This is a genomic window from Frigoribacterium sp. PhB118 (genome assembly GCF_003751725.1).
In the GTDB taxonomy this organism is placed as follows: Bacteria; Actinomycetota; Actinomycetes; order Actinomycetales; family Microbacteriaceae; genus Frigoribacterium.
In genome coordinates, this window is sequence record NZ_RKID01000001.1 from 921,031 (window position 1) to 977,011 (window position 55,981).

The 55,981-nt window shown below is 70.7% G+C and carries 58 protein-coding genes, 1 tRNA gene and 1 pseudogene (2 of these 60 running past the window's edge); 18 read left to right on the plus strand and 42 right to left on the minus strand.

Annotated features, from left to right (window positions below; genetic code table 11):
• Together EDF21_RS04175 and EDF21_RS04180 are read left to right on the plus strand one after the other, a co-directional pair.
• On the plus strand, nt 1–982 hold the 3' portion of the coding sequence (locus EDF21_RS04175) for a magnesium transporter CorA family protein (protein ID WP_123570380.1). Its footprint begins 59 nt before the window's first position; the window shows 982 of its 1,041 coding nt (coding positions 60–1,041); the start codon falls outside the window, past its left edge; the stop codon is at nt 980–982.
• A gap of 83 nt (nt 983–1,065) precedes the next feature.
• Nucleotides 1,066–1,794 (plus strand): annotated as a pseudogene (locus tag EDF21_RS04180) (sugar phosphate isomerase/epimerase family protein); the annotation flags it as partial.
• A gap of 71 nt (nt 1,795–1,865) precedes the next feature.
• On the opposite strand, the gene EDF21_RS04185 reads toward EDF21_RS04180, so the two are convergent.
• Nucleotides 1,866–3,020 carry an SLC13 family permease gene (locus tag EDF21_RS04185; protein WP_123570381.1) on the minus strand — a complete coding sequence of 385 codons (1,155 nt, stop codon included), beginning with the start codon at nt 3,018–3,020 and terminating at the stop codon, nt 1,866–1,868.
• Between the two features lie 122 nt (nt 3,021–3,142).
• Here EDF21_RS04185 and EDF21_RS04190 point away from each other — a divergent pair, with 122 nt between their 5' ends.
• Complete coding sequence (locus tag EDF21_RS04190; RefSeq protein ID WP_123570382.1) at nt 3,143–3,322, plus strand: hypothetical protein; 180 nt, start codon at nt 3,143–3,145, stop codon at nt 3,320–3,322.
• A 69-nt stretch (nt 3,323–3,391) separates the two neighbouring features.
• Here the strand turns inward: EDF21_RS04190 and EDF21_RS04195 are convergent, their stop codons facing one another.
• Complete coding sequence (locus tag EDF21_RS04195) at nt 3,392–4,684, minus strand: mechanosensitive ion channel family protein (protein WP_082460288.1); 1,293 nt, start codon at nt 4,682–4,684, stop codon at nt 3,392–3,394.
• Nucleotides 4,685–4,823: 139 nt separating this feature from the next.
• On the opposite strand from EDF21_RS04195, the gene EDF21_RS04200 reads away from it, so the two are divergent.
• Nucleotides 4,824–5,561 (plus strand): alpha/beta hydrolase, encoded by a 738-nt coding sequence (locus EDF21_RS04200; RefSeq protein WP_233568355.1) that lies wholly within the window; start codon nt 4,824–4,826, stop codon nt 5,559–5,561.
• Between the two features lie 56 nt (nt 5,562–5,617).
• Here the strand turns inward: EDF21_RS04200 and EDF21_RS04205 are convergent, their stop codons facing one another.
• From EDF21_RS04205 to EDF21_RS04220, 4 genes are all read right to left on the minus strand, one after another.
• Entirely contained in the window at nt 5,618–5,857 is a 240-nt protein-coding gene (locus tag EDF21_RS04205; protein ID WP_148053626.1) for a hypothetical protein, read from the minus strand.
• Nucleotides 5,858–6,106: 249 nt separating this feature from the next.
• On the minus strand, nt 6,107–7,021 hold the full coding sequence (locus tag EDF21_RS04210; protein ID WP_056046265.1) for a glycine betaine ABC transporter substrate-binding protein: 915 nt from the start codon (nt 7,019–7,021) through the stop codon (nt 6,107–6,109).
• A 75-nt stretch (nt 7,022–7,096) separates the two neighbouring features.
• Entirely contained in the window at nt 7,097–8,053 is a 957-nt protein-coding gene (locus EDF21_RS04215) for a proline/glycine betaine ABC transporter permease (protein ID WP_082460290.1), read from the minus strand.
• Complete coding sequence (locus tag EDF21_RS04220; protein WP_199736210.1) at nt 8,050–9,321, minus strand: glycine betaine/L-proline ABC transporter ATP-binding protein; 1,272 nt, start codon at nt 9,319–9,321, stop codon at nt 8,050–8,052. Before EDF21_RS04220 ends, EDF21_RS04215 begins: the two co-directional genes overlap by 4 nt.
• Before the next feature lie 490 nt (nt 9,322–9,811).
• Here EDF21_RS04220 and EDF21_RS04225 point away from each other — a divergent pair, with 490 nt between their 5' ends.
• The 3 genes from EDF21_RS04225 to EDF21_RS04240 all read left to right on the plus strand — a co-directional run bounded on the left by EDF21_RS04225 (nt 9,812) and on the right by EDF21_RS04240 (nt 13,709).
• Entirely contained in the window at nt 9,812–11,350 is a 1,539-nt protein-coding gene (locus EDF21_RS04225; RefSeq protein WP_123570384.1) for an amino acid permease, read from the plus strand.
• A 1,294-nt stretch (nt 11,351–12,644) separates the two neighbouring features.
• The gene (locus EDF21_RS17170; protein WP_123570386.1) at nt 12,645–13,505 is read left to right on the plus strand and encodes a tyrosine-type recombinase/integrase; all 861 of its coding nucleotides are present in this window, start codon (nt 12,645–12,647) and stop codon (nt 13,503–13,505) included.
• Between the two features lie 9 nt (nt 13,506–13,514).
• Nucleotides 13,515–13,709, plus strand: a complete 195-nt coding sequence (locus EDF21_RS04240) for a hypothetical protein (protein WP_123570387.1) — start codon at nt 13,515–13,517, stop codon at nt 13,707–13,709.
• Nucleotide 13,710: 1 nt separating this feature from the next.
• On the opposite strand, the gene EDF21_RS04245 is transcribed toward EDF21_RS04240, so the two are convergent.
• From EDF21_RS04245 to EDF21_RS04345, 21 genes are all read right to left on the minus strand, one after another.
• Nucleotides 13,711–14,106 carry a hypothetical protein gene (locus EDF21_RS04245; RefSeq protein WP_123570388.1) on the minus strand — a complete coding sequence of 132 codons (396 nt, stop codon included), beginning with the start codon at nt 14,104–14,106 and terminating at the stop codon, nt 13,711–13,713.
• A gap of 13 nt (nt 14,107–14,119) precedes the next feature.
• A complete protein-coding gene (locus EDF21_RS04250; protein ID WP_123570389.1) occupies nt 14,120–14,890 on the minus strand; it encodes a hypothetical protein in 771 nt (256 codons plus the stop codon).
• Nucleotides 14,890–15,465 (minus strand): hypothetical protein, encoded by a 576-nt coding sequence (locus EDF21_RS04255; protein WP_123570390.1) that lies wholly within the window; start codon nt 15,463–15,465, stop codon nt 14,890–14,892. Before EDF21_RS04255 ends, EDF21_RS04250 begins: the two co-directional genes overlap by 1 nt.
• Nucleotides 15,466–15,475: 10 nt before the next feature.
• Nucleotides 15,476–17,191, minus strand: a complete 1,716-nt coding sequence (locus tag EDF21_RS04260; protein ID WP_158612852.1) for a carbohydrate binding domain-containing protein — start codon at nt 17,189–17,191, stop codon at nt 15,476–15,478.
• Nucleotides 17,188–18,150: a hypothetical protein gene (locus EDF21_RS04265; RefSeq protein ID WP_123570392.1), complete on the minus strand. Its 963-nt coding sequence runs from the start codon at nt 18,148–18,150 to the stop codon at nt 17,188–17,190. The genes EDF21_RS04260 and EDF21_RS04265 overlap by 4 nt, the downstream gene beginning before the upstream one ends.
• A complete protein-coding gene (locus tag EDF21_RS04270) occupies nt 18,147–19,742 on the minus strand; it encodes a hypothetical protein (protein ID WP_123570393.1) in 1,596 nt (531 codons plus the stop codon). Before EDF21_RS04270 ends, EDF21_RS04265 begins: the two co-directional genes overlap by 4 nt.
• A complete protein-coding gene (locus tag EDF21_RS04275) occupies nt 19,742–20,251 on the minus strand; it encodes a hypothetical protein (RefSeq protein WP_123570394.1) in 510 nt (169 codons plus the stop codon). Before EDF21_RS04275 ends, EDF21_RS04270 begins: the two co-directional genes overlap by 1 nt.
• A 5-nt stretch (nt 20,252–20,256) precedes the next feature.
• A complete protein-coding gene (locus tag EDF21_RS04280) occupies nt 20,257–20,673 on the minus strand; it encodes a hypothetical protein (RefSeq protein WP_123570395.1) in 417 nt (138 codons plus the stop codon).
• Nucleotides 20,674–20,675: 2 nt separating this feature from the next.
• Entirely contained in the window at nt 20,676–21,047 is a 372-nt protein-coding gene (locus EDF21_RS04285; RefSeq protein ID WP_123570396.1) for a hypothetical protein, read from the minus strand.
• Entirely contained in the window at nt 21,037–21,672 is a 636-nt protein-coding gene (locus EDF21_RS04290; RefSeq protein ID WP_158612853.1) for a hypothetical protein, read from the minus strand. The genes EDF21_RS04285 and EDF21_RS04290 overlap by 11 nt, the downstream gene beginning before the upstream one ends.
• Nucleotides 21,673–21,692: 20 nt before the next feature.
• Complete coding sequence (locus EDF21_RS04295; RefSeq protein WP_123570398.1) at nt 21,693–23,360, minus strand: hypothetical protein; 1,668 nt, start codon at nt 23,358–23,360, stop codon at nt 21,693–21,695.
• Nucleotides 23,357–23,593: a hypothetical protein gene (locus tag EDF21_RS04300; protein WP_123570399.1), complete on the minus strand. Its 237-nt coding sequence runs from the start codon at nt 23,591–23,593 to the stop codon at nt 23,357–23,359. The genes EDF21_RS04295 and EDF21_RS04300 overlap by 4 nt, the downstream gene beginning before the upstream one ends.
• 5 nt (nt 23,594–23,598) lie before the next feature.
• Nucleotides 23,599–24,669, minus strand: a complete 1,071-nt coding sequence (locus EDF21_RS04305) for a phage portal protein (protein ID WP_123570400.1) — start codon at nt 24,667–24,669, stop codon at nt 23,599–23,601.
• Between the two features lie 227 nt (nt 24,670–24,896).
• Nucleotides 24,897–26,549: a hypothetical protein gene (locus EDF21_RS04315; protein ID WP_123570402.1), complete on the minus strand. Its 1,653-nt coding sequence runs from the start codon at nt 26,547–26,549 to the stop codon at nt 24,897–24,899.
• A gap of 50 nt (nt 26,550–26,599) precedes the next feature.
• Nucleotides 26,600–26,815, minus strand: coding sequence for a hypothetical protein (locus EDF21_RS04320; RefSeq protein WP_123570403.1), 216 nt, complete (start codon nt 26,813–26,815; stop codon nt 26,600–26,602).
• Nucleotides 26,809–27,093 carry a hypothetical protein gene (locus EDF21_RS04325; protein ID WP_123570404.1) on the minus strand — a complete coding sequence of 95 codons (285 nt, stop codon included), beginning with the start codon at nt 27,091–27,093 and terminating at the stop codon, nt 26,809–26,811. Before EDF21_RS04325 ends, EDF21_RS04320 begins: the two co-directional genes overlap by 7 nt.
• Complete coding sequence (locus EDF21_RS04330) at nt 27,090–27,284, minus strand: hypothetical protein (protein WP_123570405.1); 195 nt, start codon at nt 27,282–27,284, stop codon at nt 27,090–27,092. Before EDF21_RS04330 ends, EDF21_RS04325 begins: the two co-directional genes overlap by 4 nt.
• Nucleotides 27,277–27,399, minus strand: a complete 123-nt coding sequence (locus EDF21_RS17145) for a hypothetical protein (protein ID WP_255416427.1) — start codon at nt 27,397–27,399, stop codon at nt 27,277–27,279. Before EDF21_RS17145 ends, EDF21_RS04330 begins: the two co-directional genes overlap by 8 nt.
• A complete protein-coding gene (locus tag EDF21_RS04335; protein ID WP_123570406.1) occupies nt 27,396–27,686 on the minus strand; it encodes a hypothetical protein in 291 nt (96 codons plus the stop codon). Before EDF21_RS04335 ends, EDF21_RS17145 begins: the two co-directional genes overlap by 4 nt.
• Complete coding sequence (locus tag EDF21_RS04340; protein ID WP_123570407.1) at nt 27,683–28,273, minus strand: helix-turn-helix domain-containing protein; 591 nt, start codon at nt 28,271–28,273, stop codon at nt 27,683–27,685. Before EDF21_RS04340 ends, EDF21_RS04335 begins: the two co-directional genes overlap by 4 nt.
• Complete coding sequence (locus EDF21_RS04345) at nt 28,270–28,461, minus strand: hypothetical protein (RefSeq protein ID WP_123570408.1); 192 nt, start codon at nt 28,459–28,461, stop codon at nt 28,270–28,272. The genes EDF21_RS04340 and EDF21_RS04345 overlap by 4 nt, the downstream gene beginning before the upstream one ends.
• Before the next feature lie 98 nt (nt 28,462–28,559).
• Here EDF21_RS04345 and EDF21_RS04350 point away from each other — a divergent pair, with 98 nt between their 5' ends.
• Nucleotides 28,560–28,856: a helix-turn-helix domain-containing protein gene (locus EDF21_RS04350; protein WP_233568398.1), complete on the plus strand. Its 297-nt coding sequence runs from the start codon at nt 28,560–28,562 to the stop codon at nt 28,854–28,856.
• On the opposite strand, the gene EDF21_RS04355 is transcribed toward EDF21_RS04350, so the two are convergent.
• Nucleotides 28,822–28,894, minus strand: a tRNA-Lys gene (locus EDF21_RS04355). The genes EDF21_RS04350 and EDF21_RS04355 overlap by 35 nt on opposite strands.
• 97 nt (nt 28,895–28,991) lie before the next feature.
• On the opposite strand from EDF21_RS04355, the gene bcp reads away from it, so the two are divergent.
• Complete coding sequence (gene bcp, locus EDF21_RS04360) at nt 28,992–29,462, plus strand: thioredoxin-dependent thiol peroxidase (protein WP_123570409.1); 471 nt, start codon at nt 28,992–28,994, stop codon at nt 29,460–29,462.
• Nucleotides 29,463–29,561: 99 nt separating this feature from the next.
• Here the strand turns inward: bcp and EDF21_RS04365 are convergent, their stop codons facing one another.
• Nucleotides 29,562–30,017, minus strand: coding sequence for a hypothetical protein (locus EDF21_RS04365; RefSeq protein WP_123570410.1), 456 nt, complete (start codon nt 30,015–30,017; stop codon nt 29,562–29,564).
• Nucleotides 30,018–30,185: 168 nt separating this feature from the next.
• Here EDF21_RS04365 and EDF21_RS04370 point away from each other — a divergent pair, with 168 nt between their 5' ends.
• Complete coding sequence (locus EDF21_RS04370; protein WP_043594001.1) at nt 30,186–30,434, plus strand: WhiB family transcriptional regulator; 249 nt, start codon at nt 30,186–30,188, stop codon at nt 30,432–30,434.
• A gap of 127 nt (nt 30,435–30,561) precedes the next feature.
• Here EDF21_RS04370 and EDF21_RS04375 read toward each other — a convergent pair whose 3' ends face one another.
• Nucleotides 30,562–32,055, minus strand: coding sequence for a sensor histidine kinase (locus tag EDF21_RS04375; RefSeq protein ID WP_056046272.1), 1,494 nt, complete (start codon nt 32,053–32,055; stop codon nt 30,562–30,564).
• Between the two features lie 163 nt (nt 32,056–32,218).
• Between EDF21_RS04375 and EDF21_RS16995 the strand changes: the two genes are divergently transcribed.
• Nucleotides 32,219–32,767 carry an Rv3235 family protein gene (locus EDF21_RS16995; protein ID WP_233568356.1) on the plus strand — a complete coding sequence of 183 codons (549 nt, stop codon included), beginning with the start codon at nt 32,219–32,221 and terminating at the stop codon, nt 32,765–32,767.
• 82 nt (nt 32,768–32,849) lie between these two features.
• Here the strand turns inward: EDF21_RS16995 and secA are convergent, their stop codons facing one another.
• From secA to mtrA, 6 genes are all read right to left on the minus strand, one after another.
• Nucleotides 32,850–35,696, minus strand: a complete 2,847-nt coding sequence (gene secA, locus EDF21_RS04385; protein ID WP_123570411.1) for a preprotein translocase subunit SecA — start codon at nt 35,694–35,696, stop codon at nt 32,850–32,852.
• A gap of 200 nt (nt 35,697–35,896) precedes the next feature.
• Entirely contained in the window at nt 35,897–36,601 is a 705-nt protein-coding gene (gene hpf / locus EDF21_RS04390; RefSeq protein WP_056046276.1) for a ribosome hibernation-promoting factor, HPF/YfiA family, read from the minus strand.
• Nucleotides 36,602–36,718: 117 nt separating this feature from the next.
• Nucleotides 36,719–37,420 carry a ComF family protein gene (locus tag EDF21_RS04395; RefSeq protein WP_158612855.1) on the minus strand — a complete coding sequence of 234 codons (702 nt, stop codon included), beginning with the start codon at nt 37,418–37,420 and terminating at the stop codon, nt 36,719–36,721.
• Nucleotides 37,421–37,572: 152 nt separating this feature from the next.
• Nucleotides 37,573–39,273 (minus strand): LpqB family beta-propeller domain-containing protein, encoded by a 1,701-nt coding sequence (locus EDF21_RS04400; protein WP_148053627.1) that lies wholly within the window; start codon nt 39,271–39,273, stop codon nt 37,573–37,575.
• Nucleotides 39,266–41,038, minus strand: a complete 1,773-nt coding sequence (mtrB, locus tag EDF21_RS04405; RefSeq protein ID WP_233568357.1) for an MtrAB system histidine kinase MtrB — start codon at nt 41,036–41,038, stop codon at nt 39,266–39,268. Before mtrB ends, EDF21_RS04400 begins: the two co-directional genes overlap by 8 nt.
• Before the next feature lie 9 nt (nt 41,039–41,047).
• Complete coding sequence (mtrA, locus tag EDF21_RS04410; RefSeq protein WP_056046282.1) at nt 41,048–41,728, minus strand: MtrAB system response regulator MtrA; 681 nt, start codon at nt 41,726–41,728, stop codon at nt 41,048–41,050.
• A 149-nt stretch (nt 41,729–41,877) separates the two neighbouring features.
• Between mtrA and EDF21_RS04415 the strand changes: the two genes are divergently transcribed.
• From EDF21_RS04415 to EDF21_RS04435, 5 genes are all read left to right on the plus strand, one after another.
• Complete coding sequence (locus tag EDF21_RS04415) at nt 41,878–43,092, plus strand: hypothetical protein (protein ID WP_123570413.1); 1,215 nt, start codon at nt 41,878–41,880, stop codon at nt 43,090–43,092.
• Nucleotides 43,089–43,727, plus strand: a complete 639-nt coding sequence (locus EDF21_RS04420; RefSeq protein WP_123570414.1) for a DUF4129 domain-containing protein — start codon at nt 43,089–43,091, stop codon at nt 43,725–43,727. The genes EDF21_RS04415 and EDF21_RS04420 overlap by 4 nt, the downstream gene beginning before the upstream one ends.
• Nucleotides 43,724–44,908: a DUF4350 domain-containing protein gene (locus tag EDF21_RS04425; protein WP_123570415.1), complete on the plus strand. Its 1,185-nt coding sequence runs from the start codon at nt 43,724–43,726 to the stop codon at nt 44,906–44,908. The genes EDF21_RS04420 and EDF21_RS04425 overlap by 4 nt, the downstream gene beginning before the upstream one ends.
• A gap of 70 nt (nt 44,909–44,978) precedes the next feature.
• Nucleotides 44,979–45,932: a MoxR family ATPase gene (locus tag EDF21_RS04430; protein ID WP_056046296.1), complete on the plus strand. Its 954-nt coding sequence runs from the start codon at nt 44,979–44,981 to the stop codon at nt 45,930–45,932.
• Between the two features lie 2 nt (nt 45,933–45,934).
• Complete coding sequence (locus EDF21_RS04435; protein WP_123570416.1) at nt 45,935–47,227, plus strand: DUF58 domain-containing protein; 1,293 nt, start codon at nt 45,935–45,937, stop codon at nt 47,225–47,227.
• A gap of 28 nt (nt 47,228–47,255) precedes the next feature.
• Here the strand turns inward: EDF21_RS04435 and EDF21_RS04440 are convergent, their stop codons facing one another.
• A complete protein-coding gene (locus EDF21_RS04440) occupies nt 47,256–48,251 on the minus strand; it encodes a stage II sporulation protein M (protein ID WP_123570417.1) in 996 nt (331 codons plus the stop codon).
• A gap of 18 nt (nt 48,252–48,269) precedes the next feature.
• Between EDF21_RS04440 and EDF21_RS04445 the strand changes: the two genes are divergently transcribed.
• Nucleotides 48,270–49,154, plus strand: a complete 885-nt coding sequence (locus tag EDF21_RS04445; RefSeq protein ID WP_123570418.1) for an RDD family protein — start codon at nt 48,270–48,272, stop codon at nt 49,152–49,154.
• Nucleotides 49,155–49,184: 30 nt separating this feature from the next.
• On the opposite strand, the gene EDF21_RS17000 is transcribed toward EDF21_RS04445, so the two are convergent.
• The 3 genes from EDF21_RS17000 to EDF21_RS04460 all read right to left on the minus strand — a co-directional run bounded on the left by EDF21_RS17000 (nt 49,185) and on the right by EDF21_RS04460 (nt 51,227).
• Complete coding sequence (locus EDF21_RS17000; RefSeq protein ID WP_233568399.1) at nt 49,185–49,436, minus strand: metal-sensitive transcriptional regulator; 252 nt, start codon at nt 49,434–49,436, stop codon at nt 49,185–49,187.
• Nucleotides 49,437–49,603: 167 nt separating this feature from the next.
• A complete protein-coding gene (locus EDF21_RS04455) occupies nt 49,604–51,025 on the minus strand; it encodes a phosphomannomutase/phosphoglucomutase (protein WP_123570420.1) in 1,422 nt (473 codons plus the stop codon).
• Entirely contained in the window at nt 51,015–51,227 is a 213-nt protein-coding gene (locus EDF21_RS04460) for a DUF3499 family protein (protein WP_056046306.1), read from the minus strand. Before EDF21_RS04460 ends, EDF21_RS04455 begins: the two co-directional genes overlap by 11 nt.
• 71 nt (nt 51,228–51,298) lie before the next feature.
• Here EDF21_RS04460 and EDF21_RS04465 point away from each other — a divergent pair, with 71 nt between their 5' ends.
• The gene (locus EDF21_RS04465) at nt 51,299–51,748 is read left to right on the plus strand and encodes a metallopeptidase family protein (RefSeq protein WP_056046308.1); all 450 of its coding nucleotides are present in this window, start codon (nt 51,299–51,301) and stop codon (nt 51,746–51,748) included.
• A gap of 45 nt (nt 51,749–51,793) precedes the next feature.
• Here EDF21_RS04465 and EDF21_RS04470 read toward each other — a convergent pair whose 3' ends face one another.
• Nucleotides 51,794–53,209: a DUF5719 family protein gene (locus EDF21_RS04470; RefSeq protein ID WP_123570421.1), complete on the minus strand. Its 1,416-nt coding sequence runs from the start codon at nt 53,207–53,209 to the stop codon at nt 51,794–51,796.
• Nucleotides 53,202–55,981 carry the 3' portion of a glycosyltransferase family 2 protein gene (locus EDF21_RS04475; protein WP_123570422.1) on the minus strand. It continues 52 nt past the right edge of the window, so the window shows 2,780 of its 2,832 coding nt (coding positions 53–2,832); its start codon lies beyond the right edge, outside the window; it ends in the stop codon at nt 53,202–53,204. Before EDF21_RS04475 ends, EDF21_RS04470 begins: the two co-directional genes overlap by 8 nt.

Consider the following 55,981-nt stretch of genomic DNA (forward strand, 5'->3'; position numbering starts at 1 on the left):
CCGTCCCGACACGACCATCGTCACGCGCGCCTACCGAGGGGGCCAGCTGATCGCCCACGACTTCCCGCTGCACGAGGTGAGCGACCACCTCGAGACGGACGGCTGTCACGTGTGGATCGACCTCACCGACCCGACCGCCGGCGACCTCGCCTCGCTCGAGGACGAACTCGGACTGCACGAGCTCGCCGTCGAGGACGCACTGCAGGACGGACAGCGGCCCAAGGTCGACCGTTACGACAACCATCTGTTCACCGCTCTCTACGACGTGCGCTTCGACCGGGCCAGCGGCGTGCTCGACACGAGCGAGGTGAAGGCGTTCATCACGGAGCGCGCCCTCGTGACGATCCACCATCCGGAGTTCGACGTCACCCGGCTGCAGGCGACCTTCGACCAGAACCGCGACCTGGCGTCGCACGGCGTCTCGTACTTCCTCTGGGGTCTGCTCGACTGCGTCGTGGACCGGCACTTCGACGCCACGGATGCGCTGGACGACGAGATCGAGGGCATCGCCGACGACCTCTTCGACCCCGCGCCCCGGACCATCGACGTGCAGAAGCGCTCGTTCGCCCTGCGGAAGAGCCTCGTCCAGCTGCGGCGGGTCGCGTCGCCGATGCGCGAGGTGCTGAACACGCTGCTGCGCCGCGACCTGAAGGAGGTCGACTCCGCCATGCACCCGTACTTCCAGGACGTCTACGACCACGTGCTGCGCGTGGCCGAGCAGAACGACTCCCTGCGCGACCTCGTCTCGACCATCCTCGACACGAACCTCAACCTGCAGTCCAACCGCATGAACCTCATCATGAAGAAGGTGACGAGCTGGGCGGCCATCATCGCGGTCCCCACGGCGATCACCGGGTTCTACGGGCAGAACGTGCCGTATCCGGGGTTCCAGTCCGTTACCGGCTTCGTCACCTCGTGCGTGCTGATCGTGGCGATCGGCGGCCTGCTCTGGTGGCAGTTCAAGCGCCGCGACTGGCTGTAGCCCGCCGTTCCCGCACTGTTCACCGCGGTGTCGACGCCGCCGCGACGCCCCGGTCGTAGCCTGGCCGCGTGATCACGGTCGGAATGAGCACGTCCTGCGTCTTCCCGCTGTCGACCGACGAGGCCTTCCGGCTCGCGCGGCTCACCGGCTTCGACGGGGTCGAGGTGATGGTGACGGCCGACCGGGCGACCCGACGACCCGAGCTGCTCCGTGCGGCGTCCGCCCGGTGGGGGCTGCCCGTTCTCTCGGTGCACGCCCCCGTCCTGCCCGTCGCGCACTTCGCCTTCGGTCGTGACCAGGTCGACAAGCTGCGGCGCTCGGCCGGACTCGCCCGCGAGCTGGGCGCCACGACCGTCGTCGTCCATCCGCCGTTCGTCTGGCAGCGGTCCTACGCGGCGCGGTTCGTCGACGTCGTCCGCGAGATCGCGACCGAGACGGGCGTCACCCTCGCCGTCGAGAACATGTTCCCCGTGAGGTTCGGGCCGGCCGGGTTCGACCCCTACCGCCCGGGACACGACCCCTCGTCCCTCGACGTGGAGGCGGCCACCCTCGACTTCTCGCACGCCGCCGTCGCCGGGCGCGACGCGCTCGACCTCGCCCTGGCGCTCGGGCCGAGGTTGCGCCACGTCCACCTGACCGACGGCGTCGTCTCGTCCCGCCCCGGCGGGCTGCACGACCAGCACCGGGTGCCGGGTCTCGGCACGCAGCCGGTCGCCGAGGTGCTCACCCACCTGGCCCGGTCGGGGTGGGCCGGCACCGTCGCCGCCGAGGTGCACACCGACGGGGACGAGGAGGCGCGGCTCGGCCAGCTCCGGCGGACCCTCGCCTTCGCGCGTCGTCACCTCGCGACCGCGCCCGCGTCGGGCCTGAGCGCCCGGGACCCTCAGACGAACAGCACCGTCGCGACGACCGCGAGCGGCACGGCGACCGCCGCCACCCCGAGGCCGGCGAGCACGAACCGCCCCCACGCGACCTCGACGCCCATCGACGACAAGCGCGAGTGCCAGAGCAGCGTGGCGAGCGAGGCCCACGGCATCACGAGGCAGCCGATGTTGACCCCGACGAGCACGGCGACGAGCCGCAGCGGCGACCCGGCCACCGGCTCGAGGGCGAGGTAGGCCGGGAGGTTGTTGGCCACGTTCGCGGCCACCGCGCTGCCGCCCGCCAGTCGCAGCAGGTCGGGCAGTCGGTCGCCGGTGCCCACGACGGCTCCGAGCAGGTCGGCCAGGCCGAGCGAGTGAGCGGCCTCGACGACGAGGAACAGCCCGCCGGCGAAGAGCAGCGTGCCCCACGGCACCAGTCCGAGTCGGAGGACGCCGCGGCGGCGGACGGCCGTGGTGACGACGAGCACGAGCGCCGCGACGGCGGCGGGGATCCAGACCTCGACGCCCGAGACCAGGGCCGGTACGAGCAGCCCCGTCGCGACCGCGGCGACGCCGAAGAGCACGCGATCGGCCACGGGCTCGGACGCCGGCGCCTCGAACCGGCCGACCAGCTGACGGCGGTAGCGCAGTCCGATGGCCACGACGGGGACGACGACGCCCACCACGGCGGCCGGTGCGACCAAGGCGGCGAACTGCACGGGGGCCGGTGATCCGAGCTCGTGCAGCGCGAGCAGGTTGGTGAGGTTCGAGACCGGCAACAGCATCGAGGCGCAGTTCGCGAGCCACACCGTCGTCAGCGCGAACGGCATCGGCGGCAGGCCGGCGTGCCGGGCCACGATCACGACCACCGGCGTGAGCAGCACCGCCGTCGTGTCGAGCGAGAGGAACACCGTGCAGAGCACCGCGAGCGCCACGACCAGGAGCCACAGCACGAGCACCCGCCCTCCGGCCAGCCGGGCCGAGGCGGACGCCAGCCACGAGAAGAGTCCGGCCTCCGCCGCGAGCTCCGCGACGATCGTCAGGCCGACGACGAAGCCGAGCACGGGCGCGACCCGTTCGACGAGCGCGAGCAGTTCGTCACCGGTCAGGACGCCGGTGAACACGGCCACGAGGCCGAGCAACACGAACACGCCTCCGAGCAGGGCAGTGCGCACGGCATTCTCCTTCGACCGCAGGACGCACCGGCACGGGACGCCGGGCAGCTCAACCTACTCCCACCCGGACTCGTGCCACGTCACGCGGTACCGTGGTCGAAACGACCCCTGGGAGCCCCACCGTGCGCAAATTCCTCTTCAACGGCGCGATCATCAGCGCGATCTTCTCCGGCATCAGCCTCCTCAAGAGCCTGAGCGCCGGCCCTCGTGACTGGCGCCTCGCCCTCATGGCGATCAGCTGGGCGGCGTCGACCGCGATCGCCGTGGGCAACGTCATCGAGGCCGCGAACGACAACGACTGACGTCTGCCGAGACACCGAGGAGGCGCGTCCCGCTCTGGCGGGGCGCGCCTCCTCGTCCGTGTGGTCGCGTCAGCGACGCCCGTCGACGCCGGGCGTCGGCCCGGCCGGGTCGCCGTCGGGACGGCCGGTCGGCAGGCCACCGGGTCGTCCCGCGACGTGCGGGTCGTGTTCCGCCTCGGCGCCGAGCGAGGCCTGGTACTCGGCGACGTCGTGGATCGGGATGGCCGCCGTGAAGAGCGCCGTGCGTTCGGAGTCGGCGTTGTCGCCGCTGAACAGGGCGGAGGCCTCCGACGTCGACCGGTGGGCCCGTCCCTTCGGCGCCGGTTCGGCCTCGACCATCTGCACCCGCGTCCGCGGGATCGACTGCGGGCTCTTCGCGTGCAGCCAGGCGATCAGGTCCTCGCGGACGAGGCAGCGCAGGTCGAACAGGGTCGGTGCGTCCTTGGCCGTGACGAGCACCCTCACCCGCACGTAGCCGGCCTGGGCGTCGGTGACCTGGAGCACCTTGGTGCGTCCGTCCCAGAGGTCCGTCCCCGCGAGGATCACGTCGAGCTCCTTCCGCATGGCCCCCGGGTCGACCCGCCAGTCCAGGTCGAACTCGACCGCTCCGAGCAGCTCGCTGTTGCGCCGAGTCCAGTTCTCGAACGGGGTGGTCGTGAAGTAGGTCGACGGCAGCACGAGACGCCGGTCGTCCCAGACGTGGACGACGACGTACGACAGGGTGATCTCCTCGATCAGGCCCCATTGCCCCTCGACCACGACGACGTCGTCGATGCGGATGGCGTCGCTGAAGGCCAGTTGGATGCCCGCGAAGACGTTCGCCAGGGTCGACTGCGCCGCGAGGCCCGCGACGACCGAGACCAGCCCCGCACTCGCGAGGACGCTCGCACCGACCGCCTCGACCCCCGGGAACCCGAGCAGCACGGTGCCCGCGGCCAGGATCACGATCAGGGCCACGGTCAGCCGTCGGAGGATGAGCACCTGGGTGCGGACCCGACGCGCCACCCGGTTGTCGGGGGTGTCGACCCGGTAGCGCGACAGGCCGAGGTCCTCGAAGAAGATCGCGAGGGCACCCACGAACCAGGCGACGACGACGATGACGGCGCAGCGGAAGGCCTGTGACACCCACCCCTCCCCCGGGTAGTCGGCGGGGAGCAGGGCGTCGAACGACGTGGTCAGCGCGACGACGAGCAGCACGACGAGCAGCGTGGCGCGGAAAGGGCGGCGCATGCGCGTCACGAAGGCCTGCGCCCACTCCTTGCGCTTGGCGACCACGCCGACGACCAGGCCGACGACGGCCGAGATGACGAAGGTGAGGACGACGGCGGCGACGAGCGAGATGACGAGTTGTATCCAGGGCATCCCCCGAGCCTGTCGCATGACGCACGGCTCCGTCCCGGCTGGCCCCTGGGACGATGGAACGGTGAGACGATCCACAGCTTCCCGTCACGAGTCCGCCCCGCCTTCTCCTCCCCGGCGTCACGCCTCCCGGCGACGGCGCGTGCTCAAGGGCGTGGCCCTCGGACTGTTCGCCGTGGTCGTGCTCGCCGCCACGGGGTTCTTCGTCTGGGCCAAGACGCCGATGTCGGCGACGGCGTCCTCGCTCGCCTCGGTGTCCGCCGACGAACGGGTCGAGGTGACGAGCAGACCCGACACGGTCGTGATGCGACCGACCGAGACGGCCGCCACCGGCCAGGGTCTCGTGTTCGTCGCCGGCGCCCGGGTCGACCCGCAGGCCTACGAACAGACCTTCGCGGGGCTCGTCGCCACCGGCGTCACCGTCGTCGTCGAACGACCCACGCTCGGGTTCGGCATCCTCGACCCCCGCCCGCTGTCGACCTTCACCGACCTCGCCCCCGAGGTCGACGCGTGGGCGGTCGGCGGTCACTCGCTCGGCGGGGTGCGTGCCTGTCAGTACGCCGCCGACGACAGGTCGGTGGACGCCCTGGTGCTCCTCGGCTCGTACTGCGCGACGACCGACCTCTCGGACGACGACGAGTTGGCCGTCCTCAGCCTCGGCGGGTCCGAGGACGGCCTCAGCACCCCGGCGAAGATCGCGACCTACCGCGACATGCTGCCGGGCAGCGCGTCGATGGTCGAGATCGACGGGTCGAACCACGCACAGTTCGGCAGCTACGGCGCGCAGTCCGGAGACGGTTCGGCCACGATCTCGGACGAGGAGGCGCGCGAGCGCATCACGCGCCAGCTCACGTCGTTCTTCGCGGGCGTCGGCGTCTAGGCCCCCAAGGGCCTCTTACCGGCGGCGACGCACGGACGGGCGGGCCAGGCGACGGTTCAGATCGAGCGCTTGCGCTGCCGCAGGGCCTCGAGGGCGAGCCCCTCGGAGGGGTACCGCCCGACGACCTCGCCCCAGCGGGGGTCGGCGCCGCGGAGCGCGACGAAGGCGCCCTGCTCGGCCCGGACGTGGCCGAGCACGCGGTCCGGGGTCGACACCTGGACGAGGTCGGACGAGACGGTGCGCGTGATGACGCGGGCCATTCTCCTCAGGACGTCGGTCGGTGCGGTGGTGCTCACGGGTGGTGCCTCTCGTGGTGCTCGTACGGGTGGTGCGACGACGTCTCGGTGACGTCCGTCGACGACGCTACCCGCGCCTCCCGGGGTGTGACCTCGGGGTTCGCTGTGCGTCGGGTGTCGTCCGGCTGTGGTTTCACCCGGCTCCGTCACCCACCATCCGGGCCCGCCCCGGCACCCCGCCGGGCGCCCGGTACGACGACGCCCCGGACGACCGGGGCTCGGCCGGGGCGACGTCCTAGGCGGATCGGATCAGCTGGTGAGGCCGTCGACGTAGTCCTGGTTCTCGGAGATCCACTTCTCGACGACGGGGGCGTAGTCGTCGCCGTCGACCTCGTCACCGTTGAACATGGCGTTCTCGAGCGAGGACAGGGTCTCGGTGTCCATCTCGAAGCCCTGCAGCCACTCGGTCAGCTGCGGGAAGTCCGCCGTGAAGCTCTTGCCGCCGAACGAGTGGATGCCCTCGGCGTCGCCCAGGGTGCCCTCGGGGTCGGCGAGGTCCTTGATGGGGAACGCGTCGTAGGCCCAGTGCGGGCTCCACAGCGTCACCGCGATGTTCTCGCCCGCGTCGGTCGCGCTCTTGAGCTCGGTCAGCATGGCGGCGGTCGACGAGGTCTGCAGCTGCAGGTCGCTCAGGCCGTAGGTGGGGATGGTCTCGTCCTGGACGGCGGCCGTGAGGCCCGCGCCCGGCTCGATGCCGACGATCTTGCCGCCGAACAGGTCCGCGTTGGCCGCCAGCTCGTCGAGCGAGTCGATCGGGGCGTCCTCGTTCACGGCGACCGCGAGCTTGGCGCCGTCGTTCCAGGCGCCGAGATCGGTCAGGTCGTCGCCGTACTGCTCGATGTACGAGGCGTGGGTGGTCGGCAGCCAGGTGTCGAGCACGACGTCGTAGTCGTCGGTGGTGAGCCCGCTGTAGACGGGGGCCACGTCGGCCGGCTCGAGGTTGACCGTGTAGCCCTCGTCCTCGAGGACGGTCTTCCACAGCCAGGAGGCCGCGATGCCCTCGTCCCAGCCGTTGAACACGGCGAGGTCGACGACGGCCTGGTCGCCGTTGTCGAGGGTCTCGCCCTCGGCCGACGAGCCGCTGCCGGGAGGCGAGCAGGCGGCCAGTCCGAGGACGGCGGTGGTGCCGAGGGCGATCGATGCGGCGATGGTGCGCTTCTTCATGTGTTCCTTTCGGGTGGTGCAGGAGGCGCGGGTCGGGTGGGTACGTGGTGCTCCCGTCCCGCAGGTGGTCGGGGTCTAGGCCGAGGCCGTCGCGGGTTCGCGGCGGTCGGCCGGGGGCAGGGGCTGCTCGGCCTCGGCGCGGTCGGGAGCCGGGGTCGGCGGAACGGACCGGCGGTTCTGCGCCCGGGCCAGCCGTCGGGCGTGACGGTCGGACCCGAGGGCCGCCGTCATGCGGTCGAGGACGATCGCCAGGATGACCACCGAGATGCCGGCCTCGGCACCCAGCCCGACGTCGATGCGGTTGAGGCTCGCGACGATGTCGCCGCCCAGTCCCCCCGCGCCGACCATGCCGGCGATGACGACCATCGAGAGCGAGAGCATGATCACCTGGTTGACGCCGGCCATGATGCTGGGCTTCGCGAGGGGCAGCTGGATCTGACGCAGGATGCGCCACGGTGACGAGCCGAACGCCTGGCCGGCCTCGACCACCTCCTTGTCGACGCCGCGGATGCCGAGCTCGGTCAGGCGGACGCCGGGGGCCATGGCGAAGACGATGGTGGCGACGATGCCGGGCACGACGCCGACGCGGAACAGCAGCAGGGCGGGGATGAGGTAGACGAACGCGGGCGTCGTCTGCATGAAGTCCAGCACGGGCCGGATGATCTGCGACGCGACGCCCGACTTCGCCGCGAGCACGCCGAGCGGGATGCTCAGCGCGATGGCGAGCGTGCTGGCGACGAGCACGAGGGCGAGGCTCGACATCGCGTTGTCCCACTGGTTGACCGTTCCGATGAACAGCAGGCCGACGGCCGTGCCGACCGAGAACTTCCAGCCCTTCGCGACGAAGGCGAGGGCGGCGATCACGATCACGACCGCCCAGAAGGGAGGTGCGCCGAGGAAGTACGCGACCCACTCGTAGAAGAACGTGAAGACCAGGCGGACGACGTCGAAGAAGCCGCCCAGGTGGGTGGTGATCCAGTCGACGACGTCCGAGACCCAGGAGCCGAAGGGGATGCGGAGGTACTCGTTCATCGGGTGGCTCCTTCGAGGGTGGCGTCGAGCTCGACGTCCGAGATGCGGGTGACGGGCTCGAGCACGGGGATGGGAGAGGTGGTCGTGTCGACGTTGCCGAGCGCCGCGAGCAGGGTCACGCGCGGGATGACGCCGAGCAGGCGGTCGGCGTCGTCCACGACGGCGATCGGCAGCGGACTCTCGACCGCCAACTCGAAGAGGTCGACCAGCGCGGCCTCGGGCCCGACCTTCGAGAACTCCGCGTTGACGATGGCGGCGAGGTCGGTGTCGTTCGCCTTGACCTGGCGCATGACGTGCCGGTCGCGCACCCAGCCGAGGAGCTTGCGGTCACGGCCGGTGACGAACAGGGCGGCGGTCTGGAGGTCGCGCACGGAACGCAGGGCGCCCCGGGGGCCGACCGTGAGCGGGACGACCGCCCGGGCGGGCTCCATGACGCTGGCCGCCGTGAGGACCCGCGCCCGGTCGACGTCCTGCACGAACTGGGCGACGTAGTCGTTGGCGGGGTCGGTGAGGATGTCCTCGGGCGTGCCGATCTGCACGATGCGGCCGTCGCGCATCACGGCGATGCGGTCCCCGAGGAACATCGCCTCGTTCAGGTCGTGGGTGATGAAGACGATCGTCTTGCCGAGCTTCGCCTGCAGCTCGACGAGCTGCTCCTGCATCTCGCGGCGGATCAGCGGGTCGAGGGCCGAGAACGCCTCGTCCATCAGCAGGATGTCGGTCTCGGCGGCGAGGGCGCGGGCGAGGCCGACGCGCTGCTGCATGCCGCCCGAGAGCTGGCTCGGCAGCTCGTCCTCCCAACCCGCGAGGCCGACGATCTCGGTGACCTCCCGAGCCTTGGCCAGACGAGCCGCCTTCGCGACCCCCTGCACCTCGAGGCCGTAGGCGACGTTGTCGATGACGGTGCGGTGCGGCAGCAGCGCGAAGTGCTGGAACACCATCGACACGTTCTGCCGACGCACCTCGCGGAGCCGCTTGGCCGGGACGTCCGAGATCGCCGAGCCCGCGACCTCGACCGAGCCGGACGTGGGCTCGAGCAGGCCGTTGAGCATGCGGATGAGGGTCGACTTTCCCGAGCCGGAGAGCCCCATCACGACGAAGATCTCGCCGGGCCGGACGTCGAACGAGGCGTCGATGACGGCAGCGGTGCCGAGGCCCGCGGCCTCGGAGCGGGAGGCGCCGGCCTCGAGTCGGGCGACGGCGTCCTTGGGTCGGCGGCCGAACACCTTGTACAGGTTCCGGGCACGCACGGCAGGCGTAGTGGTCACAGGTGTCTCCAGGCGCGCCGAGGGGGCACCGGCCGCTCGGGCCGGTTCGCCGTCGGCGGCGATCGGGTCGGGCGAACGGGTCGACGACGCGTGCGGACCGTGTCGGCTCAAGCCCACCGTGGAACCACGGGGCGAACCTGTCCTCCGCCGGGTCGGTCATGGGACCGGACCCTCGCGCCACCAGACCGTACGACGACCGGAACCCGAACTGATCGGACCATCGGTCGGCGCGTCCTGATGATGACGGGCCCGGTCTCCCGGGCCTCCACGACCGTAGCCGACATCCGTCGTCCATCCGAATTGCGAACCGGCCCGACGGCGCCGCGGGTGTACCCCGGACACCCTGCGTCCCGGCGTGTCGCCCATGCCTGCGGGCCTGGTGATCGTCACCCATTCGTTATCCGCATGTGAATCGGCACCGCGCCTCCTGGGGGTTCGCCCGTCTCGCGGCGGTGATGCGGGCGAAAGCGATAGGGGCTACGGTCGACCGATGACGAGTCCCACGAACGGGGGCGGCGACGCCTCCACCGAGACGCACCTCCCGCAAGACTTCTCGCACGAGCAAGAGGGTTTCCAGCACGGGCTCAAGCCGCGTCAGCTGCAGATGATCGCCATCGGCGGGGCGATCGGCACGGGGCTCTTCCTCGGCGCCGGCGGTCGACTGGCCTCGGCCGGTCCGGCTCTCGCGATCGTGTTCGCGATCTGTGGCGTCTTCGCGTTCTTCATCCTGCGTGCCCTCGGCGAGCTGGTGCTGCACCGCCCCTCCTCGGGGTCGTTCGTCTCGTACGCCCGCGAGTTCTTCGGCGAGAAGTTCGCCTACGCGGCCGGGTGGATGTACTTCCTGAACTGGGCGATGACGGCCATCGTCGACGTCACCGCGGTCGCCCTGTACCTGCACTACTGGTCCGCGTTCACCGCAGCACCCGACTGGCTGCTGGCCCTGGTGGCCCTCGCCGTGGTGCTCTCGGTCAACCTGCTGGCCGTGAAGGTCTTCGGCGAGATGGAGTTCTGGTTCGCGATCATCAAGGTCGCCGCTCTCGTGGTGTTCCTCGTGGTCGGCGTCGTGTGGCTCGCGGCGGCGTTCCCCGTGACGCACGACGGTGCCGCGGTCGACACCGGCTGGGGCCTCGTGGCGTCGTCGGGCATCCTGCCGAACGGCCTGCTGCCGGCCGTGATCGTGGTGCAGGGCGTCGTCTTCGCCTATGCCGCGATCGAGCTGGTGGGCACGGCGTCGGGCGAGACCCAGAACCCCGAGAAGGTCGTGCCGCGCGCCATCAACACGGTCATCATCCGCATCGCGGTCTTCTACGTCGGGTCGCTGGTGCTGCTCTCGCTGCTGCTGCCGTACACGGCCTACAAGGCGGGCGAGAGCCCGTTCGTCACGTTCTTCGGCAGCATCGGCAGCCCCGAGGTGGGCGACGTCGCGGGGTCGATCATGAACTTCGTGGTCGTGACGGCCGCGCTGTCGAGCCTCAACGCCGGGCTGTACTCGACCGGCCGCGTGTTGCACTCGATGGGCATGAACGGCTCGGCCCCGAAGTTCACGACGAAGATGTCGAAGGGCGGGGTGCCGTTCGGCGGCATCCTGTTGACCGCGAGCATCACCCTGCTGGGCGTCGTGCTGAACGCGATCGTGGGGGCGAACACGGCGTTCGAGATCGTGTTGAACATCGCGTCTCTGGGCATCCTGACGGCGTGGGGCACGATCATCCTCTGCCAGATGCGACTGCGTCAGTGGGCGAAGCAGGGCAAGGCGAAGGAGCCCTCGTTCAGGTTGCCGGGGGCGCCGGTCACGAGCTACCTGACGCTGGCCTTCCTGGCCGCGGTCGTCGTCCTGATGGCGATCGACTGGCCGATCGGGTCGTTCACGGTCATGTCGCTCGTCGTGATCATCCCTCTGTTGATGCTCGGGTGGCACCTGCAGCGCGACCGCATCCTGGCTGCCGCCCGCCTCCGTGAGGGCATGACGGGCCCGTACCCCGTGACCGGCCGCGACGCCGCCTCGCAGGTCCCCCGCGACGGCCAGTAACCCCGCCCACCCCACCGACGCAGGAGGCGCGGGCCGCCCCGCCCGCGCCTCCTGCCGTCTCCCCCCGCTGACGACCCAAGCAACCTCACTCCCCCGTGACGAGCAAAGCAACGTCACCCCCCGTGACGAGCGAAGCGACGTCACCCCCCGTGACGAGCGAAGCGACGTCACCGTCCGTGACGAGCGAAGCGACGTCACCCCCGAGCAACGGCGACCTGGCGGGCCCGGCTTGCTCCCCGTCCGTGACGAGCGAAGCGACGTCACCCCCGAGCAACGGCGACCTGGCGGGCCCGGCTGGCTCCCCGTGCGAGCTGGGCCGCGGTCCGCGGAGCGGACCAGACCCATACGACGAAAGAATCCCCCGCTTCTGCGACTGCAGAACACGGGGGACCCAATTCTTTCGTGCACCCCCTCGGACTTGAACCGAGAACCCACTGGTTAATCGACGAGCGCCCCGTCGTCGAGCTACGTCCCCGCCTCGCGAGGGCGTCGTGAGCCGTACGTGCGATTGGTGCCACGGGCCTATCCCAGAGGCGTCACGGCGTGACGCGGTGACGTGCTCGAAGCGGTGCAGACAGGCCCGGCATAGGTTCAACGCCGATGTTGGGCTAGGCGTCGCCCGTGGCCACGGGCGACGGCTCAAGCTGGCCTATGCCGATCCGCCTTACCCCGGCCTCTCCCGCCGCTACTACGGAACCCATCCCGACTTCGATGGCGAGGTCGATCACGCTGCCCTCGTCGCGAGCTTGCTCCCGTACGACGGGTGGGCCTTGAGCACATCAAGCTCGGCCCTTCAATTCGTGCTGTCACTCTGTCCCCCAGACGTTCGGGTGGCTGCGTGGGTCAAAGGTGAACGCCCAACGGTGGCCCGCGGACCTCTGAACTCTTGGGAGCCGGTCATCTTCCGCGGGGGACGTGTCGCGTTGAGCAGCTCGGACACGTCGCGTCTCACGGCCGTGCGACACGACGCGTCGCTGTCGGGCCCGAACGACGCGTCGCGGGCGGCCGCGGGCGACGCGTCGCGCGTCGACGGGAACGACGCGTCGTCACCTGGTCGACACGACGCGTCGCTGTCGGGCCCGGACGACACTTCTGGGGCGCGACGGGTTGACTCACTAGTGGGGGCGGCGAGGGCTCGCACGACCGACCCAGGGCGGGTAGTGGGAGCGAAACCCGCGATCTTCTGCCGGTGGATCTTTGACCTGCTAGGTGCCGAACCCGGGGACGAGTTCACCGACGTATTCCCCGGATCGGGCGGCGTCGCGCGGGCTTGGCAAACGTTCGACCGCGTCTCATGACCAAACCGTTGCGTCTGGTCGTGACGAACCCTCGCATGCGATCAGGAACAGCAATACCCCTGGCCTGGGCAACGCAGCTCGGGCCGTTCACGGCATGGCTCCGCGCCGGCCACCGCTCCGAACGAACGATCTACCTCCGCACCTACCACCTCCGACGGTTCGCCGACGAGACACGCGTCGACCCGTTCGACGTCACGACCGAGGTGCTGGTCGACCACCTCGGCTCGAGGGCGTGGTCCAAGACGACGCGCCACTCGATCCGCGCCTCCCTCCGTGTGTTCTACGGGTGGGCGCACGCGACGGGCCGGATGATGACGAACCCGGCCCACCTCCTCCCGACGTTCAGCCCTCCCCTCGGCCAGCCCCGCCCCGCGCCCGCGTCCGCTCTCGCGGCAGGGCGCGCCACAGGTGACCCTCGGGTGCGGCTCATGGTCGAGCTGGCCGCGACGGTCGGCATGCGCTGCGGTGAGGTCGCCCACGCGCACACGTCCGACCTCCGCGAGACTCTCGACGGGTGGTCGCTGCTGATCCACGGGAAGGGCTCGAAGCTCCGCACGGTGCCCCTGAACCCGGGACTGGCGGTCACGCTGCGCGCCCTCCCCCGCGGCTACCTGTTCCCCGGGCAGGTCGACGGGCACCTCTCGGCGTCTTACGTCTCCAAGCTCGTCAGCGCCGCCCTCCCGGACGGGTGGACGGCTCACACGCTGCGGCACCGGTTCGCGTCCGCGTCGTACTCCGCCGACCGCGACATACGGGCCGTGCAGCTCCTCCTCGGGCACGCGAGCGTCGCGACGACGCAGGTCTACACCGCCGTCCCCGACGACGCCCTCCGCCGTGCTGTCGCCGCTGCTGCCTAGGATGACGGCATGAAGACGACACTGCTGTTTCTCTCGATCGCGTTCGCTGTGCTCGGTGCCTTGGCGCTCGGGCTCTCCTGGACCGCCGACCTAGTGAATGCTGTCATCGTCATGGCCGGCCTCGGAACCGGGATGCTCGGAGCCGCCGGAGCGTGCCTGGCGGGTTATCTCGTCGTCGGCGCCCTGGATGACCGCAAGGTCTGATCTACTCCGCTCGGTGGCTCGGGAGCTGCGCGGCGTCCGAGCGCAGCCGGAGGATGGTGTCCTCGCTCATGGCCGGCGACGTGTCGACCGGTGCTGCCACGGTGGCAGGCAGGGCCGCGAGTAGCCCGGCGATCTGCTGCTGCTGCGTCTCGATGGTGTCGAGCATGCGGGTCGAGTTGCCGTTTACGTTCTTCGCCACGGTCTCGAGCCGCTCGGACTGTTTGACCTGCCCGTAGCCGAGACCGCCGAAGATGCCGAGCGACGACAAGATGCCGCCGGCGAAGATCACGAAGGTCGACGTCGGTCGACCGTTCGCCTCGAGCACGATGAAGCCGGCCACGAGGCCGATTGCGAAGACGCCGACGATGGCAAAGGCGATGAGCTTGAACTTGTCCATGGTGATTTGTTCCTTACTTGGGCTGGTAGGCGATGTCGGAGCCGTCGATGAGTCGGTGGAGCGATTCCCATTCCTGGGGGCTGAGGGCCTTGGCCTGCGACGGGTCGTCGCCGAGCACCTGGTAGGGGTCGCGGAGGCGCTTGGCGTGGGCGTCGTCGTTGGGGTAGATGACCCGCGCCGGGTCGCCCACGGGGACGTCCCACCGGACGGCGACGAGCTTCTGGGTGTCGCTGTTGCGGTAGAGGCGGTAGCGGCTGTCTCGGGTGACGACGGCTCGAACCGTGTCACGGATGAAGGTCTGAGCCTCGGTGCTGATCATTTCGTCATCGTCCGTTCTGATGGGGGCGGGAGGTGTGGAGGTGGAGGCCGGGGTGCTACCGACCATGGCGCGGATCGCGGGGCTGACCCACTCCAGACGCCACTCGAAGTGCCAGCGCTCCCCCGGCACGGTGGCTCGAAAGCCGTAGAGCCCCGCGAGACGGTAGAAGGCCTTGGAAACGGCGGTGGCTACGTAGCCGACGCCGGACCCGACATCGACGCACCGGCCGGCTACGTGGTTCGCGCGGGGGTCGTCGGGATGCCAGGCGGGATTAAAGCCGGGGCGCAGACGATTCACCCAGAGGTAGAACTGCCGTTGCCAGGTGCGGGTGCCCTCGGTCGCGACGACCCAGACCCCGCACAGGGCGGCGACCGCGGCGACGAGCAGGCGCCAGTAGATCGCGGCGTCGGCGTTGAGGGTCTGCCCGTTGCCGATCGACGCTTGAGTGCCCGGTCTGTTTGCCATTACGCGCGCACCCACTCAGCCGTCAGAGTCAGGTTGTAGGGCGCGGTGGCGATGGTGCGCGCTCCGTTGCTCGACTGCTGGTAGACGAACAGACGGAGCACGTCACCCTCGGCGAGGCGGACGAGGCGGGTCGTACTCACCCCACGGCCTGCCTGCACGTTGCCCGCGATGGTTGCCGAGGTGTCCGAGTCTGTCGAGTTGCGTGTGATCTGGATGCCCGCGGTATCGGGCGCGGTGCTGTAGAACACGGACCCGCCGACTCGATAGATACCGGCCTTGCCGACCTTTGCCTCGCCGGAATCGGCATTCCACGTGATGCCCGATGCAAGTTCCGCGGTCGTGGCGAGGGACACAGTCGCCATGGCCCACGCCCCGGATTGGACGGTGCTCTGCGCGGTGCTCCGGCTCACGCTGAGGATGGGCTGGTTGACTGCGGCCTCGACCTTCTCGAGCCGCGTCATGGTTGCGGCTATCTCGTCGCCGCGCTGGTTGAGGGCGGTGTCGATGTCTTTGACGAGTAGCGAATCGCTGTACGTCGCGAGGCCCTTAGCCCCTGCTGCGTCTCCTACGGCCACGGTGGCCCTCCTAGTTGGTGTAGCCGGCGAGGTCGGTCGTGACCGAGCCGATGGTCTGATCTGCGGGTGCTCGTCCAATCGAGCCGGAGGCGACGACGATCAAACCCTTGGAGACGAGCTGCATGTCGTCGGCAGTGAGGTTCCACTCGACGGCGTCGAGGTAGCCCGTCAGCGCGTCGGCTGCCCCCGACGTGATCGCGACACTCATCCCGGGTGTCGCCGCGAAGTCGATCGCCGCGGTCGCGGTCTGCTGCTTCTGCCGGGCCTGGAGGCGGCGCAGCACGTAGGCAGCCGTGCCCGCCCCAGGGAAAGCGGTGTCGGGCCGCTCGATGACGTACGCCTTGGTCGGGTTGGTCGTCCCGGCGATGTCGTACTGGGTGCGCTCATCCCCTGCTCGGTCTCGCCAGGTGTAGGCGATCACGACGGCGTCGCAGAACAGGGGCAGGCCGTCGGTCTGCGTCGCTGTCCGGCTCATGAGGTCGGTGTGGGCGTAGAGGTTCGTGCCGGCCGCGGCGCGGACGGTGCCGGCCACGGCGTAGTTGTCGTCGACGAGCTGCCAGGTGCGTGTCTCGTCGCAGAAGAGGCGGAGCCCGACAGCTTGCAGGATCGGGGTCAGGTACTCCCAGGCCGATTGGCCGGGCGACCAGGTGAGCAGCTCGGGGTCGCGGTCGAGGACGGGGGTGCGGGTCGAGGGCGAGAGGCCGGCGGCGGCGTCCCAGTCGTAGCGGTAGGTCTCGGTGTCGGGGGTGTCTCCGTCGAAGTACGGGATCGGGCTGATTCCGTTGGTGTCCCGTCCGTCGCCCTCGTAGATCGAGAGCGCGTCCCACCAACAGTCGCCGCCGCCTGAGGCCGCACCGTTGTAGATGCGGACCTCGGAGTAGGTAGCGTTCTCGGGGATGGTGAACTCGGCGAAAACGTCGACCCACTGGTTGCGGAGGTTTGCGGGGCCGTAGCCGACCTGGCGGGTCGTGCCAGCGACGGTTGCGAGGACGACGACGGACAGGGCTCGGGCGTTGACGGTGCCGGACAGGGCTGCGCACCATACGGACCCATTGAAGCGGTAGGTCTTCCCCGGCTCGAGCCCCGGGTTGAGGGACGCGTACGAGTCGTTGACGTTCGCGGTGTTCGGGACCATGCGGAGCGAGTTGGTGCCGATACGAGCGCGGGTGGACGATTGAGATAGGGCGACGTTGGTCGCGATCCACACCCCGGACGGCACCTCGAACGATCCGACGGGGATCAGGTTCTTCGCAGCGGAGTACGTCGGGATCGGGCGCGTGGCCCAGGCACCTCGCTTCCAGGCTGCACCGCCTCCGTAGACGGTGCTCAGCACGATCGAGACGATGTCGGCGACGCTGCCCTGGTTGATCCAGAGGTTTCGGTACGGCTCGGTCGCGACGCGCTTGTAGTCCTGCAGCAGTAGCTCGTCGCCTGACAGGTTCAGCCCCACTCGCGCCGCTGCTGTGTCGAGTTGCCGGGCAGAGACGTAGAGGTCGAGGGTGCGGGTTGCGCCGGGTGTGCTCGACAGGGTGAGGGTCACGCGCGGCAGCAGCGTCGGGTCGAGGGCGGCGAGCACGGTGAGGCCCGGGTGGGCGATCGTGAGCGATGCCGAAGCGTAGGGGGCGCGGGCCTCGGACAGGCCGGCGCTGCCGTCGACGATGTTCAGTGGGTACGTCTTGCCGACGGCGGTTCGGAGGGTCGCCGTGTAGGTGCGGGTGCAGATCACGGGCGCACCTCCCGGTAGGCGACACCGACGAGCCAGAGCGCGCGGGACTGCGGGTCGAGCTGTCGGCTAATCGCGCCGTCGGCGACGTAGGGCATGGCGATCGTGGGTAGCTCGGGGTCGTCGAGGGTGAGCACGGCGGTGCCTGAGTGCATGCGTTCGCACTCTGCTGCCTCGGCTTCCGAGGCGAAGAGGTACGACAGCGTGCCCGTGCGGAGGCCGGCGGGGCGGAGGGTCACGTCGGGGTTGGCGCGTCCGATGACATCGTGGAAGACGTGGGCGGATGCGCGCTGGGACTCGTAGCCCAGCACGTACAGGGGCCGTGACGTGGCGTAGCTGACGACGGTCGACCCGGCGGTCGTTCCGTCGAAGTACGGGCCGGGCTGAGCGTCGGGGCCGGCGACGGTCTCGCCCTGCGCCTGAGAAACGATCAGGCTCTCACCCGCGGCCATGCCGCGGGTGCGGATGAGGGCACGGTAGCCCAACTCATTCGCCGCGGTCGGCAGCACCGCAGGCAAGGTGAACGTCACGGTCTGCCCGGGGGCGATCACGACGTCGGGCGAGTTTGGGCCGTCCGTGCTGGCGTTGCTGCCGTACGCGCGGATGTTGCCGTAGATCGTGTGCGGCACCGTTCCGGTGTTGGTGATCGCGTAGGACGCGGCCTTGTATGTGCCGACCTGCCCGGGGGCCATGGCTGACGCCGTGTAGGTGATGAGCAGGCCGGAGGCGATCGCGGCGGTCGCCGTGACCTTGACGGAGCCCGGGCCCGTGTAGTCGTTGGTGGCGTTGGGGTTCCGATACCAGGCGTTGACGTTGGTGAACCGGGGGTCGACGATGTCGTTGCGTCGGGTCTCGACGTCGTTGACGCGCTTGACGGACGGCGACGCGTTAGCCGCGCCCGTCCAGGCGTAGGCCGTGACGGTCGTCGACAGGGCCTCGGTGCTGCTGATGCTCGAACTCACGGGACACCCATTCCCTGCCCGGGGGGCAACTGGCTAGCGATGTTGTTCTTGACGCGGGCCTCGATGTTCAGCACGCGGGTGCGCTGGAGTTCGGCGGTGATCCGTGACATGTCGGGGTTGAGGACGACGTCGGTGTTGTAGCCCGCGTTCGACAGGTCGGCCTTGACCTTGGATGAGAAGCTTCCGGACGAGGTCTTGCCGGCTTCCGACCAGATGCGGTTTAGCTCGGCCTGCTGCGCCGGGGTGGCGGTCTTGTAGCCGGCCATGAACGTCGCGGCGCTGTCGACGCCCTGCGAGCTGATGAACGCCTTCGCCTCGGGGGTCAGGGCTGCGGTCGCCAGGGTCTCCTGGTAGTCGCGTAGCGCCTGCTCGCGTTGCGTCATGGAGTCGATGAAGCCCTGGACGTCGAAGATGCCGGACTCGGCGTCGACGTAGTCGTCAGCGCTGCCGGCCGCGTCGTCGTACGCATCGTTGATGTTCGAGATGAGGTCGGCCTTGGCCTGGAGCGCCGGACCCCCTGACGCTGCGTATGCCTCCTCGCCCGCCTTCGCTTGGTCGGCGGCGTCCTTCGCTTTGACGAGTTCGTCGACGACGAGCTGCTGCGCCTGAGCCTTCTTGAGGTTGTCGCGGTAGACGCCGGTCGCGGTCTGGTCGGAGGTCTGGGCTTCTTCCTCGAGCTGCTCGAGCAGCTTCTCTTGCTTCTTGAGCAGGTCGTCGACGTTGGCCCCGGCACCGGCGACGGCGCGGGCGATGTCCTCGAAGTTCTTTCCGTTCCCGGCGCCCTCGACGGCCTCCTGGAGGTCCTCGAGGTTGACGACGCCGTCCTCGGTGGTCGTGGCGAGTTCTTTAAGCTTGTCGATGACGTACTCGAGCGAGGCCTCGCCCTTGCCCCCGGCGTCGATGAACTCAGCGCCCAGATCAGCGACCTTCTCTTTGAAGGCGTCGGATTCTTCGCCGCCCTCTTGCAGCTTGGAGAAGACCACTCCGAGGCCGGCGGCGGCGAGCAGGCCGGCGGCGGCACCGGCGGGACCGAACCCGGCGAACGCGTTAGCGGCGACCTCCTGGAAGGCGTCACCGATGGACTCGGCTGAGCCGTCGAAGCTGGCCGCGGCTTCTCGAGCGGTCGAGTTCGCTTCGTCCTTGAACTCGCCCAGTCCCTCTTTTGCTTCGTCTGCACCCTTGCGGGTGCTGATGGCCATGGGGTCGCCGAGGTCTTTGGTGTCGCGCTTGGCCGAATCGGCGAGTTCTTTGAAGCTGCGCTCTAGACGCTCGTTGCTCTTCTCGGCCTCTTTGACGCCGGTCTTCGTGCTGTCGCCGATCTTGTCGCCGAGCCCGTCGACGGCCTTCTCGGCTTTGCGGGTGCTGCTGGTGACCTTGTCGCCGAGTCCGTCGACGGCCTTCTCGGCGTCTCGGGAGCCGTCGCGGAACCCGTCTCCCAGCGCGTCGCCCGATCGGTTCGCTGCGCGCTGGGTGTCGGCGGCGACGTCGTCGAGAACAGAGGACAGCTCGGTCAGGGCGGACTCGGCGTCGGACGTGCCCTTCTGGAACTGGCGGACGTTCGCGGCGATGTCGATGTTGATGCCGGCGGCCATTACTTTCCCTCCAGTCCTTCGTGGAATGTGCGGATGACGGTTTGCACCCAGAGCGAGGCGAACCGAGGAATCAGGGCTTTGGCCGTTGGGTAGACGACGTAGCCGTTTTTGTTGCGGGAGCGGAGCTGAGCGCGGGTGCGGCGGGTGACCTTGAAGGTCTTGCCCTTCCGGCTCGTCGCGGTGTACGTGCTCTTCTCGTCGCGGTTTGCACCGAACTCGGCGGCGAAGTAGTCGGTCTTCGGGTTGAGCCCGCCGGACAGTTTTCGCCCCACGGTGGCCGACGACATACGCACGTTCTGGTTCGACATCTTGATGCGGCCCGTACCGACGAGCACGCGGTGCTCGAGGCGAGATTCGGCCCGCTCGGCGAGGCCCTTCTGCCACTCGGGCAGAAGCTTCTCACGGGTGTACTTGCGGACGTTCGCCTGGATCTGCCGCTCGGCTCGACGTAGTCCGAGGATCGCAGCCTGCAATTCCTTGGAGTCGTTGACGTCGATGCCGAGCGGCATGGCGATCAGGCCGTGACGGCGGCGATGGGGGTCGGCTGCCCCTGCACCTGGAGGGTGACGGCGAACACGGGCACCGTGTTGACCGTGCCGCCGATGTTCGTCGGCACGATGGTGACGTTCGCCTTGAACGCCTTGCCGCCCTTGATGGGCGCGAACTGCATCTCGACGGTCTTGCCCTGGTTGGCCAGCAGGTAGTTCGAGATGCTGGTCGCGGTGGCCCAGTCCTGTGCACCGGACAGGTTCACGACCCACGCCGGAGCGCCGGAGAAGTTGAAGACGGCGGACGGGGTGAGGCCGGTGAAGTTGAAGGTCGGCACGGTCGGCACGAACTCGACAGCCGAGATCGCGGCGGCGAAGTTGTCGGCGGCGACCTTGACGGTGGCGTCGGTGAGGGCGAACGGGGTTACTGCGATGTCGGCCATGGTCAGGCGTCCTTTCGAGCGATGACGGTGATGGTGATGTCCCAGGACAGGTTGTCCTGGACGACGGTCGGGGTGGCTTGTCGGATGATGACGCCCATGCCGTAGAGGTCGAGCACGAGCGCGAGCACGTCGTCGTCGAGGTCTTGCTGCGCCGATGTGGGGTCGGCCTTGGGCGAGATGACGCTGATGACAAAGTCGGTCTCGAGTGCCCCGACGGCGGACGTCGCGGGTCGAATCTCGGTGGCGTGGAGCATGACCGTGGTCAGCTCGATCGTGTCGAGGTTGCGCGAGTAGGGCACGATCTTCCACGCCTTGGGCAGCAGGGGCTTTAGGGCGTTCGCGAGCTTCTGGCGGGTGCTCTGGTCAACCGGCAATCGGGGTACCTCGCTTCGGTCGCAGCAGGCCCTTGACGACCCAGTCCATGGAGTAGACCGGGACGGCGAACCCGTCGGCTCCGAGCTGGCCGCCGTCGTCCGCCTTGGTCGACTGCCAGAGGTTCCGGGCCTGGATGAGCTGCGCCTGGCGGTAGTGAGCCGGGGGCCGGCCCGTGAAGGCTGGGGCGTACTCGATGCACTGCGTCTTGGCGGACTCGAGCAGCGCGTAGAGCGTGGTGTCGACCTCGGGCGCGTCGGCCCACACGGGCCGCTCGGGGGTGCCGCGGGTCGATTCGAGGGTGTGCCACCCGTCGTCGGCCTGCGCGACGAACGTGAGGCTGTCGGCCCGCTCGCGCCCGCCGGCCGCGGTGAGCAGGACGAGAACAAGGGTGTAGATGCCGGGCTCGTCGAGCACGGTGTCGCCGGGCCACTCGATCAGCACGGCACCCTCGGTAGTGAGCTGGGCAAGGAACCCGGCGGTGGGGACGAGCACGCCGTCGGGGTTGTACAGCACGACCTCGACATCGTCGAAGGCGGTGAGGTCCATGTCCTCCCCGCCGCGGGAGGGCACGACGACGAGGTCCGTCGTCGGGACGTCGCCGACCCAGTACGGTCCGTTCATCATCGTCATGCCCTCCTTCCGGTTCAGGCGTCGGCGATGCCGACGTGCTTGAGACCGGCGGGGTAGTCGGTCATGTACTGCGTGTAGCCGATGACGGCGCGGTCGACACCGCCACGGGCGAGGTCGAGGGCGTCGAGGTTCAGCGGGGACGCGCCGGGCAGCTCGTTGACGTGCGCGGCGGCGGCGGAGCCGACGACGATCGAGGGGCTGCCGGTGATGCCGGTGTCGCCCTTGATGACCTTGACCTTGCCGTCCGCGGTGCCCTCGCCGCCGGTGCCGAAGCTGAACGTCACGAACTCGGGGACGCGGTCCTTCTCGGTGTAGATCAGCTCCTTCCACGCGAGCGGGTTCGCGATCGCGAACGTCGGGGTGTCGTCGCTGTCGCCGACGGCCTCGATGCCCTGGATGAGCATGCCGAGCGCGGCGGGGTAGCGCTCGGGGTAGGTGTCAGGGGCGAGCAGTCCGCCGGCCGTCGCGCCGAGCACGAGCTGCTGCCCGGTCCAGACGTCGGTGACGCGGGCGTAGCTGTTGGCGAGGCGCTTGAGGAACGCCTCGATCAGGGGTCGGTTGGCGGGGATGTCGAACCACTCGCGGGCGATGTCCGCGGCCCAGCCCCACCGCTGGAAGATCGAGTCACGCAACCGGGCCGAACCGGAGCCGGTGGGCAGCTCGGTCTTGTTGCCGGCCCAGGGCTTGACGAGGTCGTCGGTGCCCTCGATGACGAACCCCTTCTCGTCCTGCGCGGTGATCGAGCCGCGGCGGATCAGGGGCATGTACTTCTGGACGTAGCTCTTGCCGTTCCACAGCTCGCCGAGCCAGGCGGGCTGGATCGGGTTGCCGCCGGCCGCGCCGGAGCCCAGGGCCCCGGTGGTCTTGACGTCGGCCAGCGCGGCCATGAGGGAGTCCTCGAGCGGGCGGCCGTCGCGCTCGGCGGCGAGTCCCTTCGTGATGAGATCGAACACGGAGGCCGCGGTCGGCCCCTGGCTCGCCTGGCTGGCGACGAGGGTCGCCGGGACGGTAGCGGGTGCAGGTGCCACGGCGGGCTCCTCCTCTTCTGCCGGGGTCTCCGGCTCTTCGATCACGGTCTTCTCCGTGATCGTGGTCTTGTCCCCGTCGACGACCGTCGTCCGGGTGGTGGTGTACTTCCGGGTCACACCGTCTTCGTCGGTGCGCTCCTCGGTGAACTTCTCGGTGGTGGTCTTCGGGTCCGACGCGGCGGGCGGCTCTTCGCCGTCGGGCGTGTCCTCGGCCATGAGCGACGACGAGGGGAACGCGCCGGCCTTCACGAGGGCAGCACCGTGGACGGTGCCGGCGACGGCCACGCCGTTGCGGAGCTTGACGTCGTCGACCTCGATCGAGAGCTTGCGGGGCACGCTGTCGTCGCCGCTGTCGAGGGCGGCGAGCAGTGCGTCGCCCTCGGGTCCGTCGTTGATGCGCCAGGCCGCGACGATTCCGTCGTCGGTTTCCTGCGCGAAGAGGGCAGTGCCGACGTTCTTGATCGGACGGGCGTGCGTGTCGACCAGGTGCAGGAACGACTTCACGTCCTTCGGGAGCTTGAACGCGCCCTTCTGCACACTGAACCGTCCGAGATTCGTGCGGCCCGTCTCGCCGAACTTGAGCAGCAGGCCGGACACGGTCCGGTCCTCGCGGTTCGCGGCGAGGGTGCCGGCCTCGATCTGCGCGACGGTCACGCCGTCACCTCGGGCTCGGGCGAGAGGAACGCGAGGTACGTCCCAGCGGTCGCGACGACGTCGGCGGAGTTCGAGGTGATTGCCAGCTCGAGCGCCGCACGGCGCTTCTCGAACTCGGTGACGTCGTAGGCGGCGTAGCCGACCAACTCGGTCGACGCTGCTTCGGTCTCGGGGGTCTCGTCGACGGGGAGCTGGGCGTTTGTGTCGGCGGTCTTGCTCTTGGGGTCAGCCATGGTGTTCAGTCCTCTGTGTTGGGGCCGGTCGGTGACGCGGCGGGGGCGATGAGGTCGGAGAAGTCGAAGCGGACGCGCTGGCCGCGGGGCACGACGTTGTCGAGGGACAGGGCCTCCTCGATGGGGCCGGCCCAGAACGGGATCGTGTAGTCGACGAGTTCGTTGCGCTGCCCCTCCTGCGTGGAGTAGGTCAGGGTCGCCGCCGCCTGCGAGCCCTCGAGCAGCGCGGCGGGAATGTTCATGTGGTTCGCGACGTCGAGGCGGAGGGCGTTGCGTCCGGACTCGAACAGGTCGGTGGGGTTGCTGGCGTGGGCTTCGACGCGGATACGGGCGTCGGCGAACATGACCGCTCCGTCGGGGTTACGGCGCATCTTCGCGACGGCCTCGACGTAGGCCTTGGCTTCCGTCTCGGTGAGTGTGCCCTCGACCTGCTCTTGCAGGACGAGACCGGGCATGGGGTTGCGGACTCGCGATTGCCAGGCCTTGGCCATATCCCTGCTGGCCGTGATCGTGTCGTCTGCCGCGGCGAGCAGACCTGGGCCCGGGCCCGGAATCCATACGACGGAGCCGTAGGCGGCCACCTTTTGATCGACGACGATCTGTCCTTCGGTGTTGACGGACCACCGCTCGTAAGGGACGTGAACGGCGTCGAGGATGGGACCGAGTTCACCGTCCGTCGGGACTGACCCCCGACGGACGGCGAGCAGTGAGGCCTCGGCGAAGATCAGATCGTCAAGGATCGCTTTCGTCCGCTGCACTGGGCTGATGCCGCTGTCGGACCGGTAGAGCCACGTGGGCTGTGCGTCGCCGGTCAGCAGCTCGGTTCCGCGGTAGGCGCGGAGGGGGCGGGACCCGATGATGCTGTGGAGCAGCGCGCGACCCTTTGCGATCGCCGGGACGCGGAGCGCGTCGACGCGTGTCATGGCCGCGACACCCGACACGTCGAACTCGGCGACGAGGGCCGGAGCGAGAGTGATCTGAGCTTGGAATGGGGACAGCACCGCCGCCGGGGAGAGCAACGTCGGGAACTCACCTGTCGCGGCCTGAGGCCGTTTGAAGAGGTCGAGGATTCCCATGAGCTAAATCATCCGGACGGAGCGTTACATCGACGCTCGTGCCCGGTGAGCGCGTACCCGGGCACGAGTCTGGAGGCGGTCACGGAGGGCTGTCGTGCCTTCGTGGACCTGGGCTTCGTGACGGAGCCCTGAGGCCTCGGCTTCGTCCATGGTGAAGGCGAAGCCGTGCCACCACGGGCACTCGGCGCAGGTGATGACGACGGACGTGCTGGACTGGTCGAACTCGATCATGCTGCGGTCACGACTCCTGTGCGGTTGGTGCTGCGGGCGAAGTGCTGGTCCCAGTTGCGGAGAGCACGGGTGGCGGCGTCGATGCAGGTGATGTCTGCTCCGGGCTCGCTGGGGGTCCAGAGCCAAACGCCGTTGTCGCCGCGGGTCTCGCGCTTGGCGACGACGGCGACGGCGGCGTTGAGGCCGATCTGGTCGAAGTGGCGGAGGGTGCCGCGCTCGAGGTCGCGCATGATCTGGATGCACCCGGCGGCGGTCTCGCGGTAGGTCTGGAGCTGGAGGCGCGGGCGAGGGGTGAGCACCTGGGTTTCCCCCGCGGTGGCCTTGCCCTCGGCGATGTCGTCGTACGCGATCGACGATCCGCGGTAAGTCTTCGTCAGCTCTTGCATCCGCTTCGGCAGCCAGTCGGTCCCGCCCTGGTGGTTGACGACCTCGATGTACGCCTGGCCGTTCGTGCCGCGCCAGGCCGCGACGATCGCGGCGACACCGCCACCGGGCTTGATTGCGAGACCGAACGCGATGCGCGGCGGCTTCGTGAGCTTCTTCTCGAGAGCGCCGGCCGTCCACAGGTCTGCCGCGATCGCGGTCGACCCGAACGTCTCTGGCCACATCGACAGGTACTCTCGCGCCCACTGAGGCAGCGGGAGCGCACGGTAGTTCTTCCGCATCTTCTCGATGGTCGTCAGGGTGCCGATGCCGGGGTGGACTCGCTGGAGCAGCTCCATGGCGCTCTCCTCGGTCTCGAGCAGCTCCCACGGGGTCGAGGGGTCGGCGGCGAAGTCGAGCCCGCCGATGTCGGTGCCACCCTCGCGGAGCAACGCGAGGTAGCGCCAGAACGGACCGACGCGGACCTCGCCCGACGTGCCGGAGAGGATCAGGTGCGCGCCGGGCTTGGTGTCCATGAGTGGCAGCAGGCCGGCGAGCAGCTCGTCGCCCTCGTCGGGGTCGACCTCCTGGGCCTCGTCGATCCACGCGACGTCGGCGGCTTCACCGCGCACGGCGTCGGCGTCGGGCTTGAAGACGAGGAACTGCGACCCGTTGTCGAAGTAGATGCCCTTGCCGGTCTCGCCCATGAGGATGCGGAACCCACGGCGTGCAGGGCCGGCCTCCTCGGCACGCTCTGGGAGCAGGTCGTCGCCGAACAGGGCGACGCGACGCTCCTGGGCCTTCGTGGTTCGGGAGCGGCCCGTGCGCATCCACGGCGGGAGGTCCTGATCGTCGGGCGGGTTGATGCGATCGAGGCGCGTTTTCCATTCGCGGAGGCGCCGGGTGCCGGCGACACCCGACTGTGCCGAGAACGCGACCTGGTAGCCGGGGCGGTTCGCGCAGCGGCCGATCAGCAGCAGGAAGATCGTCGTCGTCTTGGACGCACGGCGGGGAATCTCGACGTCGAAGATGTCGAAGTCGCCGGACAGCGTGTCGACGATCTGGAGCTGCTGGGGCTTGATCGTGTTCGGTGCGTCGAGAGCTGCGTCGGGGTCGAGGTGCAGCCCGTACAGCTCGGCACCTCGGAGGAAGTCGACGCGGTTCTGACGGTCCGCGACGTACCCCGAGTGGAATGTTGGATTGATACCACGGTCCCGGTGGGATTCCCACCTTTGGAGAGAGAATTCGGTGCTGTCCCTAGGCGGAGGTACGGGCGATTTCGTCAAAAAATCGGGGTCTCCCGCCCTCTCGACGCCAATCGGCGCGGTCGCGGCGCTCACGGGCGCGTCCACTCGTCGATCGTCGCGAGATTGAGCGCGTTGAGCGCGTCGGTGTTGATCGGCAGGTGGTAGACACCGTCCACGAGGTGCGTCCGATGCAGTGGCCAGGCCGGGCGCTCGCACCGCATGCTGTCGTCACCGGCAGGGCCGATGCACACCGGGCAGCGCGGGTCGTCCGGGGTCCACGTGCCGCGGTCCTCGTCCTTCACCATGGTCTGATGTCCTTCCCTGCTTGTCGCTTGCTGTTGGTGATGCGGGCTCCGAGGGTGCCGCCGCTCTTGCGGTTGCACGGGCCGTGGATCGGGCCGGTGTTGGCGGGGGTGGGCCTGCCGCCGAGGGCTGCGTCGAGGCGGTGGCCGACCTCGTACTTGTCGCCCGGGTTGATGGGCCGGCCACACCCGATGCACGGGAGCGGGAGCAGGGGGTCGATCTGCTTCCGGAGCTTCGGGCTGTGCGTGGTCCACTTCTGCGCCCGGTGGTGACGGCTCACCGCCTGCTCGATCTGCTGGCGTGGATGGCCTCTTCGGCCTGTGCGATCAGCTCGGCACCGAGCTGTGCAGCTTCGCGGGGCTCGAGCATGAGTCCGCCGTAGGGTGCGCCTGCGTCGAGGCGGACCTGCATGCCCTTCTGCGGGACGTCGCGGATGCCGACGGCCATGCCGTACACGATCGAGTCAGCCACGTCGGTTCTCCCTGCTGCTCTTGACCCAGGCGACGACCTTCGGCCAGGCAACTGCGGTCCAGAGCACGACGATGAGTACGCCCGCGAGGGTGGGGTCGAGGTAGTCGCCGGTCATGCGCTCAGCACCTCGACGGCCTGCTCGAAGGTGATGCCGTTCTCGCGGGCGTAGATCGTGGCCTTGAGCACGGCTCGGCCGGCGCGGAGCCAGGCGTAGCCCTCGAGGTTGTCGAACGTCCCTTCTCGCAGTCCGGTGCGGATGAGCCGGAGCGAAGCGGAGGCGCGGGTGATGGGGTCAACGGCGGTGAGGCTGTCGTAGTGAGTGGCTTCGTGGTCGAACGCCTCGGCGAGGTTGGCGAGGCTGTCGAGCACGGCGTCGTCGAGCTTGCTGGTCGTGGTGGTCATGCGTGGGCTCCTTCCAGTTCGTCGGAGGTGACGCCGCATGCGTTGACGCAGTAGCGGCCCTCCGAGAAGTTGTGCGAGCCGGAGCGCGAGCCCGTGCAGCGCACGGGCCTCTCCGTGCGCGCGTCTGTGGTTGTCTCTAGAACTTGAGTTATTGATGGGTGGTTATAGGACGGTTCGGGTGTCGCTGGCGACAGGGGGGTGGTGTCGCCAGCGACACCCCCTGTCGCATCCGACAGGGGGTCGGGAAGCTGCTCGATCACCACGCGGTTTCGGGTGCTGTGACGCGACGTCCGGTCGCACGTGGGCGGGCAGGCGAGGATGAAGCGATACAGGTTGGGGCGCGTGTAGTTGGACGTCGAGGCGGTGCCTCCGGCGTTCAGTTCGCGCACGACTTCGTGCAGCTCGACAAGCCGGTCGATTGCCTTCTGGGCGTTGCGCGGTGTGACGGCGGCATAGCGTGCGAGCGTCGCGACCGACGGCCAGGCACCACCGTCTCCGTCGTGGTTGGCGATACCGAGCAGGACGAGCTTCGCCGAGCCGGTGGCCCGGGAGTGGTGGAGGGCGATCGCCATGGACTCGACGCTCATGACGCCTGCTCGCCGTACACGCTGACGACGACGGTGGGGTCGAACAGTCGGGGGCCGTTGTAGCCCGGGAAGGTGACCGCGGCGGGCAGCTTCGGGTCGTCGCCGGCAGCGTCGCGGTTCACCTGGCTCTTGCTCTTGCCGGTGATGCGCGCGACCTGCTCGGCGGTGAGGTAGGTCAGGGTGTCCATGCCGGACAGTGTGTCACATCTGCGCCACCTGTCGCAGCACACAGCAGAAATACATGTTGCGTCACCTAGCGCAGGTGCGTAAGGTGACGCATGTGAGCATGATGACGCTGCCCCAGAACGGGCGTATCCCGAGATTCGACCTGGCCGACCGCCTGCGCAAGGCGCGCGAGACGGCGGAGGTGAGTCAGGACGAGATGGCTGAGCAGATCGGCGTGTCGCGGCGAAGCATCGTCCGATACGAAGGTGGCGCGACGGTGCCGCGGTCGGCGCTGCTGCTGTGGAGCATGCGAACGGGCGTGCCGATGGAGTGGCTGCTTAACGGAGAAGCCCCGCCGACCGGTGACGGTGGCGGGGCTGGGGTGCACCCCCTCGGACTTGAACCGAGAACCCACTGATTAAGAGTCAGTTGCTCTGCCAATTGAGCTAGAGGTGCGTGCTGCGATCTCTCGCAACGACGGTCAACACTAGCATGAGATTCGACCCACTCAGAACCACCGGCGCCGTCCGCGGCGCCCGCAGATCGGAGCACCATGTCCACGAAGCTCGAGAAGGGCGCTGCGGCGCCGACGTTCACCCTCGACGACGAGAACGGTTCGCCCGTCTCGCTGGCGGATTACTCGGGGCAGAAGGTCATCGTGTACTTCTACCCGGCGGCGTCGACGCCGGGCTGCACGACGGAGGCGTGTGACTTCCGCGACAACATCAACTCGCTGAAGTCGTCGGGCTACCAGGTGCTGGGCGTCTCGAAGGACGAGCCCGCCGCGCTGCAGGAGTTCAAGGACGAGCAGGGGCTGAACTTCCCGCTGCTCAGCGACCCCGAGCTGACGGTGCACCAGGCGTACGGCGCCTACGGCGAGAAGAACAACTACGGGCGCATCGTGACGGGCACGATCCGGTCCACCTTCGTGGTCGACGAGCAGGGCGCCGTCGAGCTGCCGCTGTACAACGTGAAGGCGACGGGGCACGTGGCGTCGCTCCGCAAGAAGCTCGGCCTCGACTGACCCCTTCGGCGACGAGGAGCGCAGGAGGCGCGGCGCCGGTCTCGAGGACCGGCACCGCGCCCCCTGCGTGTCGCCTCGCGACGGCGGCGGGCGGGTCGGTCAGTAGACGTGGGGGTCCGAGTCGCGGGCCGAGGTGGCCGCGACGACCGACGGCACGAGCAGCAGGCCCACGACGGCGACGGCCGGCACGAGGAGCGCGAGGCCGATGGTCGGGTTGGCGAAGACGCCCTGCAGGCTGCCGATGCCGACCGCGAACTGCAGCACCTGCCACACGATCGCCGCTCCCCTGATCCAGGCCCGGCCGCGTAGGGCGCCGATCACGATGGACCCGAGCCAGGCGGTCGCCAGCAGGGTGAGGACGAAGATCGCGACGGCCGACGGGTACGAGTCGGGACGGGCGACGAGCAGCTCGACGAGCAGGAACGCCGCCGTGGCGGCGACCAGCAGGAACTCGGCGGAGAGCAGGACGATCACGACCCAGAGCAGCGCGGGTCGACGGGTCTCGGCAGACCGACCGGTCTCGTCTCGGGCGCCGTCCGGGCCTGCTGTGGTCACGTGTGAGCCTCCGAAAAATCCTTGATTTGGCCGTACCAGTATGCGACCATATTCGAGGTCGAAGTGACGCGCACATTGCGGTGCGCGCCTCCCGAATTCTTCTCTTTCCCCATCCCGAACCAGGCGCTTCGACGTGCCTGGTTCTGCACTTTTAAGGAGTACCCATCGATGGATTGGCGCGACAAAGCCGCTTGCCTGCAGGCTGACCCGGAGCTCTTCTTCCCCGTCGGCAACACGGGTCCCGCCGTCGACCAGATCGACAAGGCCAAGGCCGTGTGCGGCCGCTGCACCGTGACCGAGACCTGCCTGCAGTACGCGCTCGAGACCTCGCAGGACTCCGGCGTCTGGGGCGGCCTGAGCGAAGACGAGCGTCGCGCGCTCAAGCGTCGCGCGGCCCGCGCCCGCCGCGCCAGCTGATCGACCGTCGACCGCCCGCTGCGGTCGACCTCCGGCCCTCGGGGCCGATGACGAAGCCCGGCACCTGATCGCAGGTGCCGGGCTTCGTCGCGTCCGGGGCGGGGTCGTCGCCGGTCTCCGCTGTGGCTCAGGGCTGGGTGAGCCAGCGGAACGGGATCTCGATGGTGACCTCGGTGCCGTTGCCGACGAGGGTGTGCCAGTCGATGGTGCCACCGAGTTCGCCCTGGATCAGCGTGCGGACGATCTGGGTGCCGAGCCCCGAGCCGACCTTGCCCTCGGGCAGCCCGACCCCGTTGTCGCGCACCTTGACCGTCAACTCTTCCGCCCGACGGTCGGCGACGATCTCGACCTCGCCGTCGCGACCGTCGAGGCCGTGCTCGACGGCGTTCGTCACGAGTTCGGTCAGGGCGAGGGCCAGGGGCGTCGCGTACTCGCTCGGCAGGGCACCGAAACTGCCCGTCATGGTGGGGCGGACCGTCGTGTTGTGACTCGACGCGACCTCGGCGATCAGCATGAGGACCCGGTCGAAGACGGTGTCGAAGTCGACGTTCTGGCTGAGCCCCTCGGACAGCGTGTCGTGCACGACGGCGATCGACTGCACTCGGCGCATGGCCTGGGTCAGTGCCTCGCGGGCGACGTCGGTGTGGGTGCGACGTGCCTGGATGCGCAGCAGCGAGGCGACCGTCTGCAGGTTGTTCTTGACCCGGTGGTGGATCTCGCGGATCGTGGCGTCCTTGGTGATCAGCTCGCGCTCTTGGTGACGCAGCTCGGTCACGTCGCGACAGAGGACGATCGCCCCGACGCGCTCACCGCGGTCACGCAGCGGGATCGCGCGCAACGACACCGTGACCCCTCGCGCCTCGATGTCGGTGCGCCAGGGCGCCCGGCCCGTGACGACCAACGGCAGGGACTCGTCGATCACGAGCTTTCCCGCGAGCAGGCCGGTGGTGACCTCGGCCAGCGACTCGCCTTCGAGTTCGCCGGCGAACCCCATGCGGTTGAAGGCCGACAGGCCGTTGGGGCTGGCGAACGTGACCATGCCGTCGACGTCGAGGCGCAGCAGCCCGTCGGAGGCGCGGGGTGCGCCCCGTCGCGGACCCGTCGGCGCCCCCAGGTCGGGGAAGTCGCCGGCGGCGATCATGGCGAAGAGGTCGTTGGAGCACTGGTTGAAGGTCAGTTCTTGACGGCTCGGGGTGCGCGCCTCGCTGAGGTTCGTGTGCCTCGTGATGATCGCGATCGGTGCGTCGGTGACGTCGGGCCGGCTGGCCCCCAGGCGGCGGAGCACGGGCACGGCCCGGACGCGCGTGGGCGTCTCTTCGTACCAGTCGGGTGCGGCCGAGTCGACGATGCGGGTCGTCGTGAACGCCTGCTCGATCTGCTCGCGCCACTCGGGCCGCACCTCTTGTCCGACGAAGTCGCGGTAGAAGAGCGTGGCCGAACTCGAGGGCCGGGCGTGGGCGACGGCGACGAAGCCGTCGGCCTTCGTGGGGACCCAGAGGACGATGTCCGCGAAGGCGAGGTCGGCGAGCAGCTGCCAGTCCCCCACCAGCAGGTGCAACCACTCGACGTCCACCTCGCTCGAGAGGCCCTGGGCGAGAACGAGATCACTGAGCGTCGACACCCGCCCAGTCTAGGTCGACGGTCCGTCCGGCGACGTCGGCCACTCCCCGGCGGGAGGACCCGACCACCGCTTCTCCACAGACCGTCGAGTCGGTCTGGTTTTGCAATCTCACATGTCATATCTTCTAGTCATGCCCGGACGCACGTGAACAGGAAGACTGCCCATGCCCTCGAACCACCACGCCCTCGCCCTCGTCGAGCCCCAGGGGCCCACCGCACCACCTCGGCCGCACCTGAGACCCGTCCCGCCGCTCGCGGCGCCGGGCCCGACCGACCCCGGCCCCGGCGCTGGGCCTGCGGAGGGTCGACCGTCCGGTCCCCGACCCCTCGTCCGGACCGTCCCTCCGGCCGGCACCTCGTCCGGGTCCCCCTTTCCGGACGATCCGGACCTGCTCGTCGAGAACCTGGTCCGCTGCGTCCTCGAGATCCTGGCCGGGGCACGAGAACTCGACCAGGTCTCGCGGTGGGTCACCGAGGACGTCTACCGCACCCTGCACAAGCGGGTCGTCCTGGCCGCCCGGGCCCGGTCCGCACACGGCATGCGTGCTCGGCGACCGGTGTTCACGATCGGCGGCATCCGGTCGAGTTCGCCCGCCGACGGGGTGATCGAATCCGTCGTCGTCGTGCACGGCCGCGCTCGGAGCCGAGCGGTCGCCGTCCGACTCGAGACCTACGACAGCCGGTGGAGAGCAGCGGCCGTGCACGTGCTCTGAGGGTCGGCCCGGTCACCGCCGACGGACGACGCGCCCCCGAGCCAGGCTCGGGAGCGCGTCGATCGTCGTTCGGACGACTCGGTCAGCGGGTCTTCTTACCCGCCGCTCGGCGATCGGCCCGGTTCACCGGAGCCTCGCCGCCGGCGGTCTTCTGGCCGAAAGCGCCGACCTTGCCGTCGTCAGCCTGACGTGCCGCCGGACCACCGGAGGCACGAGCAGCCGCGATCTCGGGCGAATCGGAACGCTCGGCTTCGTCCTGTGCCTTCTGGGCCTTCGCGGTCGCACCCTTCTCGAGCTGACCGCGCTGGTTGCGCACCTCGACCTCGCCGTCGATGTTGGGAGCCGAGTAGGCCAGCTGGGCCTGCGGTTGCTTCTCGGCCTCGAGACCCTTGGCCGCGATGACCGGTGCCTCGGTGGCGCCGACCTGGCCCTGCACCTCGACCTCGAGGTTGAACAGGAAGCCCACGGTCTCTTCGCGGATCTGGCCCATCATGCTCTGGAACAGGGCGTAGCCCTCACGCTGGTACTCGACGAGCGGGTCTCGCTGGGCCATCGCGCGGAGACCGATGCCGTCCTTCAGGTAGTCCATCTCGTAGAGGTGGTCGCGCCAGCGACGGTCGATGACCGACAGCACGACCCGACGCTCGAGTTCGCGCATGGCGGGCTCGCCGAGGGTCTCGGTGCGCGCCTCGTAGGCGACCTTGGCGTCGGAGAGGATCTCCTGCCCGAGGAACGCCCGGGTCGCCTTGCCCTTCGAGCCGGCCTCGGTGATGACCTCGTCGATGGTGATCGAGATCGGGTACAGGGTGCCGAGTTCGGTCCAGAGGGCGTCGAGGTCCCAGTCGTCGGGGCTGCCGTCACCCGTGTGCTGGTCGATGACCTCGTTGACGACGTCCTCGAGGAACTTCTGGCTGCGGTCCTTCAGGTCGTCGCCCTCGAGGATGTGGCGACGGTCCCCGTAGATCGCCTCGCGCTGACGGTTGAGGACGTCGTCGTACTTGAGGACGTTCTTGCGGATCTCGGCGTTGCGCGACTCGACCTGCGACTGGGCCGAGCGGATGGCCCGCCCCACGATCTTGTTCTCGATGGCGAGGTCGTCGGGGACGTTGCCGCGACCCATCAACGACTCGGCGGCGCCCGAGTTGAACAGGCGCATCAGGTCGTCGGTCAGCGACAGGTAGAAACGGCTCTCACCGGGGTCGCCCTGACGACCCGACCGACCGCGAAGCTGGTTGTCGATGCGACGCGACTCGTGGCGCTCGGTGCCGAGGACGTACAACCCGCCGGCGTCGATGACCTTGTCGGCCTCTTCTTGCACGGCGGCCTTCTGGGCGGCGAAGACGTCGTCCCACGCGGCCTCGTACTCGTCGGGGGTGTCCACCGGGCTGAGCCCCTTGGCGTTCATCTCGGCGACGGCGAGGAACTCGGCGTTGCCGCCGAGCATGATGTCCGTTCCGCGACCGGCCATGTTGGTGGCGACGGTCACGGCGCCGGCGCGACCGGCCTGGGCCACGATGGCGGCCTCTCGAGCGTGGTTCTTGGCGTTGAGCACCTCGTGTTTGACGCCCTTCTTGGCGAGCAGTCGCGAGAGGTACTCGCTCTTCTCGACGCTGGTCGTGCCGACCAGCACGGGCTGGCCCTTCTCGTGCCGCTCGACGATGTCTTCGACGACCTGGTCGAACTTGCTCGTCTCGTTCTTGTAGACGAGGTCGGTCTGGTCGATGCGCTGCATCGGACGGTTCGTCGGGATGGGCACGACACCGAGCTTGTAGGTGCTCATGAACTCGGCGGCCTCGGTCTCGGCCGTACCGGTCATGCCGGAGAGCTTCTTGTAGAGGCGGAAGTAGTTCTGGAGGGTGACCGTCGCGAGGGTCTGGTTCTCGGCCTTGACCGTAACGCCCTCTTTCGCCTCGATGGCCTGGTGGATGCCCTCGTTGTAGCGGCGACCGCTGAGGATGCGACCCGTGTGCTCGTCGACGATCAGGACCTCGCCGTTGATGACGACGTAGTCCTTGTCGCGCTTGAACAGCGCGTCGGCCTTGATGGCGTTGTTGAGGAACGAGATGAGCGGGGTGTTCGCCGACTCGTACAGGTTGTCGATGCCGAGGTAGTCCTCGACCTTCTCGATGCCGGGTTCGAGGACCCCGACGGTGCGCTTCTTCTCGTCGACCTCGTAGTCGGTGCCCGCGACGAGGCGCCGGGCGACCGTGGCGAACTCGGTGAACCACCGGTTGGCCTCGCCCGACGACGGGCCCGAGATGATCAGCGGCGTGCGGGCCTCGTCGATCAGGATCGAGTCGACCTCGTCGACGATCGCGAAGAAGTGGCCACGCTGCACCATGTCCTGCGCCTGCCAGGCCATGTTGTCGCGGAGGTAGTCGAAGCCGAACTCGTTGTTGGTGCCGTACGTGATGTCGGCGGCGTACATCTCGCGACGCTCGGCCGGGGTCTGGCCCGACAGGATGCACCCGGTCGTCATGCCGAGCGCCCGGAAGACGCGCCCCATGAGCTCGGACTGGTAGCTGGCGAGGAAGTCGTTGACCGTGATGACGTGCACGCCGCGCGACGCGATGGCGTTCAGGTACGCCGCCGTGGTGGCGACGAGCGTCTTGCCCTCACCGGTCTTCATCTCGGCGATGTTGCCGAGGTGCAGGGCCGCGCCACCCATCAGCTGCACGTCGAAGTGCCGGAGGCCCAGGGTGCGCTTGGACGCCTCGCGGACGGCAGCGAAGGCCTCGGGCAGGAGGTCGTCGAGCGACTCACCCGACGCGTACCGCTCGCGCAGCTCGACGGTCTCGTTGCGCAGCTCGTCGTCGGTGAGGGTCGTGAAGTCGTCCTCGAGCTCGTTGACCGCCTTGGCGTAGGCCTTCAGCTTGCGCAGCGTGCGGCCCTCGCCGACGCGGAGGACCTTCTCGAGGACGTTGGCCACTGGTGTGCTCCCATGTGTTCGGTCGAACCCGCGGAACGCTCCGCGGTCTCGCTGAGGTGATCCGCATCGGAGCACCGAGGTGTCGAAGGTCCGTCCTGGACCGGCCCACGATCGTAGCAAGCGTAGTGGCCGACCCCCTGGGAGGCGACAGGGACGTGCCCGCGCCTCCCGGGGTGTCGGCCACCCGGTGGGTCAGGAGGTCAGCTCGCCAGACCCGCCCGCAGGGCCGTCGCCGTCTCTTGCAGGTCGGGCGAGTCCTGGTCGAGCCCGATCACGCCGTAGTCCCAGCCCTTGCGGCGGTACACGACGCTCGGACGCTCGGTCTCGGCGTCGATGAAGAGGTAGAAGTCGTGGCCGACGAGCTCCATGTAGTAGAGCGCGTCGTCGACCGACATGGGCGTCGACGCGAAGACCTTCTCGCGGATGACCACGGGGCAGTACTCCTCTTCGAGTTCGTCGGCGGGGGCCTCGTCGCCCACCACCGTCACGGCCCCGGTGCGGACCTGGTCGAGCGTCTCCGCCGCGGCGGGGGTGACACCCACGCCGCTGAAGTCGGCCGTGGCCGCCTCGCGCAGCGACGTCGGTCGGTGTTGCCCGCGATGGATCTTCTGCCGGTCCTTCGCCCGGCGCACCCGTTCGAGGAGCCGACCGATCGCGAGGTCGAACGCCGCGTACTTGTCGGCGGCCGTGGACTCGGCCCGCACGAGGGGGCCGGGGCCGATCAGCGTGATCTCGACCCGGTCGTCGCCCGCCTGCCCACCGGACTTCTCGTGGTGCCGCGACACCTTGACCTCGAGGGCGAGGGCCTTCGTGGCCAGCGCGGCGACCTTGTCTGCCTTCTCGGTGGCGTACTCGCGGAAACGATCGGTGATGCCGACGTTTCGACCCGTGACGGAAATTTCCATGACGACCTCCTGTGGCTATCGACGTGCCGCCTGTCAGCCAGGCGGATGTCCTTTCACGCCTTTCGCCCCACCGTAGCCACCCGGACACCCCCGTGTCACGCACCGTTCACCGTTCGCTCAGGGGCGACCGGCGCCCGAGCCCGACGGGGTGGCGGCCACGCACGCCGCACCGACCACGATCGCGCCCCGGGCGACCAGCGCACGACGCGCCTCCTGGAGGGTGCCCCCGGTCGTCACGACGTCGTCGACGAGGACCACCTGCGACCCCGTGAGATCGCGGGGGGCGCGGAGGCTGCCCTCGCGGTCCCTCAGACGCTGCTGTCGGTCGCGGCCCTTCTGTCCGCCGCCGGCCCGCGCCGTCGGCACGAGGACGCGCGAGCCCACCACGAGACCGAGCCGACGCAGCACCAGGTCGACCGGGTCGTAGCCCCGCCGACGCCGCCCCCGTCGTGACGCCGGCACCGGGACGACCAGCAGCGACCGATCGCCCGGGCGCGCGTCCCCGTCGGGTGCCCCCTCGGCCCTCACCTGACCGGCGCAGGACCGGAGAGCGGCACCGAGAGCCGGGGCGAGCACCTCGGCCAGGCGCACGCGTCCGCCGTTCTTGAAGGCCAACACGACGCCCCGCGCCTCGAAGGCGTAGACGAGTCCGGCGAAGACGGTCAGCCCGTCGGGGAGGTCGATCCGGACGACCTCGGGGACGAGCCGGCCCCGGCAGTCGCCGCACAGGCCGACGTCCGGGGTGTGGCAGCCCGCGCACGAGACGGGCGACACGACGGACAGCGCCTCGCGGACGGCCCGCACCAGGGCGTCCCTCACCGGGGTGTCCCGCGCATCGACGGCGGGACGGGGACGGGGCGACCGGGGCACCCCGACAGCGTGGACTCCCCCGGGTGCGCACACCGCGCCTCCGTCGTCGGAGGAGGACGACCGACCCACCACCTGCCCTGGGGAGGAGGCGACCCGGGGCGTCAGCGCTGGGTCGCCACCAGGTCGGCCGTCAACCCCGTGGCCTGCCAGCTGCTGCCCCGGGGTTCGAGCACGTCGCCGTCGGCACCCAGCAGCAGCAGTCGGTCGAAGCCGTTGCCCCCGACGATCGCGACCGCCTCGCCCGACGGACGGCCGGCGCTCGAGGAGTCCCCGCCGACCTCGGACATCGTCACCCGTGACGACTCCCCGACGGTGGTCAGGACGGCGATGGTCAGTTGGTCGGCCCAGGTCGCGTCGACGGGGGCGCCGTCCGGAGCCGACAGTTCGAGGGTCGGGCCCAGCCGGAGCGGGACCCCGTCGGCGTCCCGCACGACGGCGGCCACGAGGAGGCGCGACTCGCCCTGGTCGTCGAGCAGCAGCAACGCGCGGGTGCCGTCGCGCGAGATGCGGAAGGTGGTGACGCTCGGCCCCGCCGGCAGCGACGTCACCACCGGGTGGGGCGTGCCGTCGAGGGCGTAGGCCGTGAGGCTCGTCGGGTCGTCGGCGACGAGCGACCAGACGAATCCCGCGTCGTCGAGCGAGGGGGCGACGAGTCCGGTCCGGGCGTCGACCAACCGGGCTCCTCCCTGAGAGGTGACCGCGTATGCGCCCGACGAGGTGCCGACGGCGGCGGTCGTCTGGTCTGCGGACAGCTCGACCGACCGGGGGCGGAGCGCCTCCACCGCGTCCGAGAGGCCCGGGAGCCGGCTCGTGGCGCTCGTGGTGGCGAATCCCAGCACGCCGTCGGCCAGCACGAGGGGCCGGGCGTCGACCGCGGGGTCGCGCACCGGCACGGGCTGCTGCATGGCCGGCACGGTCAGAGGCGCGCCCTCGACGCTGAGCTCGACGGCGGTCACGGTCGCGAGGGTCGAGAAGCTCGCCAGCAGCTGCGCCTGCATCCGGGCCCGGGCGGCGGGGGTCGCCTCGAGGGCGTCGGCGGTGAGGTCGACGCGGGCCGTCCCGTCGTCGACCGTGATGGCCGTCAACGACAGCTGGGTGCCCTCGGGGAAGGCCGAGACGACGGCACCCTGCAGCCAGTCCGACGGTCCGTCGAGCAGGGCCGTCGCGAGGCGCGTGCTCGTCGACGACCGTGCGAGGAACCACCGCTCGTCGGGCACGAGATAGGTGAAGGTGGGGTCGTAGAAGTAGGCGGCGTGCGACCGAAAGACCGAGTCGAACGTGGCCGGCGAGAGGACGATGCCGTCGGGGGCGTCGCTGATGCGCCACTCGCCGCCCTCGCGGACGAAGGAGAACGCCAGGGACGTCGTCGTGGAGGACGTGGCCGGCGTGTAGTGCCCCGCCGAGTCGACCGTCGCCGAGCCCACGAACGCGTAGTCGAGCGTCGACTCCCCGACCCGCGAGGTCGACCCGACCCCGGGCCTGATGGTGACGCTGGCCCGCGGCTCCCACTCGTCGGCGAAGCCGGCGCTGAGGAACTGCCGGGCCACCCCGTAGTTGTCCTGGGACCCGGTGCCCGCCGAGAGGAAATCGCGCAGCAGCCTCTCTTGCGAACTGCCGGCGACCGGCCCGTTGGGCCGGAACACGAAGTCGCTGACCACGTCGTCGCTGACGGTGTCGCCCTGCTGCACCTGACCGGCGTCCGGGATGCCGACGCACCCGGTCAGGGTGATCGCGGCGCCCACGAGGACCGCCAGCACCACGGACCGGCGGCCCCGCCGGGCGTTCCGTCGTGGGTCAGTCATCGTCGGCACCCCCCGCCGACCGCGACGGGATCGGCACGCCCGGCGTCTCGGCCACCGGGACCGAACCCGACCACGGTTCGCCCGTCACCGGCACGGTCGTCTCGCCCCGACGGTCCGGCGGCACGACCGGCAGGGGCGCCCCCTCGATGCGACCGCCCGCCACGCGGGGCAGGGTGACGACGAATCGGCTGCCCGAGCCCGGCTCGGACCAGACCTCGAGCCGGCCGCCGTGCAGGGCCGCGTCCTCGAGGCTGATCGCCAGGCCCAACCCGGTGCCCCCGATGGTGCGCTTGCGAGAGGGATCGGCCCGCCAGAACCGGTCGAACACGCGCGAGGCATCGGCCGGGCTCATGCCCACACCGTGGTCGCGGACGGCCACCGCGACGGCCGTGGCGTCGCTGTCGACCTCGACCTCGATCGGCCGCCCCTCGCCGTGTTCGATGGCGTTGCCCAGCAGGTTGCGCAGGATGCGGCGCAGCCGCCGCGGGTCGATCTCGGCCTCGAAGTACCCGCCCCGGGCGACGACCGAGACGACGCTGCCGGACCCGGCGGCGAGCGGCCCGAACTCGTCGACACCGTCCTCGACGAGACGGACGACCGTGACGGGCTCGGTGTCCAGCTCGACGGCACCGGCGTCGAACCGCGAGATCTCGAGCAGATCGGCGAGGAGCAGCTCGAACCGGTCGACCTGGGTGTGCAGCAGCTCGGCCGTCCGGGCGGCCGAGGGCGTGAACGACGTGCGCTGGTCGTAGAGGACGTCGCCGGCCAGCCGGATCGTGGTCAGCGGCGTGCGCAACTCGTGCGAGACGTCGCTCACGAAGCGTTGCTGGACGCGCGACAGCTCGGCCAGCTGCGAGATCTGGCGCTGCATGGCGTCGGCCATCCCGTTGAAGGAGCGCCCGAGCGTGGCCACGACGTCCTGCCCCTTCTCGGGGATGCGTTCTTCCAGGTGGCCGGCCGCGATCTTCTGGCTGGTCTCGGCCGCTGTGCGGATCGGCCCCACGACCAGGCGGACGACGAGGTAGGTGATCGCCGCGATCAACAGCACGAGTGCCAGCGAGCCGATGCCGAGGGTCCGTTGCATGAGGTCGAGCGTGGCCTGCGCGTCGCTGAGGTCGTAGACGAGGTAGAGCTCGTACTGGCCCGCGGTGGGCACCTGCAGGGTCGAGCCGACCGCGATGCCCGGCGAGCCCCCGCCCTGCGAGGTCGGAGGGAGCGACACCGACTGCATCGAGAGACGCTCGTCGTCCGCCGCCACCGCCTCGCGGAGGGCCGGCGAGATCACGGAGTCGGGGAAGTCGGGGCTGGCGATGTTCTGGATGGTCTGCGGGCTGTTCTGCCCCGGCGTCCGGAGGATCGCGATGCTCGTTCCGCCCGGGCTCGAGGTCGAACCCAGGATGGCGGTCTGGGCCTCGTTCTGCAGCGCGTCGAGCTCGACCTGGTTGGCGTCCTCGGTGGCGGTGGCCGAGTCGAAGATGTTCTGCGCGAGGAGCGTCGCCCGGACGCTCTCGGCCTCGACCTGCTCCCGGCGCTGGTCGTAGAGGCTCGTGCCGATCGTCACCGAGATGAGCGTGCCGATCACGGTCACGGCGACGGTCGACAGCACCACCGTGAGCGCGACGGTGCGGAACGACAACGACGACCGCCAGAAGCCGACCACCCGGGTCGGCCACGTGCGCCACGCCGGTGCCCGCCACGACCACGGTCCGCCCGAGCGGACGGGCCCGCCCTGGTCGGGCCCCGCGACCGTCGACACGAGCGCCACCCGACCGGGCTACGAACCCGCGCCGGCGCGGTACCCGACGCCGCGCACGGTCGTGACGATGCGGGGCGCGTCCGGATCGTGCTCCACCTTGGCGCGAAGCCGCTGCACGTGCACGTTCACCAGACGGGTGTCGGCTTTGTAGTGGTAACCCCAGACCTGTTCGAGCAGCATCTCGCGCGTGAAGACCTGCTGCGGCTTCGAGGCGAGCGCGAGCAGCAGCTCGAACTCGAGCGGGGTCAGGGCGATCGGGGTGTCACCGCGCCGCACCTCGTGCGCGGCGACGTCCAGGCGGAGGTCACCCACCGTGAGCACGTCGTTCGTGGGCTCGGTGGCCGGGCGGAGCCGGGTGCGGATGCGCGCGACGAGTTCTTTCGGGTTGAACGGCTTGACCACGTAGTCGTCGGCCCCGCTCTCGAGACCGCGGACCACGTCGGCCGTGTCGCCCTTCGCCGTCAGCATGATGATCGGCACGCCGCTCTCGGCCCGGATGAGGCGACAGACCTCGATGCCGTCGAGGCCGGGCAGCATCAGGTCGAGCAGGACGAGGTCGGGTGAGGCCTCGTGGAACGCCTCGAGGGCGGCCGCGCCGTCGCCGCAGAAGTGGGGGTCGAACTCGTCGGCGCGAAGGACGATGCCGATCATCTCGGCGAGCGCCGGGTCGTCGTCGACCACGAGGATGCGCGGGTTCATGTTCTCCGTCTGGGCTGGGCCGCTCGGGAGGCGGCACGTCAGGACAGATTAGTGCAGGAGGCGCTCGTCGGCTGGCAGCGCCCGGTCCGGTGTGGAAACATGAACACACTCGTGAGGACGACCTCACGGTCAGGACGACCAGGGGGACCATGAGCGATCCGAACGCCTGGAGCACACCGGGGGGCGACACGTCCCCGCCGCGCTGGGGCGAGCGCGTCGACCCCACGTCACCCGGCCCCCTCCCCGCGGGGCCCGTCCCGGGGGCCGCCCCGGGCGGCACCACCCCGCCGGCACCCGGCTGGGCTCCGCCGCCGAAGCCGGGCCTCGTCCCGCTGCGCCCCCTCACCTTCGGCGAGATCCTGGGCGCCTCGTTCCAGGTCTTCCGCCGCAACCCACGGACCACGTTCGGCACGGCCCTGCTGTCGCAGGTCGTCCTGCTCGTGGTGACCGTGGTGATCACCGGCGGCAGCGCCTTCCTCGCCTTCGGACGCGTCGAGCAGGCCCTCCCCCGGGACCGTGACGCGGTCCTTGCCGGCGCCGTCGCCGTCGTCGCCGCGTCGGCCCTCGTGCCGATCGCCCTGCAGGTGATCGTCACGGCCCTGTTGCAGGGGCTCTTCGTGCTCGAGACCTCGCGGCAGACGCTCGGGGAGAAGCTCCGACTCGGCGGCCTCTGGGCGATGGCCAAGGGCCGCGTCGGCACGCTCGTCGGGTGGTCCGCCCTGCTCACGGTCGCCTACGTCGTGGCGCTGGCGCTCGTGGCCGGCGTCGTCGTCGTCGGCGTGGCCGTCGGCTCCGGGCCGAGCATCGCCGTCGGCGTCGTGCTCGCGGTCCTCCTCGGCCTGGGCCTCCTCGTCCTCGGCGTGTGGCTGACCGTGAAGACTGCCCTCGTGCCGAGCGCCATCATGCTCGAACGGCTGACGCTGGGCGCGGCCGTGAGGCGCTCGTGGTCGCTGACCCGCGCCTCCTTCTGGCGGACCTTCGGCGTGATCGCCCTGGTGTTCCTCATGGTCCAGGTCGCGTCGCAGGTCGTCGCGACGCCGTTCTCGGTGCTGTTAAGCGTGTTGACGGGCACGCTCGCGCCGACGGGGGACGTGACCGACCCGACCTTCCTGGCCCTCACGGCGGGCACCTACGCCGTCACCCTCGGCATCACGGCCGTCATCGGCGCGATCGGGTCCGTGCTGCAGGCGGCGTCGGCCGGCCTCGTCTACGTCGACCGACGCATCCGCACCGAAGGGCTCGACCTCGAACTCGTGCGCTACGTCGAGCGCGGCGGGCGGGCGGTCGGAGGACAGCCCGACCCGTACCGCACGCCCGAGGCCCCGGTCCCGCCGACGACGCACCCGGGAGCACCGCGCTGGTGAGCCCGCTGCCCTTCGCCGCCGGGCCTCCCCTGACCCCCGACGCCGACGACGCCCGGCGCGAGGTCCTGCGCGAGCTCACCGGGCCCGAGTACGTGGCGGCGCAGCCGTCCTGGCTCGACCGTGCGGCGCAGGCGTTCTGGGACTGGCTGGGGTCGATCCGGTTCGGAGGGACCGAGGGGGCGCCGGCGGTCGCGTTGATCGTGCTGCTCGCGGTCGTCGTGGTGGTCGTCGTGGTCGTGCTGCTCGTCTACGGGGTGCCGCGACTCAACCGCCGGTCCGCGCGTGACCTCGCCCTCTTCGGCGACGACGACGTCCGTGACGCCGACGCCATGCGGGCCGCGGCCCGGGAGGCGGCCTCCCGGGGCGATATGACGCTCGCCGTCGCCGAGGCCTTCCGGGCGATCGCCCGTTCGCTGGCCGAGCGGGGCGACGTCGCGGTCTCCCCCGGCACCACCGCACGCGACGTGGCCCGCCGGGCGGGCGACGTCTTCCCCGACCTCCGGGCCGACTTCGCGGACGCCGCCACGGCCTTCGACGGCGTACGCTACCTCGACCGCCCGGGCACCGACGAGGACTACCGGGCCGTCACGGAGCTCGACCGGCGCGTCACCTCGTCCCGGCGGGTGCCCGCGTGACCGCCGCCGCACCGTCCGAGGCGCCCACCTCCGTCTCGACCCCCACCGTCGCGGTGTCGGTCCGACGTGCCCGGTTCTGGGTCGCACTCGCCCTCGTCCTGGCCCTCGGCGTCGGGGCGGCTCTCCTCGTGGGCTCGGGCTCGGGAGAAGGCCGCGCCCTCGGCCCCGCGAACGCCGCCCCCGGCGGGGCCAAGGCACTCGTCGAGGTGCTCGGTCGCCAGGGCGTCGACGTGACCGTCACGACCACCCTCGACGAGACCCTGGACCGACTCGGGTCCGGTGGCGGCACGCTCCTCGTCGACGACGCCTCGGGGTTCCTGGTCGGCGACCAGTGGGGGCGTCTCGTCACGGCGACCTCCCACCTCGTGCTCCCCGCCCCGGGGCCCGCCGCGCTCGACGCCGTGGCCGCGGGCGTCGCGTCGACCGGCCCGGTCGACGAGGGCACGGCCGGGCCCGCCTGCTCGTCACCGGCCCTCGCGCAGACGTCCCGGGTCGACGTCGCGGGCGTCGCGTACGACGTCGACGCCCCCGGCGCCGTCCGCTGCCTGCCGACCGACGACGGCTACGGGCTCGTCGAGCTGGAGGACGGCGACACGCGCGTGTCCGTCCTGGGAGCCACGGACGCCCTGACCAACGGCTCGATCGGGACGCATGACGACGCGGCCTTCGCACTCGCGCTGCTCGGCGGGTCCTCCGAGCTGACCTGGTACCTGCCCTCGGCCGGCGACCTGCCCGAGGGCGAGGGCACTCTCGCCACGCTGACGCCGTCATGGGTGTCGCCGTCGCTGGTCGTGCTCCTCCTGGCCGGAGTGGCCGCGATGGTGTGGCGGGGTCGACGCCTCGGAGCTCTCGTCGTCGAGCGGCTGCCGGTCACCGTCAAGGCCTCCGAGACCACCGAGGGGCGCGCCCGCCTCTACGAGCGCTCCGGGCAGCGCCGCCATGCCCTCGACCAGCTCCGCATCGGCACGCTCGGGCGACTCGCGCGCACGACGGGCCTGTCCTCGACCGCGTCGGTCGACGAGATCGTCGCCCGGGTGGCCGCACTGATCTCGGCCGACCCCCGGGGCCTGCGGCACGTGCTCGTCGACGCCGACCCGGTCGACGACCGCGAGCTCGTCGCGCTGAGCGACAGCCTGCTCGACCTCGAGGGTGCGGTCCGACGGGCGACGACTCCGTCGTGACCCGCCCCGCGCCTCCCCCGCCTCGTCCGATCGCCCCCGCATCGACCCCCACCCCGGAGAAGACCACCAGATGAGCTCAGAACTGCAGCAGACCTTCGCCCGAGTCCGAACCGAGGTGGGCAAGGCCGTCGTCGCCCAGGACGGTGCCGTGACGGGCCTGATCGTGACCCTGCTGGCCCAGGGTCACGCCCTGCTCGAAGGCGTCCCCGGCGTGGCCAAGACCCTGCTCGTGCGCGCCCTCAGCCACTCGCTCTCGCTCGACACCGCCCGCGTGCAGTTCACGCCCGACCTGATGCCCGGCGACATCACCGGATCGCTCGTGTACGACGCGAAGTCGGGCGAGTTCGAGTTCCGGGCGGGGCCGGTGTTCACCAACGTCCTGCTCGCGGACGAGATCAACCGCACGCCTCCCAAGACGCAGTCGGCGCTGCTCGAGGCCATGGAGGAGCGCCAGGTCTCGGTCGACGGCGTCAGTCGCGCGTTGCCGACCCCGTTCCTGGTCGCGGCCACCATGAACCCCGTCGAGTACGAGGGCACCTACACGCTGCCCGAGGCCCAGCTCGACCGCTTCCTGATGAAGCTCACGCTCGACCTGCCGCCGCGCGAGGCCGAGGTCGAGGTGCTCGGCCGTCACGCCGCCGGCTTCTCGCCCCGCGACCTGCGAGCCGCGGGCGTGACCCCGGTCCTCGGGCCCGACGACCTCGCCCGCGCCCAGGCGGAGGTGGCCCGGGTCGGTGCCTCCCCCGACGTGCTCGCCTACATGGTCGACCTGGCCCGGGCCACGCGCGAGAGCCCGTCGGTCAAGATCGGCGTGAGCCCCCGAGGGTCGACGGCCCTCCTCGCCGCCTCGAAGGCCTGGGCGTGGCTGACCGGCTTCGACCACGTCACGCCCGACCACGTCCAGGCCATGGCCCTGCCCGTACTACGACACCGCCTGCAGCTGCGGCCCGAAGCCGAGCTCGAGGGCGTCGACGCCGACGCCATCGTCCGCTCGGTGCTGCAGCAGGTCCGGGTCCCGCTCTAGCCATGGCGATCACCGGTTGGTTCGTGGCGCTCGTCGCGCTCGGCGTCGTGCCCGTCGTCCTGACGGGCAGCGGGTGGGCGATCGTCGGCTGGCTCGGCGTCGTCGCCGTGCTGACGGTGCTCGACGTGGCCCTCGCGGCGTCGCCCCGGTCGCTCACCATCCGGCGCGAACTGCCGGGGGCGATCCGTCTCGGCGAGAGCGCACCCGCCCGGCTGACCGTGGTGAACGACGGCCGACGCACGCTGCGCGGACTCGTGCGCGACGCATGGCAGCCGTCGGCCGGAGCGACCCCGACCCGCCGTCGCCTGTCCCTGCGTCCGGGGCGGGCCGCGACGCTCACCGTCACGCTGACCCCGTTCCGCCGGGGCGAACGCCGCGCCGACGGCGTCACCGTCCGCACGGTCGGTCCCCTGAGGCTCGCCGGTCGACAGGCGACGCACGAGGTGCCGGGCGCGGTCCGCGTGCTCCCGCGGTTCTCGTCGCGCAAGCACCTGCCGTCCCGTCTGACCCGTCTCCGAGAACTCGACGGGCGCACGAGCGTGATGATCCGCGGCCAGGGCACCGAGTTCGACAGCCTGCGCGAGTACGTGCGAGGGGACGACGTCCGCTCCATCGACTGGCGGGCGACCGCACGCCGCGACGACCTCGTCGTGCGCACCTGGCGGCCCGAGCGCGACCGTCGGGTGGTCGTCGTGGTCGACACGGGTCGGACGTCCGCGGCCCGCATCGACGACGAACCGCGGCTCGACACGGCCTTCGAGTCGGCACTGCTGCTCGGGGCGTTGGCCTCGCGGGCGGGCGACCGGGTCGACGTCGTCCTCTTCGACCGACGGGTCAGGGGTCGGGTGCAGGGCGCGACCGGGCCCGCCCTGCTCTCGTCGATGGTCGAGACCATGGCCCTCGTCGAGCCCGAACTGGTCGAGACCGACTGGGCCGCCGTGCCGGCCCTCGTCCGCTCGGTCACGTCCCATCGGGCGCTCGTCGTCCTCGCGACCACCGTCGACAGCCCCGGCGCCTCCCGCTCCTTGCTGGCGGCGATCCCCCAACTGACCCGCCAGCACCTCGTGGTCGTCGCGTCGGTCACCGATCCGGCCCTCGACGAGACGGTGGTGCGACGGGGCACCCGCGACGAGGTCTACCGGGCCGCCTCGGCCGAGCGGGCCCGACTCGACCAGGGCCGGGTCGCCGCCGCCCTGCGTCAGGTCGGCGCCGACGTCGTGACCGGAGCGCCGGCCGACCTGCCCCCCGCCCTCGCCGACCGCTACCTCGCGCTCAAGGCGGCCGGCCGCCTCTGACGCAGGCTCGGTGGCCGACGACGCGGGATCAGTCGGCCACGAGTTGTGTGGCCCCGGCCTCGAACTCGTCGAGGTCGCCGGTCTGTCCCGCCCGGTGGGCCCGTCCGCCGAGCAGCCACTGATAGGCCAGGAACCCCAGGAGGGCCACGGTGCCGATGCCGATCTTGATCGGCCAGGGCCAGGCCTGCCGGGTGACGAACCCCTCGATGACGCCCGAGACCAACAACGAGAGCATCAACCCGACCGCGATGGTCACGAGCGCGCGTCCGTCCTGGGCCAACGCCTGCCCCCGGGTGCGGGCACCGGGTGCCACCCACGACCAGAAGATCATCAGACCGGCCGCCCCGGCGACGAAGATGCTGTAGAGCTCGAGCTGACCGTGCGGAGCGATGTACAGGAAGAACTGGTCCAGCCGCCCCTGGTCGGCCATGAGCCCGGCCGAGATCCCGACGTTCATGGCGTTGCTGAGGATCGCGTAGGGCACCCACACCCCGGTGATGCCGAACGCCACGCACTGCGCGGCGATGTACGCGTTGTTCGTCCACACCTGGCCGGTGAACGACGTCGAGGCGCTCTCGGAGTAGTAGTTCACGAAGTCCTGCTCGGCGAACTGCCGGCGGAACTCCTCGCTGCCGAACGAGGCCAGCAGCGCGGGTGTGTTCGCGGCCCAGGTCGCGAACACGGCCGCGACGACCACCGTCACGAGCGTCAACACGAGCGACAGCCACCGCACGCGGTAGAGGGCGGCCGGCAGCTGCGCGACGAAGAAGGTCGGCAGTTGGCTGAACAGGTTGCGACCCGCGCCCGTGAACCGCAGGCGTGCTCGCGACAGGGTCATGGAGAGCCGGTCGGCCACGACCGAGTCGCCGGTGGCGGTCTTCAGCGCCGACAGTTGCCCGGCCCCCGACTGGTACAGGCGGACGAGTTCGTCTGCCTCGGGCCCGCTCAGTCGCCCGCGCCGGGCGAGGCGCTCGAGCTCGGCCCAGTCGTGGCCGTGGGCGGCGGCGTAGGCGTCGATGTCCATTCTGCTTAGATACTAGGCATGTCCCGCACGAAGGCACGAGGCGCCTCCCCGGTGGTGCTGCGACCCGACCAGGTCGAGGCCTTCACGGCGGGTGGGGACGAACTGGTCACGGGCGAGGCGGTCGCTCTCGACCTCCGACCGACGAGCTTCGTGTTGCGCGCGGCCGGGGTGCTCATCGACTACCTGGCCTACGCCCTGCTGCTCGTCGGTGCGTTGGTGCTCGTCTCGTTGCTGAACGACGGCGGGGTGCTCGACGACGCCCTGTCGCAGGCGTTCCTCGTGGCGTCGATCGCCATCTGCTTCATCGTCGTGCCGACAGTGGTCGAGACCGCGAGCCACGGGCGGTCCCTGGGCAGACTCGCCGTGGGCGCGCGCATCGTCCGCACCGACGGAGGGGCGATCGGCCTGCGCCACGCCCTCACCCGAGCGCTGGTGGGGCTGCTCGAGATCGTCTTCACCAGTGGCGGCCTGGCCGTCGTCGTCGCCCTGCTGAACGGCTCGTCGCGGCGTCTCGGCGACCTCATGGCCGGCACCTACAGTCGCAACGAACGCGTGCCCAAGGCCGCTCACGTGGTCTACGGCGTGCCGGCACACCTGCAGGGGTGGGCCGAGATCGCGGACGTCGGGCGCCTGCCCGACGGCCTGGCCCGTCGCATCGCGTCGTTCTTGCAGCAGGCGCCGCAGCTCTCCCCGGCCAGTCGTCGACGCGTCGCCGACGAGTTGGCGGCCGAGACCACGCCTTTCGTCTCGCCCGTGCCGTCCGGCGACCCGGAGTTCCTCCTGGCGGGCGTCTCGGCGCTCCGGCGTCGGCGTGAGTCCGCCGCCCTCGCTCGCGAGTCCGCGTTGCTCGACCGCCTCACCCCGGCGCTGACCGAGACGGTCCGGGGCTTCCCCCGGCGCTGACCCGCGTCGCCGTCGACCCCGGCCTCCGCGTCAGGACCGGACGAGCCTCGCGATCGCCGCCGAGGCCTCGCGGACCTTGGCGTCCGCGACGTCGCCTCCCTCTCGGGCCGCCTGGGCGACGCAGTGGGCGAGGTGGTCCTCGAGCAACTGGAGCGCCACGGTCTCGAGGGCACGGGTCGCGGCACTGACCTGCGTCAGGACGTCGATGCAGTACGTGTCGTCCTCGACCATGCGCTGGATGCCCCGCACCTGGCCCTCGGCGCGGCGGAGACGCTTGACGATCTGTTCCTTGTCGCCGCTGTAGCCGACGTGCGTCGCCGTCGCGTGCTCACCCTGCTGCGCCACCCGCGCCTCCTCGTGTGTCGTCCGGTCACGCCGTGTCGACCGGTCCCGCCAGGATACCCCCAGGGGGTAACCGCTCCGCCCGCTCGGCCGCACCCGGCCGACCATCAGCCGCGGATCAGCCCGAGCACGTCGTCGCGGACGCGCTCCATGCCGGCGGGCGTCGCCGCCTCGGCGTTGAGGCGCAGCAGCGGCTCGGTGTTCGACGGCCGGACGTTGAACCACCAGAACCCGTCGTCGGACGAACCGCTGACCGTGAGGCCGTCGAGCTCGTCGAAGTCCCCGACCCCGGTGTAGGCCTCGACGATGCGGGCGTACGCCGCCGGCACGTCGGTGACGGTCGAGTTGATCTCGCCGCTCGCCGCGTAGGGCGTGTACCGGTCGGTCAAGGTCGAGAGGGGCTCGGCTTGCGACCCGAACTCGGCCAGGACGTGCATGGCGGCCAACATGCCGTTGTCGGCGCTCCAGAAGTCGCGGAAGTAGTAGTGCGCCGAGTGCTCGCCCCCGAAGATCGCCCCGGTCGCCCGCATCTCGTCCTTGATGAGCGAGTGGCCGACGCGGGTGCGCACCGGCGTCGCGCCGGCTGCCTCGATGGCCTCGGGCACCGCGCGGGACGTGATGAGGTTGTGGATCACCGAGATCTCGACGTCGGGCTCGGCGGCCCGGACGCGCGCGATCTCGCGGACGGCGACGATCGCCGCCACGGCCGACGGGGTCACGGCGTCACCCTTCTCGTCGACGACGAAGCAGCGGTCGGCGTCGCCGTCGAACGCGAGGCCCAGGTCGGCCCCGTGCTCGAGGACGGCCTTCTGCAGGTCGACCAGGTTGGCCGGGTCGAGGGGGTTGGCCTCGTGGTTCGGGAAGGTGCCGTCGAGTTCGAAGTACAGCGGGACGATCTCGATCGGCAGCTCAGGCAGCCCGGCGGCCTCGCCCAGCACGGCCGGGACGGTGAGCCCGCCCATGCCGTTGCCGGCGTCGACGACGACCTTGATGGGCCGGATGCCCGCGAGGTCCACGAGACCGCGGAGGTATGCGGCGTAGCCCGGCAACGCATCGTGCTCCCGCACGGCGCCCGGCTCGGCGACGGCCTCGATGCCGTCGGCCAGGAACGAGGAGGCGCGGTCACGGATCGAGGACAGCCCCGTGTCGAGGCTGATGCCCTGGGCGCCGGCCCTGCTCATCTTGATGCCGTTGTAGGTGGCCGGGTTGTGGCTCGCGGTGAACATGGCCGCCGGGGCGTCGAGCGAGCCGGAGGCGAAGTACGACTCGTCGGTCGAGCACAGGCCGAGGGCGACCACGTTCGCACCCCGGGCCCGGGCCCCGCGGGCGAAGGCCTCGGCGAAGCCCGGCGAGGAGTCCCGCATGTCGTGACCCACGACCAGGTCGTGGCCGGCGCCGTCGATCTCGTCGGCGAAGGCCGCACCGAAGGCCTCGACCACCTCGTCGGTGAGCTGGGTGCCCACCAGTCCCCGGACGTCGTAGGTCTTGACGAAGGCGGTCAGGTCGACGGGGGCGTTCTCAGAGGTCATGACCCAAAACTACCCGGCGCAGGACCTCCCAGCCCTGCGGGACCGACAACGAGCCCGCGTGGCGGGCGCACAGGTCGTAGCCGTGCGGCTCGACGCGGTCGCTCAAGGGCCCGACCACGACCATCGAGTCGGCGTACACGTAGGTCAGCGTGGCGACGGCCTCGTCGTGGCACGTCACCTTGCTGCAGGGTCGACCGTTCATCTGCCCGACAGACTATCGCGAGGGTCCTCGGAGGCCGACCCGCGCCTCCTGGGCGGGCCTACGATGGGCTGATGAGCAGGCCCCGCCGCGCACGCGTCACCGACCGTTCCCGTCGGCGTGACCGCCATGGTCGCGGGCTGCGGTCGTCCGCCGCCGGGCCTCACCTGCCCTTCCTGCGGACGAGGGTCGACCTCTTCGACGACATCGTCGCCGCCACCGCCGACTACCTCCGCGAGGCGTGGCCCGACGAGCTCGCCGACACGTCGTTCGAGGTCGCCGGCCTCCCCGCCGAACCGGACCGCACCCGGGTCGAACGGTGGTCCGTCGACCGGGCCGCCGGCCGGGTCGTGCTGTACCGCCTGCCGATCGAACGGCTCGCCCCCTCGCACGACCGGCGGGGGGCGGCCGAGGACGAGTGGAACCACCGGGTGCTCGTCGAGGGCTACGTGTTCCGAGCCGTCGCGGACCTCCTCGGCAAGGACCCGTGGGAGCTCGCTCCCGACCGCTGGCGCGACGGCTGACGCGCGACGGGGTCGTCGGGGTCGTCGGGGCGTGTGCCCCCGACGTCAGGGGTAGACGGTCACCGGGGTGGACGCCGGCAGCGGCGAGGTCACCGGCCAGGCGGCGACGGCTCCGGGGGCCGAGAAGCTGACGCCCGCGCGCAGGTCGTCGGCGTTCCCGAGCCGGACGGCGTCGCCCCGTTGCACGTCGACGCCGACCGTCGACCCACCGGGTACCTCGACGTCCCGCTCGTCGCCGTCGCCCACCGTGACCTCGGCCGTGACGGCGTCCTGGCCCGGGTTGGCGAGCCAGAGGCGTCCGCCCTCGCCGTCGGGCACGACCACCTCGGTGTCACCGGAGAGACGGGGCGACGAGGCGGCCCAGCTGAGGTCGACGCCTCCCGCGTCCGCGGCGACCGTGGAGGTCCGGGCGGCCACGGCCACGGCCGTCGACGACCGGACGGTGGCCGTGTAGACGCCGTCCTCGAGCCCGTCGATCGGGACGTCGGTGACGCGCCCGCCTTCGACCCGGGTCTCGAACGAGGTGCCGGTGCCGTCGTCGGTGGCCAACGAGACGCTCAGCTGCGAGGGACCCTGGCCCGGGACGAGGACGCGCAGCACCGACTGGAGGTCGGAGGACGACGGGTCGGCGAGTGCTCCCTCGAGGTTGGCGGAGTCGCGGACGACGATCCCCGTGACGACCGACTCGCGAGACGGCGCGGCCGAGCCCGTCACGATGTCCACCCCACCCGGTTCGAGGGTGCGGACGACGCTCTGCTGGAGCGTGGCGACGATCTGCCCGCCGCGACTCGACACGTGGACGGCCGGCGAGACGAGTCCGGTCGCGAAGCCCGAGAGCGGGACCACCTTCTGGCTGCGGGGCGCGACGACGATCCCGTCGATTCCGGGGCCCTGCACCTCGCCGGTCTCGGAACGGATGTCGAGGTCGACGGTGGCGTTGACGTCGCTGGGGTTGACGAGGCTGATGAGCGACACGCGTCCCGTCTCGGTCGAGCCGCCGATCAGCCAGGTCGAGCTGGTGGGCTCGGTGCAGGGTGCCGAGGCGAAACCGCGCAGGTCGCCCTCGTCGACCGACTGGCTCTGGGCGGCCGCGACGAGGGGCACGTCGGTGCCCTCGACGAGTGCCGTGACCACGGACGGTCGCGAGTCGCTGCCGTCGGCACCGGCGAGCTCGTCGACGTCGACGTCGCCCTCGCTCGATTCCCGGGCCACGGCCGCTCGACCCACCGAACTGGCGGTCGTGGCCTGCTGCCCCTCGGCGTCCGAGAGCTGCAACAGGGCACCGGTGCAGACCCGCTGCTGGTCGACGGGCACGGGCGTCACGAGCTGCCCCGCCGGCACCGTCTCGAAGGAGGGGAGGCGGACGACCGTGGCACCGCCGACGACCGCGGCGGCGACGGCCAGACCGACGACGCCGACCGCGACGCGTCCCGTCGTGGAGAAGACCGATCGCTTATTCATCTCGCTCCTCGTCGAAGGTCGTGGCGGGCTGCTCGGCCTCGGGCGTCCCGGCCCGGGATCGACGTCGTCGCGGCGACGTCGGGATGGCGAGCAACAGGGCGGAACCGAAGACGAGTCCCCAGCTGATCAGGACGATCGGTCGCAGCGGTCCCGCAGCCGGACGCGCCTCGCGCTCGTCCTGCGCCTCCACGTAACGCCAGAGGAGGCCGTTGGACGTGTCACCCACCGGCAGGAAGTCGGCGTCGGCGTCGAGCGCCTCGCCCGCACGCTGGCCGAGTCGGTCGGCGTCGCCGTCGTCGTCGGTGGCCGTCAGCAACACGAACCCGACGCCCAGTCGACGCAGGTCGCCGGTCGGGTCGAAACCGCTGCGGCTGACGAGGTTGCCGGCCAGGACGGTGAGGTCCTCGTTGACCGAGGTGAGGCGTGGGGCGGTCGAGTCGAGCGTCGACTGGTCGTCGAGCGTCGCTCCTTGACCGTGCTCGAGGGACACGGCGAGCGAGCCGTCGGACTGGGGCGTGAGGACCAGCGTCCCGACGTCGGGTGTCGCCTCGGCCTCGGCGGTGACGTAGGCCGACAGGATGCGCCCCGAGCTCGGACGGACGTCGGCCACGGGGCCGAACGACGCGATCACGGTGGGGGCCGCAGCGGCGACCGCCAGCACGGCGACCAGGGCGCCGGCCGGCGGGGCGACCCGGGGCAGCCGGTCGAGGGTCACGGCCGCGGCACCGACGAGCCCCAACAGGTAGAGGCTCAGTCCGCTGCCGGCCCAGATCGTGGTCGTGTCGCTGCCGACGCCCGTGACGGACACGTGGGTCGCGGCGACGGCCGTCAGGTAGCCGAGCAGGGCGAGCGAGAGGGCGGGGACCGCGCGGCGCTGCGAGCCGACGAACGGTGAGGCCACGGCGAGCAGCGCCAACGGGGCGATCGCGACGGCGACCAGGACGGCGAGCGTGGCGGACGAGAACCCCGTCCCGGCGATCAGCGCCGTCCAGCCGTTGAGGCCCGTCTCGGGGGACGTGAGCAGCAGCTGCAGCGGTGAGGCCGGGTCCGACCTCGTGGGGACACCGGGGTCGGCGAACACGGCCCACCAGGTGCCCCGCTGCAGCTGGGCGACGACGAGGGGCGCGAAGAGGGCCAGCGCGGGCAGCGGCACCGCCACGAGGCGATGGGTGCCGCGGGGGCGGCTGACGATCGACCCGAGCCAACCGACGAGGAGGGCCGGCACGAGCGAGGGAGCGGCCGCCGCGACGACGGCGAACAGCAAGGAGGCGGTGGCCCCGGCCGTCCACGACCTCGCGGCCCCGATCATGGCCCAGACGAGGAACGGCAGCGCCACGTGCGCGAGGACGGCACCGAGGTGACCGGACTGCAGACCCGAGAGCAGCGGGGACGAGAGGGCGTAGAGCGCCGCGGCGACGGCCGGCACCCAGGTGCGGCGGGTCACGCGGCGGGTGGCGAACCACGCGCCCAGCGCGGAGAGCGGCAGGGCCACGAGGTAGACCCCGAGGACCGCGGTCGACGGCGACCAGGGCGTCAGGCTGCCGAGGACCGCGACGAGCGCGGCGAACGGGTCCGAGGGGCCGAGGAACCCGGTGCCGATCTCGCGCCAGCCGTAGCCCACCGACGACCAGAGCTGACCCACCGAGGTGCTGAGCGGCAGGAGTCCCCCACCCGTGACGGCCGGGTTGCCGAGCAGCGGCAGGAACGCCACCACACCGACGACGGCGGCGACCAGCACGACCCAGAGGCCGCCCGAGTGGACGAAGCTCGCCCGGGGGTCGGGTGCGTCCTCGACGCCGGCGACCTGTGCGTCACGTTCGGTGACCCGTCGTTCTCGGAGCATCGCGCGGGACGCGCGCAAGGGCTCCACCGAGCTCCAGCCGACGCTCTTGGTCCGGGCGAGGGCCCGACGAGCCGATCGCACGTGCGAGCCGCCGAAGGCAGCACGGAACGCGGTGGCGAACTCGCCCACCACGGCCCCCGGGTTCTTGGTGAGCAGGTGCCAGACGCTGCGCACGACCGCCAGCGGCACCAGGCTGAGCCAGTGCAGCGGCAACAGGGCGGGCGCCGAGTAGACGAGGCGCCGGTGCAGTTGGGCGGCACGGTGCAGGCGCGCCCGGCGGGCGTGCCCGACGGGCCCGTGGCCGAACTCCTCCGGCGGTCCGGCACTGTCGACCTTCGCGTCGGGCACGAGGACCACGCGGTGACCGGCGAGGCGGGCACGGATCGAGAAGTCGAGTGCGGCGTCGACGTGCGGCAGCGCGGGGTCGAAGCCGCCCAGGGCGGTCCAGACCGTGCGACGGACGAGCATGCCCCCCGCCGCGACGCCGAGCACGTCGTCCGTGACGTCGTGCTGGCCCTGGTCGAGTTCGTTCTCGACGCGGGCGAGCGAGGCGCCGTACCGGGTGACGGTCTCGCCGAACTCGGCGATGACACCGGGCTGGCCCCACCGCATCAGCTTGGGGCCCGCGACCGCGACGGAGGGCGACACCTCGACGGTCGTCATGAGGCGCTCGAGCGCCTCGGGCGCGGGTGCGTTGTCGTGCCCGAGCAGCCAGACCCACTCGTCGGGGTCCCCGTCGCCCGGGTCGGAGAGTCGCACGCCGTGCGCGGCGGCGGCGCCGAACGTCTTCGCGTCGGGAAGCGAGGCCAACTGGGCGGCGCCGCTCAGCGACAGCCGACCCGCGGCCGAGTCCTTGCCGCCCGTGTCGACCACCACCAATGCCTCGGGGGGCCGCGTCTGACGCGACAGTCCGTCGAGGGTTCGGTCGA

Coding starts and splice junctions, on each gene's coding strand:
- EDF21_RS04195 (WP_082460288.1), bottom strand. CDS start 4,684: ATGCCCTGGATACAACTCGTCATCTCGCTCGTCGCCGCCGTCGTCCTC.
- EDF21_RS04210 (WP_056046265.1), bottom strand. CDS start 7,021: ATGAAGAAGCGCACCATCGCCGCATCGATCGCCCTCGGCACCACCGCC.
- EDF21_RS04215 (WP_082460290.1), bottom strand. CDS start 8,053: ATGAACGAGTACCTCCGCATCCCCTTCGGCTCCTGGGTCTCGGACGTC.
- EDF21_RS04225 (WP_123570384.1), top strand. CDS start 9,812: ATGACGAGTCCCACGAACGGGGGCGGCGACGCCTCCACCGAGACGCAC.
- EDF21_RS17170 (WP_123570386.1), top strand. CDS start 12,645: ATGACCAAACCGTTGCGTCTGGTCGTGACGAACCCTCGCATGCGATCA.
- EDF21_RS04240 (WP_123570387.1), top strand. CDS start 13,515: ATGAAGACGACACTGCTGTTTCTCTCGATCGCGTTCGCTGTGCTCGGT.
- EDF21_RS04245 (WP_123570388.1), bottom strand. CDS start 14,106: ATGGACAAGTTCAAGCTCATCGCCTTTGCCATCGTCGGCGTCTTCGCA.
- EDF21_RS04250 (WP_123570389.1), bottom strand. CDS start 14,890: ATGGCAAACAGACCGGGCACTCAAGCGTCGATCGGCAACGGGCAGACC.
- EDF21_RS04270 (WP_123570393.1), bottom strand. CDS start 19,742: ATGGCCGCCGGCATCAACATCGACATCGCCGCGAACGTCCGCCAGTTC.
- EDF21_RS04275 (WP_123570394.1), bottom strand. CDS start 20,251: ATGCCGCTCGGCATCGACGTCAACGACTCCAAGGAATTGCAGGCTGCG.
- EDF21_RS04280 (WP_123570395.1), bottom strand. CDS start 20,673: ATGGCCGACATCGCAGTAACCCCGTTCGCCCTCACCGACGCCACCGTC.
- EDF21_RS04290 (WP_158612853.1), bottom strand. CDS start 21,672: ATGATGAACGGACCGTACTGGGTCGGCGACGTCCCGACGACGGACCTC.
- EDF21_RS04300 (WP_123570399.1), bottom strand. CDS start 23,593: ATGGCTGACCCCAAGAGCAAGACCGCCGACACAAACGCCCAGCTCCCC.
- EDF21_RS04305 (WP_123570400.1), bottom strand. CDS start 24,669: ATGGGAATCCTCGACCTCTTCAAACGGCCTCAGGCCGCGACAGGTGAG.
- EDF21_RS04320 (WP_123570403.1), bottom strand. CDS start 26,815: ATGGTGAAGGACGAGGACCGCGGCACGTGGACCCCGGACGACCCGCGC.
- EDF21_RS17145 (WP_255416427.1), bottom strand. CDS start 27,399: ATGACCGGCGACTACCTCGACCCCACCCTCGCGGGCGTACTCATCGTC.
- EDF21_RS04335 (WP_123570406.1), bottom strand. CDS start 27,686: ATGACCACCACGACCAGCAAGCTCGACGACGCCGTGCTCGACAGCCTC.
- EDF21_RS04340 (WP_123570407.1), bottom strand. CDS start 28,273: ATGAGCGTCGAGTCCATGGCGATCGCCCTCCACCACTCCCGGGCCACC.
- EDF21_RS04345 (WP_123570408.1), bottom strand. CDS start 28,461: ATGGACACCCTGACCTACCTCACCGCCGAGCAGGTCGCGCGCATCACC.
- EDF21_RS04350 (WP_233568398.1), top strand. CDS start 28,560: ATGATGACGCTGCCCCAGAACGGGCGTATCCCGAGATTCGACCTGGCC.
- bcp (WP_123570409.1), top strand. CDS start 28,992: ATGTCCACGAAGCTCGAGAAGGGCGCTGCGGCGCCGACGTTCACCCTC.
- EDF21_RS04370 (WP_043594001.1), top strand. CDS start 30,186: ATGGATTGGCGCGACAAAGCCGCTTGCCTGCAGGCTGACCCGGAGCTC.
- EDF21_RS16995 (WP_233568356.1), top strand. CDS start 32,219: ATGCCCTCGAACCACCACGCCCTCGCCCTCGTCGAGCCCCAGGGGCCC.
- hpf (WP_056046276.1), bottom strand. CDS start 36,601: ATGGAAATTTCCGTCACGGGTCGAAACGTCGGCATCACCGATCGTTTC.
- EDF21_RS04400 (WP_148053627.1), bottom strand. CDS start 39,273: ATGACTGACCCACGACGGAACGCCCGGCGGGGCCGCCGGTCCGTGGTG.
- mtrA (WP_056046282.1), bottom strand. CDS start 41,728: ATGAACCCGCGCATCCTCGTGGTCGACGACGACCCGGCGCTCGCCGAG.
- EDF21_RS04415 (WP_123570413.1), top strand. CDS start 41,878: ATGAGCGATCCGAACGCCTGGAGCACACCGGGGGGCGACACGTCCCCG.
- EDF21_RS04430 (WP_056046296.1), top strand. CDS start 44,979: ATGAGCTCAGAACTGCAGCAGACCTTCGCCCGAGTCCGAACCGAGGTG.
- EDF21_RS04435 (WP_123570416.1), top strand. CDS start 45,935: ATGGCGATCACCGGTTGGTTCGTGGCGCTCGTCGCGCTCGGCGTCGTG.
- EDF21_RS04440 (WP_123570417.1), bottom strand. CDS start 48,251: ATGGACATCGACGCCTACGCCGCCGCCCACGGCCACGACTGGGCCGAG.
- EDF21_RS04445 (WP_123570418.1), top strand. CDS start 48,270: ATGTCCCGCACGAAGGCACGAGGCGCCTCCCCGGTGGTGCTGCGACCC.
- EDF21_RS04455 (WP_123570420.1), bottom strand. CDS start 51,025: ATGACCTCTGAGAACGCCCCCGTCGACCTGACCGCCTTCGTCAAGACC.
- EDF21_RS04460 (WP_056046306.1), bottom strand. CDS start 51,227: ATGAACGGTCGACCCTGCAGCAAGGTGACGTGCCACGACGAGGCCGTC.
- EDF21_RS04465 (WP_056046308.1), top strand. CDS start 51,299: ATGAGCAGGCCCCGCCGCGCACGCGTCACCGACCGTTCCCGTCGGCGT.
- EDF21_RS04470 (WP_123570421.1), bottom strand. CDS start 53,209: ATGAATAAGCGATCGGTCTTCTCCACGACGGGACGCGTCGCGGTCGGC.